Source organism: Minwuia sp., from assembly GCF_048263705.1.
In the GTDB taxonomy this organism is placed as follows: Bacteria; Pseudomonadota; Alphaproteobacteria; order Minwuiales; family Minwuiaceae; genus Minwuia.
In genome coordinates this window covers 1-54,211 of record NZ_JBLXDV010000005.1, presented here as the reverse complement: position 1 = coordinate 54,211, position 54,211 = coordinate 1, and the positions used below count along the sequence as shown (strand labels likewise).

The window sequence follows — 54,211 nt, the reverse complement described above, 5'->3', positions numbered from 1 at the left end:
CGTTGCCGCGATCACACCGTGGAACTATCCGGTCTCCATGATCACGCGCAAGGTCGGCCCGGCGCTGGCCGCCGGATGCACAGTGGTGCTGAAACCCGCCGAAGCGACGCCGCTGTGTGCCATCGAGGTATTCAAGGTGCTGGTCGAGGCGGGCGTGCCGGACGGTGTGATCAATCTGGTCACCGCGCTGGACCCGAAACCGATCGGTGACGAGTTCTGCACCAACCCCAGGGTGCGCAAGCTGACGTTCACCGGCTCGACCGCGGTCGGCAGGATGCTGGCGGGCAAGGCGGCCGCGCACATGAAGCGCGTGTCCTGCGAACTGGGCGGTCACGCGCCGTTCATGGTGTTCAAGGACGCTGACCCCGTGCATGCGGCCAAGGGCGCCCAGGCGGTCAAGTTCCTGAACACCGGGCAGGCCTGTATCAGTCCCAACCGCATGTATGTGCACCGGTCTGCCGAAGACGCCTTCCTGACGACGTTGACCGAACGGGTGAAGAAGCTGAAGGCCGGGTCCGGGTTCACCCAGGGCGTCGCCATCGGGCCGCTGGTGAACGAGGCGGCGGTCGCCAAGGTCGCCCGGCAGGTCGACGATGCGAAAGGGAAAGGCGCGGAGGTGCTGACAGGCGGCATGCGCCTCACGGACGGGGACCTGGGCAGCGGTCATTTCTACGCGCCCACCGTGCTGAACGGGGTCGATCCGTCGATGGACATCTACCGCGAGGAAACCTTCGGCCCGGTCGCGCCGGTCATCGCCTTCGATGACGAGGAGGAGGCGCTGGCGCTGGCCAACGACACCGAATACGGACTGGCCGCCTATGTCTATACGCGTGACATCGCCCGGGCGATGCGCATGTTCGAGGGACTGGAATTCGGCATCATCGGGATCAATGACATCAACCCGACCTCGGCTGCGGCCCCCTTCGGCGGCTGGAAGAATTCCGGGCTCGGTCGCGAAGGCGCGCGCGAGGGCCTTGGCGAGTATCTGGAAACCAAGATGGGCGGTTTCGCGATCTGATCCCGCAGGCCATCTGGTCAGCCTCGCTTCACCGCGTTTCGTCATCCCCTCCTTGCGCGGGGATCCGGCTGGGAAGCGATTTCAGATAGCTGAGTGCTGTGATTGCGCACTGACCGGACCCCTGCGCAAGACGGGGGTGACCCGTGTCGTGTGACTGCCCCGGAAGCGATCAATCCCTTCGGATCCGGGTCAGTAGCCTTTTTCGAGGTCGACTTCGGTCTTGAGGGGCTGGCCCGCTTCCATCGCCCGGACATTCTCGCCGAACAGCCGGCTGATGCCGCCCATGTAATCGGGGAAGCCGCCTGCGACGTGCGGCGTGATGATCAGATTCGGCGCGGTCCAGAGCGGATGGCCCTCGGGCAGCGGCTCCTGCTCGGCCACGTCCAGCGCGGCACCGGCCAGATGCCCTTCCTCCAGCAGCTTGATCAGTGCGGTCTCGTCGACCTGCCCGCCACGGCCCAGGTTGACCACGTAGGAGCCGGGCTTCATGCGGCGCATCATTTCCTCGTCCAGCAGACCGTGCGTGTCATCGGTCAGCGGCAGGATCGAAACGACGACATCCGCATCCGCGATGGCCTCCGCTGTCTGGTCCATGCCGTAGACCTTCTCGACATGTGGCGTTTCGCGGGGCGTGCGGCGGGTTCCTGTGACCCGCATGCCCATGGCCGCACAGCGTTCGGCCGTCGCCTCGCCGATGCGTCCGAGGCCCAGGATACAGACGGTTGATCCCTTCGCCGCGCCCGGCATGTACTGCCGCCAGTATCCGCCACGATGGCCGGTGATCGCCCAGTTCGTCCGCTTGATGCACATCAGGATCAGCGTCAGCGCGTACTCGCTCATCGGCTCCGCCGCGAGGCCCGCAGCATTGCAGACCTTCACGCTGGCGGGCAGGTCATCCAGTGGCATCAGGTGGTCGATACCGGCGCCGAAGCTCTGCAACAGCTTCATGCGGGTGGCCTTGGCCCAGTGTCCGCGCGGCGGTTTCATGGCCAGCAGGTACTCGGCGTCCGGCAGCCCCGCTTCAAAGCTGGCCGCATCATCCAGCGTGATGATGCGTGCTTCGGGAAAGACATTTTGCAACGGTTCGACCACGCGGTCGTTGAACTTGGTGAAGACGTGAATGGTTTCTGGCATGACAGTCCCGGAAGCTGGTGGCAGATGACGCGGGGCACCTTATGCGGATAGTCTCCGCCGGGCGAGGGGCAACGGACTGGGGGCAGCCATGACAGATACACGCGAACCGACACTGCGGGCAGCGCCGATGCCGTCGGACTGCAACGCCAATGGCGACATCTTCGGCGGCTGGGTTCTGGCGCAGATGGATATCGCGGGCGGCGTTGCGGCGTCGCGCTACATGAAGAGCCGCTGCGTCACCCGCGCCATCGAGGCCATGACGTTCGAGGCACCGATCCGCATCGGCGACCTGGTTTCCCTCTACACGCGGGTGATCCGGGTCGGCAAGACATCGGTGACGGTGCACATCGAAACCATCGTGCAGCGCAAGTTCGGCATGGAGACGAAACGTGTCACCGAAGGCGACTTCGTGTTCGTGGCGATCGACGATGACGGCAAACCGACCACGTTCGAATCGGGCACAGGCCTCTGATCTGTGAACCGCTGCGTCAGCAATTGACGCAGCGTCGGAAAGGAATTCCGCTTCTTTTTGAGTCGCCATCGCCACTTTCGAGTGTCATACTTCTCTCGATTTCGTGAGCAATCCGGGGCCTGACGCACAGGCCGACAGAACGGCATTCGCCGGACCCCGCACATTCAAGGAGGTCCGTCATGCTCGTTTCCGCCATGCTGCATGCCAAGGGAGGATCGGTCGTCACGATCCGTCCCGATACCGATGTCCGTCATCTTTGCGACAAGCTGCGCGCCATGCGAGTGGGGGCTTTGGTCGTCAGCGAGGACGGGGAGCGCATTCTGGGGATCGTTTCGGAAAGGGATGTCGTGCGGGCGATTGGTGCGGACGGTGCCGATGCGCTGGACCGCGGCGTCACCGAGATCATGACCGGGGATGTCTTCACCTGCAGTCCGACCGACAATATCGGCGATCTGATGCGGATGATGACCGAGAATCGCGTCCGCCATCTGCCGGTGACCCACGGGGGTCGCATGATCGGCCTGGTTTCCATTGGCGACGTCGTGAAATATCGCGTCGACGAACTGGAGCATGAAACCCAGGCGATGCAGGAATACATCAAGACGGGCTGATCAAAGGCTTCAGGTGCCTCGCAGCGCGTGGGGCTGGTTGAGATACTCCTGCGACTGCATTTCCATCAGGCGGCTGGCTGTCCGGTGGAATTCGAATGCACCGTCGCCGGACGGATAGAGGTCCTCGGGCGCGGCATCGGCCGAACAGATCAGCTTGGTCCGGTTTTCATAGAGCGCGTCGATCAACGTCACGAAACGCTTGGCCTCGTTGCGCTTGTCCTTCGTCATCTTCGGAACGTTCGCCAGCACGACCGTATGGAACTGCGATGCCAGCGCCAGATAGTCGGCCGATCCGAGCGGTTTGCCGCACAATGCCGGGAAATCGATGAAGGCGACCCCCTTGGCCGCGCGCGGGACGGTCGTCGTGCGGCCCTGCGCCTCGACTGTCGCTGGTGCCGCCTCTTCGCCGTCCGTCAGCGCGGCGAAATCCTTCTCCAGCGCCGCGTCGGCTTCCGGGCCGAGCGGGGTCACATAGACCGGCATCTGGTTGAGGCGGTCCATGCGATAGTCGGTCTCGCTGTCCAGATGCAGCAGATCCAGCTTCTGTTTCAGCAGGTCGATGAAGGGCAGGAAAAGCTGCCGGTTGAGCCCGTCCTTGTACAGGTCATCGGGCGGGCGGTTGGAGGTCGATACCATGACGATCCCGCGCTCGAACAGGGCGGTGAACAGCCGCCCGAGGATCATGGCGTCGGCGATGTCGGTGACCTGAAACTCGTCGAAGCAGAGCAGGGTGGCCTGTCCGGCGATCCGGTCGGCGATGGGCGGAATGGGATCGTCGCCGTCGCGTTCGCCGGGCCTGGCCTTGCGGAAGGCGTGGGCGTCGGCATGCACCTCCAGCATGAACTGATGGAAGTGAATCCGCCGTTTCCTTTCCATCGGCGCGGTGTCGAAGAACAGGTCCATCAGCATCGACTTGCCGCGTCCGACACCGCCGTACATGTACAGGCCCGACGGGACTTCCTGCGTCTTCTTGCGCGCGCCGAACTGGAAGATCCGCATGAAACCCCGTTCATCGGCGGGATTGTAGCTCTTCAGCCGGTGATGCAGCCCCTGCAGCTTCTCGACCGCCACTTCCTGCGCCTGATCATGTCTGATCTCGCCCGCCTGGATCAGGTTGCGGTAGCTGTGGATCGGGCCGTCTTCGGACAGATGTTCCCGGGGCAGATGTTCGCTCATGTGGAGACCACCATCCCGTCGTGGGCGATCTTCCAGCCGGCGGCCTCGACTTCGGCCCTTTCGGGGGCGTCGCTGCGCAGGACCGGGTTCGTGTTGTTGATGTGGATGTAGATGCGCTGGCCGATGTCCAGACCGGCGAATGCGGCCATCGAACCATCGTCACCCGACATGGACATGTGGCCCATCCGCTGGCCGGTCTTGATGCCGACCTTCTGGCGGATCATCTCGTCATCGGTCCAGAGCGTGCCGTCGAAGAAGACGAGGGCCGCGCCGTCGAGGCGCCGGGCGAGTTCACCGGTCATGCGGGCGCAGCCGGGGATGTAATAGACCCGCTGGCCGGAGCCGTCGGAGATCTCCAGACCGACCGTGTCCTCGTCCACCGTGCCGAAGTTGCCGCCTTCTGCGTCCTTGTCTTCCAGCCAGAGCGCCACCTTGCCCGGGACGGGAAAGACCGTGAGCGTCAGACCCAGCGGCGTGCCGTCCTTCTCCTTCAGTTCAACCGCTTCGTCGAGCCTGAAGGTCCGCCGTTCGACGAAATCGGGATTGAGCACGTTGAAGACCGTGTTGGCCGCCAGCACGTCGTGAATGCGGCTGGTCGCGTAGAGTCCGAACGGCTGGCTCTCGCGCAGGTTCAGCAAGCCCGCGATGTGATCGACATCGCCGTTGGTGAGCACCGCCGCCCGGATCGGACTGTCGCGCAGCCCCGTCTTCGGATGCAGCGCCGGGTTGCGTTCGATCTGCTGTCGCAGGTCGGGTGACGCGTTGAACAGCACATAACGGTAGCCGTCTGCCGATACCGCGATCGACGACTGGGTCTGCGCCTTCAGGTTCGCGTCGCCCTGCCAGAAGGCCCGGCAGTTGTCGCAGTTGCAGTTCCATTGCGGAAACCCGCCGCCCGCAGCCGCACCCAGCACCAGAATGTTCAATTTGGACCCCCTCGGTTGGTGACGACAAACATCACTTGAAGCGGCCCGACGGGCAAGGGCCTATGCGCAGGGGTGCGTTGACCTCGACCGCGCTCTGCCCGACATTGTCGCGACGCACTGACATCTTCAATCGAAATGGAGCCGCACGTTTTGGACAGTTTCCCGACCAAGCCCGAGCTGGACTATGTCTTCGGTGAACAGCGCCCGGATGGTGGTGAGACGTTCGAAGTGGCACCCGGCGTCCACTGGGTCCGCATGCAGATACCGATCCCGGGGCTCGATTTCATCAACCTGTGGCTGATCGAGGACGGCGACGGCTGGACGATCGTCGATACCGGAATCCGCAGCAAGCGCATCACCGCCTGGTGGGAGGAAATCTTCGCCAGCGATCTGATGGGCGGCCGTCCGGTCAAGCGCGTGATCTGCACGCACTTCCACACCGACCATCTGGGGCAGGCGGGCTGGCTGACCGAACGCTGGGGTTGCATGTTGTGGATGACGCTGGGCGAATGGGCCTTCGGGCGCACCATGATGCTGGACGTGACCGACAAGGTGCCCGAGGACGTGGTCGATCACTACCGCCGCATCGGCTATTCCGAAGCCATGCTGGAAGCCTTGCGCGAGCGCGGCTTCAACCGGGTCGCCAAGATGATGACGCCGATCCCGCGCGCCTTTCGGCGGCTGACGCACGACCAGCGCTTCAAGATCGGCGGCAACACCTGGCGGGTGATCGTCGGTCGCGGTCACTCGCCCGAGCACGCGGCCCTGTTCTGCGAGAACCTGAACGTGCTGATCTCCGGCGATCAGGTCCTGCCGGCCATCACGCCCCATATCGGCGTCTATCCGGCCGAACCGGACGCCAATCCGCTGGCGCTCTATCTGGAGACCCTGGACAATTTCCGGAACCTGCCCGATGACGTCCTGATCCTGCCCGCGCACGGCGATCCGTTCCGCAACCTGCACGCGCGGATCAACTATCTGCAGGATCACCACCGCCATCGTCTGAAGGCGCTCTGGGAAGCCTCGCCGGACTGGATGACGGTGAGGGAGACCTTTCCCTACCTGTTCCGTCGCGAACTGCGCGAGGAGGACATGAGCCTCGCCTTCTCCGAAGCCATCAGCCACATCCACGCCCTGATCAGCCGGGGCCGGATGGAGCGCAGGATGGGTGACGATGGCGTGTATCGCTATCGGTCTGTCGGACGGTAAACGCCGATGTGCCGGAGGGTTGCGGTCAGGTTCTATGTGGTCCTGCCCGAAAGACGGTGACGACGGGAGGGGGCGACCCTCTGGCAAACCCATGCGCAATCCCCATATCTGCCTGAGCATCAATTCTCGGGAGCAAGGGTGTGCTGGAGATGGGCCTTCTGGGCTGGACCGTCGTGGTCGGAATTCTGTTCGTGCTGCCGCTCTGGCGGATCTTCGAGCGCGTGGGCATGAGTCCTTATATGTCGTTGTATGCGCTGATCCCTTTCGCGGGTCTGCCGCTGGCCCTCGGCTTTCTCGCGTTCAGGGAATGGCCTAACGGAGAGGCGAGAATTCGCGGCCCGTTCGACGAGTTCGACCGTGTGAAGGAGCGTGTCTGATGGAATTGCTCTGGCCAGGTTCACCCGTCGTCTTCCTGCTCGCGTTCTTCGGCTGGCGGATCGCCGCCAAGGCGGGCTATTCCGGTTTCTGGGGGCTGACGGCGATCATTCCGCCGATCGGCCTGCTCGCGCTCTGGTATCTGGCCGCCACGAAGGACTGGCCGGTGACCCGCACGACGAAGGCGGCTGATTCAAGTGCCGGTGCGCGTCGGGAGACCAAGGGCGGCGTGACCATCAGACGCCCCGGCAGCGTCGCACGCGAACAGTAGGGCAGGTTCTTTCAGGTGGTAGCGTACGAAGAAAAGATGCGGCGGCTCAGCCGGCTGGAAGACGTTGCGGAATGGATGGACACGAAGTTCCGCATTCCGGGTACCCAGATCCGCTTCGGTCTGGACAGCATCGCCGGTCTGGTGCCGGGCCTCGGTGACGGCGTGACCGCCTTGCCCGGCCTTTACATCGTCAAGGAAGCCCATGCGATGGGCGTCCGGAAACGTGTCCTCACCCAGATGCTGTGGAACATCTTCATCGACTGGCTGATCGGCCTGATTCCGCTCGCCGGCGACATTTTCGATGTCGGGTATAAAAGTAACACAAAGAACGTGAAGTTGATCCGGGAAGAACTCGAAGCGGCGTTCTGAACGGGGTCCGGGCTGGACCTTTGTCCCCAAACATGCACGATTGACGACAGGCTGTCGCAAAAAGAACAGCTATCGACAGGGTACATTCTAGGGGTTTCATGTCAGGCCTGATCCGAATGATCGGACAGCGGCTGGTGTTGGGTCTGGTGACGTTGTTCGTCGTCAGCATCATCATCTTTTCCGCAATCGAAGCGCTCCCCGGTGACTTCGCGCAGGCGATCCTGGGACAGGGGGCAACGCCGGAGGCGGTGGCCGCGATCCGGGAAAGCCTGGGTATGGACCGCTCGGCGGTCGAACGCTACTTCGCGTGGCTGGGCGGCGCGCTCACCGGCGATTTCGGCGTCAGTTTCAACCAGTTGAGTTTCCAGTCGACGTTCGGCGCCTCCAACCGCGAGGTGACGACCGTCGCCGATCAACTGGCACCGCGCTTCGCCAACACGATCTTCCTGGCGCTGACGGCGGCCGCGATCGCCATCCCCTTTGCGCTGACGCTGGGTATCCTGGCCGCGCTCTATCGCGGATCGATCTTCGACCGCGCGGCGAATGTCGGCACGCTGACCTCGATCTCCAGCCCCGAATTCTTCGTGGCCTACATCCTGATCCTGTTCCTGGCGGCGGCGAACCCGATCTTTCCCTCCATTTCCAAGATCAACATGGATCTGGATTTCTGGGATCGGCTCTACCGGACCATGCTGCCCGCCCTGACGCTGACGCTGGTGGTGACGGCGCATATGATGCGGATGACGCGCGTCGCGATCATCAACCTGATGGCGTCCCCCTACATCGAGATGGCGCGCCTGAAAGGTGTGCCGCCCTGGAAGATCATCGTCCGCCACGCCCTGCCGAACGCGCTCGCGCCGATCATCAACGTGATCGCGCTGAACCTTGCCTATCTGATCACGGGCGTCGTCGTTGTCGAGGTGGTGTTCGTCTATCCGGGCGTGGGCCAGATGTTCGTGGACGCGGTGAAGCTGCGCGACATGCCGACGGTTCAGGCCTGCTGCCTGATCTTTGCCGCCGCCTATATCCTGCTCAACCTGATTGCAGACGTGATGTCGGTTCTGACGAACCCGCGCCTGCGGCATCCGAAGTAGGACGCGCATGGGACTGCTCACATATGTCGTCGGCCCCCTGATCGCGCTGACGGCGCTTGCGTGGGTCATACGCTTCGGGTTCGCAAGAAACCTGGCCGGGAGCGTGGGTGCCGTGTTCCGGGCAATGCCGCTGACCGCAGCCTTCGGCCTGACCGTGGTGACGCTCTACGTTCTCGGATCGGTGTTCGCGCCGGTGATCGCGCCGTATGGCGAGAGCCAGGTGTTCGACGCGTTCAACCTGTTTCCGGGCGATGACCCGAACTTCATTCTGGGAACCGATCAGTTGGGCCGCGATCTGCTCACGCGCCTGCTCTACGGCGGGCGGAACACGATCGGCATCGCGCTGATCACCACGTTCCTGGCGTTTCTGATCGGTGCGACGCTGGGGTTTCTGGCAGCTGCGATCGGCGGCTGGCTCGATCAGGCGCTGTCGCGTGGCGTGGACGTCCTGATGGCCATCCCGCAGTTGATCTTTGCCCTGCTGCTGATCACCATCCTCGGTCAGTCGACGATCAACATGATCCTGGTGATCGCCGTGCTCGATTCGACGCGCGTATTCCGGCTGGCGCGCGCGGTTGGCGCGAACATCGTCGTCATGGATTACATTGAGGCCGCGAAACTGCGCGGCGAGGGGCTGGGCTACCTGATCTTCAAGGAAATCCTGCCCAACGCCGCCGCGCCGCTGCTGGCTGAATTCGGCCTGCGCTTCTGTTTCGTGTTCCTGCTGATCGCCGCGCTCAGCTTCCTCGGCATCGGCATCCAGCCGCCGCTGGCCGACTGGGGCACGATGGTGCGCGAGCTCTCGATCTACATCGGCTACGCCCAGTATGGCGACTGGCAGGTGGCCTCGCTGCCGCTGCTGCCGGCTGCGGCGATCGCCCTGCTGACCGTTTCCGTGAACTTCATCGTCGACTGGATGCTCGACCGCTACTCAGGACTGAAGAACTGACCCATGTCTGACAAGGAACTGCTGGTCAAAATCCGCGATCTGCACATCGAAGGGCTCTCCGGCGAGACCTGGAACCCGATCGTCAACGGCATTGATCTGGATCTGCACAAGGGCGAGGTGCTGGGCCTGATCGGGGAATCGGGTGCGGGCAAATCGACCATCGGTCTCGCCGCGATGGGGTTCACGCGGGACGGCTGCCGGATATCGGGCGGTTCGATCGAATTTGACGGTATCGACCTGGTCGCCGCCTCGGCCGAGGAAAAGCGGGCCCTGCTGGGCAAGCGCATCGCCTATGTCGCGCAGTCCGCGGCGGCCAGTTTCAACCCGGCGCACCGGCTGATCGACCAGCATACCGAGGGACCGGTGCTGCATGGTGTTGCCAGCCAGTCCGAAAGCCAGGAAGACGCGATGGAGCTCTATCGCCGCTTGCGTCTGCCGGATCCGGAGAACATCGGCTTCCGCTATCCGCATCAGGTTTCCGGCGGGCAGCTGCAGCGGGCGATGACGGCGATGGCCATGTCCTGCCGCCCCGACCTGATCATCTTCGACGAGCCGACGACCGCGCTGGACGTGACGACCCAGATCGAGGTGCTGGCGGCGATCCGCGATATCGTCGATCAATTCAATACGGCTGCGATCTATATCACGCACGACCTTGCCGTGGTCGCGCAGATGGCGGACCGGATCAAGGTCCTGCTGAAAGGCGACGAGGTCGAGGAAGCCGAAACCCGGACGATGCTTGCTAGCCCGCAGGAGGATTATACGAAGTCGCTCTGGGCGGTGCGCAGTTTCGAGACGGCGGAACAGCCGCCGGTGCCCGCATCGGAAACGCCGGTCATCTCCGTCAGCCACATCGTGGCCGGATACGGTCCGATTGACGTCCTGCACGACGTCTCCTTCGATATTCACGCTGGACGTACGGTGGCGGTTGTCGGGGAAAGCGGCTCGGGAAAGTCGACGGTAGCGCGCTGCATCACGGGCCTTCTGCCGCCGCGCGAGGGTCAGATCCTGTTCAATGGCGATCCGCTGCCCGCCAGCTACAAGGCGCGGACGAAGGACCAGTTGCGTCAGGTGCAGATGATCTATCAGATGGCCGACACCGCGCTGAATCCGAAGCTGAAGATCAAGGACATCATCGGCCGGCCCATCCGGTTCTACAGTGGCCTGAAGGGACGCGCATTGCGCACCCGTGTCGAGGAACTGCTCGACCAGATCGAACTGGAACCGAAGCAGTATTACAACCGGCTGCCCTCCGAACTGTCCGGCGGGCAGAAGCAGCGCATCGGCATCGCGCGGGCGCTCGCGGCCGAAAGCCAGTTCATCATCTGCGACGAGGTCACCTCCGCCCTGGACCAACTGGTCGCGGAAGGCATTCTCAAACTGCTGGATCGACTGCAGCGCGAGCTCAATCTGGCCTACATGTTCATCACACACGACCTGGCGACGGTGCGCGCCATCGCCGACGAGGTCGTCGTGATGAAGGAGGGGAAGGTCGTCGAGGCCGGCCCCAAGACGGAGATGTTCACCCCTCCGCATCATGACTACACGGATCTGCTGCTCAGTTCGGTGCCCGAGATGGACCCGGACTGGCTGGACAGGCTTCTGGAGGAGCGGGGCGTCGACAATATCGGCGAGGCCGCACACTCGAAGATCGACTGAGTTTTTTTTGAAGTAGGAAAAAGGGAGACTTCCATGCCTCTGAACATTGACAGACGAACGCTGCTGAAAGCCAGCGCGGCCACGGCACTGATCACCGGTGCCGGCCCGGCGCTCGGCGCCTCGCACGGCCCGAAGATGGGCGGCACGCTGCGCCTGGGCCTTTCGGGCGGCAACACGACGGACAGCTGGGACGGGCGCACGCATTCGGACGTGTTCATGCAGGTCTGCGCCATGGGATCGGTCTTCGACTGCCTGACCGAAGTCGGCGCCGACGGCCAGTTGAAGGGGGAACTGGCCGAGCGCTGGGGCGCCTCCGCCGACGCCAAGGTCTGGGTCTTCGACCTGAAGAAGGACGTTACCTTCCACAACGGCAAGAGTTTCGGCGCCGACGATGTGATCGAATCCTTCCAGATGCACATCGCCGAGGGTGCCAAGTCGCCCGCGAAGCCGATCATCGGTGCCATCAAGGAGATGAAGAAACTCGGGGAACATCAGGTCGAGTTCACGCTGTCGGCGGGCAATGCGGACTTCCCGTATCTGCTGTCGGACTATCACATCCTGATCTATCCCGCCGGCATGATCGACGAGGCCATCCAGAAAGGCATCGGCACGGGCGCCTACATGGCGACCAGTTTCGATCCGGGCGTGCGCGCACTGCTGACGCGCAATCCGAACGCGCACAAGAAGGTCTACTTCGAGCAGATCGAGGCGATCTCGATCACGGATCCGTCGGCACGCATCAACGCGCTGATGACCGGCGAGGTCGATGCGATCAGCCGTATCGATGCGAAGTCGGTGCGCCTGCTGGACCGCAACCCGGCCGTCGAGGTCTTCGAGGTGACGGGTAACCAGCATTACACGTTCCCGATGCACACCAACACCGCACCCTATGACAGCAATGACGTGCGGCTGGCGATCAAGCATCTGTTCGACCGCGAGGACCTGGTGCAGAAGATCCTGCTGGGGCACGGCAAGGTGGGCAACGACCACCCGATCGGTCCCGCGAACCAGTATTACGCAGGCGATCTGGAGCAGCGCGTCTACGATCCCGAGAAGGCGAAATTCCACCTCAAGAAGGCGGGCGTGGATTCGCTGCAGATCGACCTGTCGGCCTCGGATGCCGCGTTCGCCGGTGCGGTCGATGCCTCGCAGCTTTTCCAGGAATCGGCCAAGGCCGGGGGCGTGGACGTCAATGTCATCCGCGAACCCGCAGACGGTTACTGGTCCAATGTCTGGTTGAAGAAGCCGTTCTGCGCCTGTTTCTGGTCGGGCCGCGCGACCGAGGACTGGATGTTCTCGTCCGCCTATGAGGCCGGCGTGCCGTGGAACGACAGCTACTGGGAGCATGAACGCTTCAACAAGCTGCTGTATGAGGCACGCGCAGAACTGGACAGCGCCAAACGCGCCGAACTCTATCGTGAGATGCAGATCATCACGAAGGACGAAGGCGGCGTGGTGGTTCCGATGTACGCCAACTGGATCGACGCCAAGTCGAAGAAGCTGGCGCACGGTGAGACCCTGGGCAACCTGTGGTCCATGGACAGCGCGCGGATCACTGAACGCTGGTGGTTCGCCTGATAGACCCGTTCATCGGATCGAAAACAGAGGCCGTCGCGGGAAACTGCGGCGGCCTTTGCGTTGCAGCACCAGATCGAAACAGCCGGACGCACCAGGCGTCACGCCCTGCTTGTCAGGGGGCACGGGTACATCAGTGAACGCCGCGTGTGCCAGGTATTCAGCAACGCCCCTGGAGCGGTATCACCGCCGCCGGTTCGGTTTGGTGTAGGGCTCGACCTCGAAATTCACCGCGACCATCCAATCTGCATAGTCGGGGGCAATTTTCTTTGCCGCCTGGAGGAGTTCCTGCCGGAACGGTCCTTCTAGCGGTCCGCCGCGACCGGGCCAGACCCTGAACTTCATGCGCAGGAAGCTGCGTCCCGACACTGACGTCCGGCGTTCCATGAATTCCGGCGGCGCACGGAAGATGCCCGGAAACTGATCCATGGCCGTGGACAATTGAAGCCGCGCCTCGTCCTCCAGTTTCTTCGCGGCTTCGGCGTCATGGGGCAGGACGATATCGACGAAACAGCGCACGTAACCGCGGGGATAGGCGACCACGTTCAGGATGCTGCGGTTCGGCACGAAGACTTCGGCCCCGAGCGGATTCCGGAGCACGGTGAAGCGCATGCCGAAGCGTTCCACGACACCGACCTGTCCACTGATCTCGATCACGTCGCCGATGTCGAACAGATCGGTGAAGACGATGGTGACGCCGCTCACCACGTCCTGCACGATGCCCTGCGATCCGAAGGCCACCGCCAGTCCGATGATCGAGGCGCTGGCGAGATAGGTCGACAGCGGCACGCCCGCCTCGTTCAGGACGAAACCGATGGCCGCAAAATAGAGGATGAAGACCAGCGTGCTGGTGATCAGGCTGATCAGGGTCAGCGTCTTGTTGGAGCGCCGGGCGACGCTGCTCGACATCGCCCGGTGGCTCATCCAGCGGACCGAACGCACGAGCGCATGGACCGCGACGGCCAGCACCAGCGCCAGAACGATGCGTTGCACGGTCGTCGTGTCCTGAAGCAGCTCGGTCAATAGGTCGCTCCGTTCGAACTGACCGCCAGCCGTGGCGGTGGCCCGTCTTGTGAGGTAGGCTTGCGGTATCATGGGTAGTTTCGGGGGGAGTGCAATGATCTTGAAAATGACCATCAAAAGCGGGCTGGGGGGCCTGCTGCTCGCCGTGCTGACGGTTCTTCCGGCGCTGTCGGCCGATCTCTACAGGACGGGTATTTCCGCGCAGTCCCTGCGGCAGGAGCCTGTACCCCGCACGTTCAAGGTGGAGTTCCAGAGCTTCCCGGATGCCACCGACCAGATGCGCGCGATCTTTCATGAGGAACTCCAGAAGCGCGGGTTCAGGCTGGATGAGATCGGATCGACCGTCATGATCGTGCGGTGGGACGGTCAGTTCCGGGAAATCGAAACTCCGCCGCGGGTGCAGGCGCAGGGCCGGGGCGGCAACCAGTCCCGGACCGAACTCGGCTTTTCGATTACCCTCGGTGCCCCTCCCGCAAAGGAGGGCGAAGAGACCTACTCGATGGGGGCCTCCATCAGCGATCCGGACGGCGAGATCTGGAAGGGCAAGGTCATTGTCGTCACCGAATCGCAGCGCAAGACGGCCATCCTGAGAAACCTCATCGGCAAACTGCTCGATACCATCGGCAGTACGATAAGCACGGATTCCGTCCGGCAGTAGGTCGCGCAGACACCCCGCTGTCCGGGCCGCTCAAGGCGTCAGCGCTGATCGTCGTCCGGGCTCAGCCAGCGGTAAACCGTCATGTTCATCAGCATGTCGGCATTGCCGGACCGGCCCAGTGAAATCGGCAGCGCCAGAAGCTGAAGACCGGAAACGAACCGGTCATGCACCAGATGGGGCTTCCCGGCCCGCCAGTAGGGCGTGCGGGTTTCGCAGACCTGCCGGAAGGCGTCGATCGTCTCCTGAATGTTTCCTGCACTGGGCCGCTCGTCCAGATATTCGCCAGCTTTCGGCACGACACCGGCGGACACCATGTCGTTGCCAAGAAGCCGGTAGCGAAAACGCATTGTCGGACGTTCGATATCGAGCAGCCAGACATTGGAGAGCAGACGCGGAATTTCAACAAGCGGATCGAAGTCGGCGCGGTCAGGGACATCAGAACCTTCCCGCTTGTGGTCCCAGTAGGCATAGAACTGGCCGATCCGCTCGTCGAAGTGGGCGGGCGGGGCACCAAAGCCCCTCTCTTCCGGGGTTCTTCTGAGGGACACGGACATCCTTGACCTCGCAATATTACTCAGTACTTCGATAACTGATCCGTGCCTGCCCGTCGGCGCCGGTTCAGTGATGCGGCACTCTCCGGGGAAAGGCTGCCGACGATGATTCTTACTTTCCGAACGTCGTCCGGTAAAGCATCCGGCGGTGGCCGTCATAGTCGTTCACGGCATAATGCATGGTTGTGTAGTTGTTCCATACGGCGACGCAGCCTGCCCGCCAGCGAAACCGGCAGCAGAATTCGGGCCGCGTGGTGTGCCGGTGAACGGCGTCCAGCAGCGGCGCGCTTTCGTCCTCGCGCATGCCCGACAGGCGCACCGCGTAGGTCGGGTTGAAGTTCAGGGCAAATTGGCCGGAAACCGGATCAATGCGGATGGCGGGATGTTCGGTCTCCCGGTCGGCTTCCGGATCGTTGCGCACCATCCGGATCGATCCGCCCGCGCGCTCTTCCTCAGGCGGCGCGTGGCTGACGCCATAGGGCTTGCCGATATGGATGACGTTGCGTCCTTCGATGGCCTGGCGCAGCGTATCGGGCAGGGCTTCCAGTGCGGCCACCTGATTGGCCCACAGCGTGTCGCCGCCCCAGGGCGGAACTTCAACGGCATTCAGAACCGACCCCAGAGGCGGATCCTTCAGAAAACTGAAGTCAGAATGCCAGTCACCGCCGAAGACCCCCACGTTCACTTCGTCGGCTTCCTTCAGCACCGCAATGACATCCGGATCATCTGCCATGGGCACAACGTACGGGGAGCGGGTCAGCGGGCCGAACACCCGCGTCAGCCGCTTCTGGGCTGCGATATCCAGGTGCTGATCGGGGAAGAAGATCACCTGCCAGTCTCCCAGCGCCCGGCGCAGCGATTCGGCGAGATTATCGTCCACGGGTTCCGAAAGATCCGGCCCGACGATTTCCGCTCCCGTCCAGCGCGTGAGCGGGCGGATGTCGAGCGCCGCCACTACCGTCCCCTGTAGGTCTCGACGTTCGGGTCCGGCAGCCAGACACCTGCGGGTGGTTCGCCGGTCTGGTAGAAAACATCGATCGGGATCCCCCCGCGCGGATACCAGTAGCCGCCGATCCTGAGCCATTCCGGCTCGATCGCATCGACAATGCGCTTGGCGATCAGCAGGGTGCAGTCCTCGTGGAACGCGCCGTGGTTGCGGAACGAGCTCAGGAACAGCTTCAGGCTCTTGCTCTCGACGATATGGCGCGCCGGTACATAGTCGATGATCAAACGCGCGAAATCGGGCTGTCCGGTGACCGGACAGATCGATGTGAATTCCGGCGCGGTGAAACGCGTGACATAAGGCGTATCGGGATGGGGGTTCGGAACGGCGTCCAGAATGGCCTCGTCCGGACTGTCGGGAAGTTCCGACTGCTGCCCGAGATGTTTTATCGCATCATTCATGTCCAACGTCCTGTGGCAGTTTCCGCCGATGGCGCTTCACCTTGTTATCTTCGACTGCGATGGCACGCTGGTCGACAGTCAATACGGCATTGTCCGCTCGATGCAGCAGGCATTCCTCAGCTTTGGCTTGATTGCACCGCAACCGGACGCGGTCAAGCGCGTGGTCGGTCTCAGCCTGGATCATGCGGTCTCGGTTCTGGCACCCGATCTCGGGTCATCGGATGTCCATCAGGTTGCAGGCACCTACAAGGCGCTGTTCCGGGAACTGCGGCTGGCCGGAGAATCGCCCGAGCCCGCTTTCGCCGGTGTCATCGAAAGCCTCCGGATTCTGGAAGATCGCGGATATCTGCTGGGTGTGGCGACAGGCAAATCCCGGCGCGGGCTGCATGCGGTGATCGAGCGGCTGGAACTGGAAGGCCGTTTCGTCACCCTGCAGACGGCCGATGACGTCAGGGCAGGCAAACCCGCGCCGGACATGTGCCTGCAGGCCTGCGCCGAAGCCGGCGTGGACCCCGGCCATGCGGTGGTGATCGGCGATACCAGCTTCGATATCGAGATGGCCCTGAGCGCGGGGGCAAAGGCCATCGGCGTCGACTGGGGTTATCACCCGGCGGATGAACTCAGCGCCGTCGGGGCGGCCGCTATCGCCCGTCACGGCGATGATCTGCCGAATCTGGTGGATCAGGTTTTCGGGAGGTCCGCATGAAACGCTTCTACAAGTCCGCCGGGGTTGTCGAGGACGGCGGCGGTTTTCTCGTACAACTGGATGGTCGTCCGATACACACTTTCCTCAGGCGGCCTTTCGCGCTGCCGACCCGTGCGCTGGCCGAAGCCGTGGCCCGGGAATGGGACGACCAGCCGGAAGAGATCGACCGCATGGCCATGCCCCTGAACCGGATGGCCGGAACAGCCATCGACGGTCTGGCCGGCAAGCGGGCCGAGACGGTCGATGCTGTCGCGAAATATGCCGAAACGGACATGGTCTGCTATTGGGCCGATGCGCCGCAGAGCCTGATCGAACAGCAGCAGGCGACATGGCGGCCGCTGCTGGACTGGACAGAGGAACGCTTCGGCGCGCGGCTTCAGGTGACGTCGGGTGTCCTGCCGGTCGCGCAGGATGCGGCGGCGCTCGATCGGCTGAAGATGGCTGTCGACGCGATGGATGATTTCAAGCTGGTCGCACTGTCGGTCGCGACCGGGACCGCCGGTTCGCTGGTGATCGGTCTGGCCCTTGTCGAAGGGCATATCGATGCGCTGCGGGCATTTGAGGCGGCGCAACTCGACGAGACCTGGCAGCTTTCCGAATGGGGGGAGGACGAACAAGCCACGCAACGCCGCAATCGGGTTCTGGCGGAGTTCGGACATGTCGAAGCCCTGATCGAGGGGCTGCGCAACTGACCTCCGGCGCATAAGCTCTGGCGGCCCGGATAAGGCGATGCTATCCAAAAGTCACGGGAATTAAACCTCTGCAGGGGGAGCGGAATGCAGGACATTGTCCAGATGCTGGAAGAGAAGCGCGCCAAGGCGCGCCTGGGTGGTGGCGAGAAACGCATCGAGGCGCAGCATGGCCGGGGCAAGCTGACGGCGCGGGAGCGGATCGATCTGCTGCTGGACGAGGGCTCGTTCGAGGAATGGGACATGTTCGTCGAGCACCGCTCGATCGATTTCGGCATGGAGAAGGACAAGGTTCCGGGCGATGGCGTCATCACCGGCTATGGCACGGTGAACGGGCGTCTCGTCTTTGTCTTCAGTCAGGACTTCACGGTCTTCGGCGGTTCCCTTTCGGAAATGCACGCCAAGAAGATCTGCAAGGTCATGGACAAGGCGATGCAGGTCGGCGCGCCCGTGATCGGCCTGAACGACTCCGGCGGTGCGCGCATTCAGGAAGGTATCGACAGCCTTGCCGGTTATGCGGACGTGTTCCAGCGCAACGTGATGGCGTCCGGCGTGATACCGCAGATTTCGATGATCATGGGCCCCTGCGCGGGCGGGGCGGTCTACAGCCCGGCCATGACCGACTTCATCTTCATGGTGAAGGATACCTCCTACATGTTCGTCACCGGTCCGGACGTCGTGAAGACGGTCACCGCCGAATCGGTCACCGCCGAAGAACTGGGCGGCGCGATCACGCACACGACCAGGTCGTCCGTCGCCGATCTCGCATTCGAGAACGACGTCCACGCCATCAGCCAGACCCGCCGTTTCATCGACTTCCTGCCCTCGTCCAATCGCGAGGCACCGCCGCACCGCCCGACCTTCGACGATCCGGAACGTCAGGAGATGTCCCTGGACACGCTGGTGCCCGACAATCCAAACAAGCCCTACGACATGATGGAACTGATCACGAAGATCGTCGATGAAGGCGATTTCTTCGAGACCCAGCCGGCCTACGCAAAGAACATCATCACCGGCTTCGGGCGCATGGAAGGCCATCCGGTCGGTGTGGTCGCGAACCAGCCGATGGTGCTCGCCGGGTGCCTGGATATCGATTCAGCGAAGAAGGCCGCGCGGTTCGTGCGGTTCTGCGACTGTTTCAACATTCCGATCGTCACGCTGGTCGACGTGCCCGGTTTCCTGCCCGGCACCAGCCAGGAATTCAACGGCATCATCAAGCACGGTGCGAAGCTGCTGTTCGCCTATGCCGAAGCCACGGTGCCGAAGGTCACCATCATCACGCGCAAGGCCTATGGCGGCGCTTATGATGTCATGAGTTCCAAGCACTTGCGCGGCGATGTTAATCTCGCATGGCCGAATGCGGAGATCGCGGTGATGGGGGCCAAGGGGGCGGTGGAGATCATCTTCCGCGCCGACATCGGCGATGACGAGAAGATCGCCGCGCGGACCGAGGAATACCGCCAGACCTTCGCGAATCCGTTCATTGCCGGGGCGCGCGGCTTCATCGACGACATCATCATGCCGCACAACACCCGCTTCCGGATCATCAAGTCGCTCAGGATGCTGAAGAACAAGGAACTGACGAACCCCTGGAAGAAGCACGACAACATCCCGTTGTGATGTCGCTGGCCGTCACCCGGCCTTCCTGAACAGGCTTTCCGGTACGGGAGCGCCAAAGGTTTCGGTGGTGTAGCGCCAGACCTTCACGTCGTCGGCCCAGTGGTCGCGGGGCAGGCCGGTCTTGACCTTCAGGCCGTTCAGGAACTTTTCCGGTGTCTGCAGTCCTTCCCAGACCTTGGGCAGGAACGTGCCGCGCCTGCCATTGCTTTCGAGGATCAGGCCGTCGTGGCCCGGGCGGAGTTTCGACAGCAGATCGGCTTCGTCCCCGAACGCGAGCGGGGCGGGGTTCGAGAGGATCGAGATCTCCAGTTCCGCGGCCCTGAATTCAGCCGCTGTAAGCGGGTCGAAGCGGGGGTCCTCGAATCCGGCGGACACGGCGTTCCAGGCGATATCGGCGGCCAGGGGGCGATGCGCCTTCAGCGAACCGATGCAGCCCCGCAACCGGCCCTGCAGATTGATGGTCACGAAACTGGCGGCAATGGTGCGCAGTTCGTGCGGGAAAGTCTCCAGATTGATCTCCGGCCGCTTGTGCCGTGAAAGCCGGATGGCGAGCGCGCGCGCCGCAGTCAGGATCATCAGATCGCGGTGCGCGTCGGCGAAGCGGGCGGTGTCCGCCGGTTCCAGCGCCCATGCGCCGTAGCCAACCACGCGATCCTTGGAACCCGCCGTGTCGCCGGAGTTCCTGACGTCCAGTTCAGTGATCCTCAGGCCCAGATGGCCGGCCAGCTTCAGCAGGCCGTTCACCGGACGGCTGCCACAGGCCTGCTGCGGCCCGAACGCCCCCGCCTGCAACGCGCCGATCTTCGTCACGGTGTCGCCGTCGATCTGCCGGGCCTCGTCATAGGTGTGATAGTGCGAGAGATCGGTGGAGATCACGACAAGCGTCTCCGGTCCGCCCCAGAGCTGCTGAAGCAGCCGCGCAACGGCGTCCGGTGACGCATCGCCCACCACGATGGGCACCAGCAGGATGTCGCCCAGCGACCGCTGCAGGAAGGGCAGGTGGACCTCCAGACTGTGTTCCTGCGCATGGGCGTCGTCGCGGATCGCGCAGTCGTCACGTACCTCGACCAGTCGCTCGATGACCGCGCGGTCGAGCCTGACGGGGCCGAGGGGCGTGTCGAAGGCATCGACCGATGGCAGCGCAAACCCCTTGAACGCAACCCGATGCGCCGGACCGAGCAGGACGACGCGCCGAACCTGCCCCTTCACCGGCTGCACGCGCTGATAGGCACTGGCGGCCACCGCACCGGAATAGACATAACCGGCGTGCGGCGCGATCAGGGCTTTGGGCCCGGACGTTGGCCCGGCCATCCGCTTCTGCGCGTCGGTCAGTAGCCGGTCGACCGCCGCTTGCAGCTTGCCGGCTTCGCCCGGATAGAAGGTGCCTGCCACAGCGGGGGATCTGGATATGCCATGGGACATCAGGCTGATCCGTTGTTCGGATCGTCCAAACCGTCATCGGAGAGTTGCGCTTCCAACAGACTGGCCAGATAAGCCTCCATTTCGCCAAACTCGAGATCGCCATTGTCCCACGCACGATCCGCCGCGATCAGCGCTGCCTCATAATCCGGCCTGGTTTCGCGAATTCTTTCGGGCAGTATCTTCCTGCCTGGCAACAAGGTACCGAAGCGCACGCACAACGAATAATAACAGATGGCTCGCGCCGTCCTCCCGTTTCCCTCTATGAATGGATGTATCCAGTTCATTCGCCAAAGAACGTATGCGGCGACCTGAACGGGCGACCAAGCGTACCAGTTTTCCTGCACCGTCGAAACGAAGCGATCCATTTGCTCATCGACGTCATTGAAATGAGGCGGGCGGTGATTGCCTACGTAGATCGGTTCCCTGCGGAACCGTCCGCCAAATTGTGAAATATTGGCGACGGCGACATGATTGAGCGCCCACAAAAGATACTTGTCGAATGCGGCAGGCCCCTTGCGAAGACCGATCTCAATGCAATTCGTCATCAACCCGTACTGACGGATCAAATTTTGCTGCTGGACGCGATCGAATAGTTCCTGATCTTCTTCCTCAAGGATGAACATGCAATTTTGAACCTTCGAACCGAAACGTCCTCAATCGCCTGTAAGGCGTATTTTTCCGATAGCGGCACGGGCTGACTCTTTGGTGATCTTTGACCCTTTTGGAGCGTTGCCGTAAACGAAACTGGCTTGTTGCTCTCGCAGATCATCTTCCGACAGCGTCACCGTTTTTGCTCTTGCCAGAAGCTCATCAAGCCTGGGACGCGCAGGCGGTGAACTCATCGTCGCTTTTCGTACTGCCATGTTTCCTGCTCCCATGGTGGATATCACAAAAAGTTATCATCTGATCCGACTCACACAATTGAGAAGATTGCATGGCTCTTCGCGATACACGATATGCTAGGCGGTACTTGTTCGGGTCAGGATGGCACCATGCGCGACCATGTCGGAACAGTTCCCGGGCGGTATTTCTCGGCGCAGGCGGACGGTCGCATCCGCTGCGAAATCTGTCCGCGCTATTGCCAGCTGAATGACGGGCAGCGGGGCCTGTGTTTCATCCGCAAGCGCGAGGGTGCGCAGATCGTGCTGACATCCTATGGCCGCTCGTCAGGCTTCTGCATCGATCCGATCGAGAAGAAACCGCTCAATCATTTTTATCCAGGCACGCCCGTTCTGTCTTTTGGAACAGCGGGTTGCAACCTGACCTGCAAGTTCTGCCAGAACCACGACATGTCCAAGAGCCGGGAGATGGACACGCTGGCCGATGCCGCGCCGCCCCGGATGCTGGCCGAGACGGCGCAGAGTATGGGCTGCACGTCGATGGCCTATACCTACAATGATCCGGTGATCTTCCTGGAATATGCGGTGGACACCGCCATCGCCTGCCACGAAGTCGGTGTGAAGAATGTGGCGGTCACCGCAGGTTATATCTGCGCCGATCCGCGCGCCGAATTCTACCGGCACATGGACGCCGCCAATGTCGACCTGAAGGCCTTCACCGAGGATTTCTATCGCAAGGTCACGGGTTCCGCGCTGGAGCCGGTGAAGGAGACGCTCGACTATCTGGTCAATGAGACCGATGTCTGGGTGGAGATCACCACCCTGCTGATCCCCGACGAGAATGACTCCGAAGCGGAAATCGAGGCCATGACCCAATGGGTGATCGAGACGCTGGGCCCCGACGTGCCGATGCACTTCACGGCGTTTCATCCCGATTTCCGAATGCTGGACAAGGAACGCACGCCACCCGGGTCCCTGTTCCGGGCGCGATCCATTGCTTTGAAGAACGGTATCCGCCACGCCTATGTCGGCAACATCAATCACAAGGCGGCGCAATCGACCTACTGCTCAGGCTGCGGTGCCATGGTGATCGGACGGGACTGGCACATGCTGTCCGACTGGCATCTGGACCATCGCGGATGCTGCACCTTCTGCGAGACGCCGCTGCCCGGACGGTTCAGTGGCCCGCCGGGCGCATGGGGACGACGGCGGGAACGGGTCAGGATGAGCCGCGAGCGCGAAGCGCGCTAGATGGCGTATTTCGCGATGGCGTCTTCGTCCCAGTCGATGCCGGTGCCGGGCGTGTCCGGCGGCGTGGCCTTGCCCTTGTGAACCTCAAGGGGCGCGGCCAGGAAGGGTGCCGCCCAATCGACGTATTCCAGCCAGTGCGCCGTCGGGCTGGCCGACATCATGTGGATACTGACCTCGGGGAACAGGTGCGTGGACAGCCGGATACCGGCACCAGCGCATTGTTCCGCCGCGTTCATCCAGTTCGTGATACCGCCGATCTTGGCGACGTCGGGCATCAGGAAATCGGCCGCTTCGGCAGCGATCAGCCGCGAGATTTCCGCGGGGCTGCGCGCATTTTCGCCCAGCTGGATGGGGGTTTCGAACCCGCTGCACAGGCCCACATAGCCCTGAATATCGTCGTGGGCGATGGGTTCTTCGATCCAGGTCAGCCCGCACTCGTCGATCGCCGACAGCCTGACCTTGGCCTCGGCGCGTGTGAGGCTCTGGTTGTAGTCGCACATGACCGGCAGACTGTCGGGCACGGCATTCATGACCGATTCGATCACTTCCACGTCGTCATCCACGTCCGGATAGCCGAGCCGCAGCTTGATCGCACCGAAGCCCTGTGCGAGCTCGCGGGCTTCCCGTGCCGCAGCTTCCGGGCCGATCAGACCGAGCCCGTTCGAATTGTAGGCATCGATCTCTCGGCGTTCGCCGCCCAGCAGATGATACAGCGCTGCATCGGCATCCTTGGCGAACGCATCCCAGACGGCCATGTCGATGCCGGCGATTGCCCAGCCGATGAAGCCTTCGACACCCGCAAGACGCAGCGATCTGTTCATCTTCTCATGCAGGGCGCGGGGGACGACTGCGTCGCCCGCGATGGTCTCCGCCAGTCCGTCGATCAGCGCGACCAGACCGCGTGCCAGCACCGGTGACACGGCAAACACATACGACCGGCCGACGATCTCGCTGTCGGTTTCCAGATCGATCAGCACAAAGGCGGCTTTCTCGACCGCACCGCCACCAGTCACCACCGGACGGTTCATGGGCACAACGACGGGCCGTGCTTTGATGCCTCTGAGTTTCATGGCAATCTCCAGGTTCGTGAACTGGTTGACGTAACAGATGGACCCCGATGACCGTTTTTGAAGCCCGTCAGACAGGCTACGCCGATTTGACGCGCGGCTTCCTGCAGTCCATGCCCGTCTTCAGGACGCTGGGGCTGGACATCGCCTCAGTCTCGCCGGGACGGGCGGAAATTTCCATGACGATCACCACAGGTCTGACGTTCGACGGGACGCATGTTCAGGGCGGCATTGTCGGCGCTTTGCTGGATATTGCCGGTGGTGCTGCTGCGATGACCCTGACCGGCGAAGGGCATGGTATCGCGACGCTGGGTTTCGAGACGCATCACCTGGCACCTGCGGGCGGGGAATATCTGGTCGCGGTCGGACGGGTGATCAAGCCGGGGCGGAACCAGGCGCTCAGTCTGGTCGAGATCTTCGCCTGCCACGATGCCAGCCGCAGCCTGTGCGCGACCGGACATGTCACGTCGCGGTGGATTGCATTGCCTGATCGCGGCTGACGCGCGAGACTTCGCAACCACGGAATCTGGGGAGGTTTCAGTCATGACTGCGGAACTCTATACCGGCCCGACGGCGTCCGACCTGCTTCTGCGGGACATGCGGCGCTGGGGCAATCGCATCGCGTTCACCGGATACGGCGGGGAATATACCTACGCTCAGGCTCTGGACCTGGTGGCCCGCTATCAGGCGGTCTACAAGAAGCACGGTGTGGTGCGCCGCGAACGTGTCGCGCTGCTGAACGCCAACCGGGCCGAGGCCTATCTTGCGGGCGTGGCCGCACAGGCGCTGGGGCTGTCGATGACGCCGCTGCACACGCTTGGCTCGCTGGACGATCATCAGTTTACGCTGGATGACGCCGAGATCGACTATCTGTTCGTCGACGTCGACAACTACATGGACCGGGGCCGGGAACTGGCGGAGAGCGTGGACCGGCTGAAGACCGTCTTCACGCTGGGAAAGGCGGATTATGGCGTCGATATCCGCGCGGCAGCCGAGCAGACCGGCGCGGTGAACGTGCTGGTGGAAGCGCGGACCGACGATCCGGTCTGGATCAGCTATACCGGAGGCACCACCGGCAAGCCGAAAGGCGGCCTGCGCACCCATCCGAGCTACATCGGGATGGTTGCCGCAACGCTTGCCGATTTCGAGTTCCCGGTCGATACCAATTACCTGGCCGTCGCGCCGATCAGCCACGTCGGCGGAACCAAGCTGCCGCCGACCCTGCATCGCGGCGGGCGCGTCACCTTCATGAAGGGCTTCGATCCCGAGCAGGTGCTGGACACGATCCAGCGCGAACGCATCTCCATGACGCTGCTGGTACCGACCATGATCTACCTGCTGCTGGACCATCCGAAGCTGGAGCAGTTCGATCTGGGCAGTCTGGAATACCTGCTTTACGGCGCGTCGCCCATGTCGCCGACCCGCCTGATGGAGGGACTGGAGCGTATCGGACCCGTGTTCGGGCAGCTCTACGGTCAGACCGAGGGCTACCCGATCTCGGTCCTGCGCAAGGAAGATCACGACCGTAACCGTCCCGACCTGTTCGCCTCCTGCGGCCATCCGTGTGCGAACGTGGCAGTGAAACTGCTGGACGATGACCTGAACGAAGTCGCAGAGGGCGATCCGGGCGAGATCTGCGTGCGGGCGCCGCAGGTGATGGATGAATACTGGAACCGGCCCGAACAGACGGCAGAAACGCTGAAAGGGGGCTGGCTGCATACCGGGGACGTGGCTCGCGCGGACGAGCAGGGCTACCTCTATATCGTGGATCGCAAGAAGGACATGATCGTCTCCGGCGGTTTCAACGTATTCCCCCGTGAAGTCGAGGACGTGCTGACGTCGCACCCGGACGTCGCCATGGCCGCCGTCATCGGTGTGCCCGATGACAAGTGGGGTGAGTCCGTGAAGGCGCTGATCGTGCCGAAGGCCGGGAAGAAGGTGGACGCGGAGAAGCTGATGCAGATGGTGAAGGATCAGAAGGGCTCGATCCAGGCTCCGAAGTCCGTCGATTTCGTCGATGAGATTCCGGTGACGCCGATCGGCAAACCCGACAAGAAGGCCATCCGCGCCGCCTACTGGAAAGACAGCGGCAGGATGGTCGGGTAATGACACAAGCGCCAGTTGTCTCCCTTAGGCCTGTTTGTCGAGACCTTCCCCCCTTGAGGGGGAAGTGGCCGCGAAGCGGTAGATGGGGGGCAAAGCTGGAGGCTATTTCTGATTCCAGTGCTGCTTCGGCTTCGCCGAACCACCCCCATCCCGACCTTCCCCCCTCAAGGGGGAAGGGGAAGCCGTTGCAGTCGCAGGCTTCAGAGAATTTCCTCATATGACTGCCGCCACGGGCACAGACGAATTCACGCTGAAGCTCTGCGGCGACATATCGACTGTGGCTGCGGCCGACTGGGATGCCTGTGCGGGGCCGGCGAATCCCTTCATCTGTCACGCCTTTCTCAGCGCCCTTGAGGAAGCCGGATGCGCCAGCGCCGAGGAAGGCTGGGCACCGCAGCATCTGTTGCTGGAGAGCCCGGACGGCCGCCTGATCGGCTGCGCGCCCATGTACCTGAAGTCCCACAGCCAGGGTGAGTATGTCTTCGACCATGGCTGGGCGAACGCGCTGGAACGGGCGGGCGGGCGCTATTATCCGAAGCTTCAGATGTCGGTACCGTTCACGCCTGCCACCGGCCCGCGCCTGCTGGTGCGGCAGGGCGAGGATGTCGAACTGGTCCGCCGCATGCTGCTGCAGGGGGCCGAGCAGGCCGCCACGCAGATGCGGGTCTCCAGCCTGCACATCACCTTCCCGACCGAGGAAGAAGCCACGCTGGGGCGGGACGCGGGCTGGCTGTTTCGCACCGGCGAGCAGTTTCACTGGGTGAATAACGGCTACGAGACGTTCGACGATTTTCTGGCCGATCTGTCATCGCGCAAGCGCAAGGCGATCCGCAAAGAACGCGCCGGCGCACTGGAAAGCGGGCTGGAGGTCGAGGAGATCACAGGGGCCGATCTGACCGAGGATCACTGGGACGCGTTCTACCAGTTCTACATCGACACCGGCAGCCGCAAGTGGGGGCAGCCTTACCTGAACCGGACGTTCTTTTCCCTGCTGGGAGAACGGGTTGGTGATCGCACGGTATTGATGATGGCGAAGCGCGACGGGCGCTATATCGCGGGCGCATTGAACATGGCCGGTACGGAGACGCTGTTCGGGCGCTACTGGGGCTGCATCGAGGACCACCGGTTCCTGCATTTCGAGCTTTGTTACTACCGCGCCATCGACTGGGCGATCCGCCACGGTCTGAAACGGGTGGAGGCCGGTGCGCAGGGGCCGCACAAGCTGGCGCGGGGCTACCTGCCTGTCACGACCCATTCGATCCACTGGATCGCCGATCCGGGTTTCCGCAAGGCCGTCGCCGACTATCTGGAGCATGAGCGGCGTGAGGTGCAGCGCGAGATCGACTATCTCAGCGACTTTTCACCCTTCAGGAAGGGCGGCAAGCACGTGCCGGACGAAGGCGCGATCTGATCCGGTCAGTCCGCCTGCGTGTATAGCCGCAGCGGGTTGTCGACCAGGATCTTTCGGCGCTGTGCAGCATCCGGTGCCCAGCGGGCCAGCAGGTCGAGCAGGTCGCCGTCGTTGGGCATCGCGACCGGCAGCTTCACATGCGGCCAGTCCGAGCCCCAGACGCAGCGGTCGGGTGCTGCGGCGATCAGCGCCTGCGCGACCGGTGTCACATCGTCGAACGGCGGTGCCGGCTGGCGGCTGATGCGTTCGGCGCCGGAGAGCTTGACCCAGCAGCCGCCTTCGCCGACCAGCCTCAGCAGGCGCTGAAAGCCGGGATGCCCGATCCCCAGCCCACAGTCCCAGTGGCCCATGTGATCGATCACGCGGTCGCAGGGTAGCGACTCAATTGCCTCCCAGGGCATATCCGGCGAGGCCACGTCGACGAGCAACTGCATATGCCAGCCGAGGCGCGCGATCTTCGTCGCAAGCTGCTTCATGTGTTCGAATCCGACACCGCCGCCGAACAGCACATTGACCCGCGCGCCGCGTACGCCGGCGGCATGCAGCCGGTCGAGGTCGTCGTCGGCGACCTGACTGTCGAGCACGGCGACGCCACGGTAGCCGGGAGTCTGGCGAAGAGCGTCGAGCATCGCCCGGTTGTCGGTCCCGTGCACGCTGACCTGAACAAACACGCCGCGTTCGATACCAAGACTTCCATGCAGGCTCAGCAGGCTTTCGCGGGTGGCCTCCGGCGGAGTGTAGCTGCGGTCTTCGACATAGCCATATTGTCTGTCGATGACATGGAAATGCGTGTCCCAGGCACCGGCGGGCATATCGAATGCCGGCGCATGGGGAGCTGGATCGGGACCGGGAATATCGATGGTGTAGCGGTCTCCTGTCCCGGCCATCATGCCGCCATCGGCGCTTCGAGTTGCTTTTCGAAGAATCCGAGGGCGCTGATCGCAAAGCGGATCATGTTGTCGCCCCGATCTTCCTCGCCCGTCCGCAATGTCATGACGGCCGGACTGGGGCCGGTAACGGCATGGCAACTGTGACCCGCCGGATCGCCGTAGCCGTTGCCCGGTCCGGCCGCGCCGGTTTCCGCCAGTCCCCAGGTCGTTTCGTGGCTGGTGCGGATGCTCTCCGACAACAGGTTGGCGAACGGTTCGGTGCTCGACCGGATGCCCTGTTCCTTCCAGAGCTTCTTCATGTCGATGCCCGCGATCTCGCGGATCGAGGTGCGCGTGTAGATCACGCCGCCGCCCATGTAATAGGCCGACGCGCCGGGCACGCGCAGCAGGGCCGCCGATATCAGGCCGCCAGCCGAGCTTTCGACAATGGCGACGGTCTCGCCGCGTTCCTTCAGTCTTGCACCGACGCGCGCGCCGGCAGCCCACAGATCGTTCATCAGGTTCTGGCTCAAGCTTCAAATCCTTCGGGTAAGCGTACGGAAATCATGGCGCTGGCGATGACCGCCAGATCGTCGTTCCGGGCATCGGGCACATCCAGTCCACCAAGAACCGATGTGACCGTCACCTTGCCGACGGGCAACGAGCGGGCGACTTCGGTGATATTGACTTCATCCGGCTTCTGCGTGCCGACGGTGACGTCAACGATGAGGTCGTTCGGGTCGAGGTTCAACGCACGGACAAAGGTGAGCGAACTGTGGTGCAGCGCATCCTGCACGGCACGCAACGCGGCCTTCGTGTAGTCGCGCCCATGCAGGTCGTTGCCTGCGCCCATCTCCAGAATGACGCGCGGCCCGCTCACGTGTCACCGCCGATCTTCAGAAAGACCTCGGCGGCGGCGTGCGCCATGATGGTGACGTTGTCGCCCGGATCGTTGGGCATGGACAGCCCGCCTGCGGCGACTTCCACCTCACCGCTGCCGTGGGGCAGCAGGTCCAGTAAAGCCTGCCGGTCGACGCTTTCGGGATCGGGTGCACCGATCCAGACCTTCACGAACATGTCGTCGGCGTCCTGACCAAGGGCAGGGCCGATGGTCAGCGCGTTGTGGCGCAGGGCATCCATCAGCGCGCGGCTCGCCGCCTTGGTGCTGTCGCCGCCGCGAATGTCCATGCCCATGCCGATTTCCAGGCACATGCGTTGCCAGGCCATCCCGTCCTCCTGTTGATGCCGATAAACTAGCGTGCGGACAAAAAAGGGGACAGACCCGGATGAGCCTGCCCCCGTTGCGTGAATATCGCTGGCGTTTCGGTCAGTTGTCCAGTTCACCCCGGATGCCGTCGGCGAGTGCAGGGCTGATCTGTGCCAGGTGGCCGAGCGCCCGCTCGATGATTTCCGACGGGACGCCCGCCATCGATCCGGCGAAGCTGGCATGCAGCCGCGCCTTCTGGTCATCGTCGAACAGATCGTACAGCGCGCGGGGCTGGCCGTAGTCGTCATTGCCTTCGCGGTGATTGTAGCGATCCGCATCGCCCGAGATCTTCAGCGGCGGTTCGGCCCGGGACGGATCCTCGACCGGCCCGCCGAAGCTGTTCGGTTCGTAGTAGGCGTCCGGGTTCGGCATGTTCTGGAAGAACCGCATCGCGCCGTCCTTGTGATAGTGGTGCACCGGACACTTCGGCGCGTTCACCGGCAGGGCCTCATAATGCGTGCCCAGACGATAGCGGTGTGCATCGGCGTAGGAGAATATCCGCGACTGCAGCACCTTGTCGGGTGAGAAGCCGATACCGGGCACGATGTTCGACGGCGAATAGGCCGCGTTCTCGATCTCCTGGAAATAGTTCTCGGCATTGCGGTTCAGTTCGACCTCGCCGACCTCGATCAGCGGATAGTCGCCGTGCGGCCAGACCTTGGTCAGATCGAAGGGGTTGTAGGGTGTCTTGACGGCATCTTCCTCCGGCATGACCTGGATCTTCAGGGTCCATTTGGGGAAGTTGCCGTCCTCGATTGCCCCGTACAGCGCTTCCTGGAAGGTTTCGCGGGTGCGGCCGATCTCCTCGCGCGATTCTTCGTTGGTGAAGAAATCATGGCCCTGCTGGGTCTTGAAGTGCAGCTTGACCCAGAAGCGTTCGTCGTCGGCGTTGATGAAGCTGTAGGTGTGGCTGCCATAGCCGTTCATGAACTGCGGACCGCGCGGGATGCCCCGGTCGGACATCAGGATCATCACCTGGTGCAGCGCCTCCGGGCTTTGCGACCAGTAGTCCCACTGCGCCGTGTTCGAACGGAGGTTGGTCTTCGGATGGCGCTTCTGCGTGTGGATGAAATCCGGAAACTTGTAGGGATCGCGGATGAAGAAGACCGGCGTGTTGTTGCCGACCATGTCCCAGTTGCCTTCCTCGGTGTAGAACTTCATCGAGAAACCGCGCACGTCGCGCTCGGCGTCGGCGGCACCGGACTCACCGGCCACGGTGGAGAACCGGCTGAGCATCTCGGTCTGCTTGCCGACTTCCGAAAAGATCGCCGCCTTGGTGTATTTCGTGATGTCGTTGGTGACCGTGAAGGTGCCGTGCGCGCCCCACCCCTTGGCGTGGACCACGCGTTCGGGGATACGCTCGCGGTTCTGGTGTGCCAGCTTTTCGAGCAGCTGGTAATCCTGCATCAGGATCGGACCGCGTTCCCCGGCGGTCAGGCTGTTCTGATTGTCGGCGATCGGATTGCCTGCCGAAGTCGTCAGGGTGGGTTTGTCGGCCATCATCGGGCTCCACTTCTAGTTTTGAGTAATTCAAAACTGGGAAGCGACGAGGCGCATTTCAACGCAAAAATTGTCGCGTGCGCTCCAGCGCTCAGTCCGGGGGCGCGATCTTCACCAGCAACGCTTTCGAGCCGACCTGCTGATCGGCGACGACCGGGACCTCGGCAACCTTGCCGGCGACGGGGGCAACGATCTCGTGCTCCATCTTCATGGCTTCCAGCACGACCATCAACTGACCCGACTTCACGTCGTCGCCGGTGCGCACCTCGACACGCAGCACCTTGCCGTTCATGGGAGACAGAACCGCGCCGTCCGACCCGGACGCCTCGGCCGCCCGGTCGATGTAGCTGGTCTCCTCGGCGGTGAAATCGCAGGCATCGGTCCGGATCAGAAGGGTGAGGTCATGCATGCAGAACAGCGCGCGGCTGGTCGCGCCGTCGCGCCGCCATGCCGCATCGTTGGTGCCGATGCACATGCTCTCGAAGCGGAACGGCTGATCGTCCAGAATGACCTCATAATCCTCGCCACCGCTCCAGATGACGGTGACTTCATGTTCATCGTCACCGACCTTGACCGTCATTGGACTGCGCGGTGTCTGACCTGAACTGCGCCAGCCCCGGAACGCGGCGGGCACGTCCCCCTTGCCGTGATCGAACAGCAAGACCGCAGCCAGTGCGATCTCCTCCGGCCCCGGCGTGGCATTCTTCAGCCGATCCTTCGGAAACTGTTCCTCGATGAACGCTGTCGTTGCGCCGCCATCGGCGAAAACCCGATCCTGCAGCGCTTCGATCAGGAAGCGCCGGTTGGTCTCGACGCCCAGCAGCACGGTCTCGCGCAGGGCTTTCACCAGCCGCGCGCGGGCGATGTCGCGGGTTGCGCCGTGGGCCATGATCTTGGCGATCATCGGATCATAGAAAGGTGTGATCTCCTGGCCCTGCTTCAGACCGGCATCGGTGCGCACGCCATCGCCGGACGGTGTGCGCCACAGGTGGGCCGTGCCGGTGCGCGGCAGGAAGTTCTTCGCGGGGCTTTCGGCGTAAAGCCGGACCTCGATGGCGTGGCCGTTCAGCGGCACCTGATCCTGGGACAGGGGCAGGGGTTCGCCCTCGGCGACGCGGATCTGCCACTCGACCAGATCCTGCCCGGTGATCAGTTCGGTGACAGGATGTTCGACCTGCAGCCGCGTGTTCATCTCCAGAAAGTAAAAGTCGCCGTTCGCATCCAGAAGGAACTCGACCGTACCCGCGCCCAGATAGCCGATGGACTTGGCTGCCTGCACGGCGGCATGGCCCATGGCGGCGCGGATTTCCGGTGTCACGGCGGGCGAGGGGGCTTCCTCGATCACCTTCTGATGGCGGCGCTGCACCGAACAGTCGCGCTCGTGCAGGTGGATGACGTTGCCATGGCTGTCCGCGAAGACCTGAATCTCCACATGGCGCGGCTGCACCACGGCCTTCTCAAGGATCAGGCGGTCATCGCCGAACGCGTTCTTCGCTTCCGAGCGTGCCGTCTTCAGCGCGCGTTCCAGCTTCGCCGGATCCTCGACCAGCCGCATGCCGCGCCCGCCGCCGCCTGCGCTGGCCTTTACCATGACGGGGAAGCCGATGCGATCCGCCTCGGCCAGCAGCACCCCGTCAGACTGATCCTCACCCTGATAGCCGGGCACGGTCGGGACGCCGGCATCGATCATCCGCAGCTTCGACCGGGCCTTGTCGCCCATCAGGTCGATGGCCTTGATCGGCGGACCGACGAAGGTGATCCCGGCATCCGCGCAGGCCTGCGCGAAACCGGCGTTCTCGGACAGGAAGCCATAGCCGGGATGGATCGCGTCCGCGCCGGTCTTCGCCGCCGCGTCCAGGATGCGTTCGACCGACAGGTAACTCTCGCCGACCGCTGCCGGGCCGATCAGGACGGCCCTGTCCGCCATGTCGACATGCGGCGCGCCGGTATCGGCTTCCGAATGTACGGCGACGGTCGAAATGCCGAGCCGCCTGGCGGTGCGGATGACGCGGCAGGCGATCTCGCCGCGGTTGGCGATCAACAGGGTCTCTATGGTCATGAATTTCGCCTCAGTCGTCGGTCTTCTGGTTCTTGCCGGGCAGGGTGCCCATGTATTTCGCGATGATCGACAGCATTACCTCGTCGGCGCCACCGCCGATGGAGGCCAGCCGCCCGTCGCGGTAACGCCGGCTGATCGGGGTTTCGTTCATGAAGCCCATGCCGCCGAAGTACTGCAGGCAGGAATCCGTGACTTCCCGTTTCAGACGCCCGATCTTCAGCTTGGCCATCGACGCCAGCTTGGTGACGTCGTTGCCTTCGTTGTATTCCTCAATGCAGCGGTACATCAGCGAGCGCAGCATCTCGACCTCGGTCTGCAACTCGGCCAGCCTGAAGTGGATGACCTGATTGTTGATCAGCGGCTTGCCGAAGATCTGGCGCTGGCTGGTGTATTCGATCGTCTCGTCGATGGATTTCTGCAGCCCCGGCAGGCCGGACGCGACCGCCCACATGCGTTCCTCCTGAAACTGCTCCATCTGGTAGGTGAAGCCCCGGCCTTCCTCACCGATGCGGTTGCGCTGGGGCACCCGCACCTCGTCGAAGAAGATCAGCCCGGTGTCGGACGAGCGCATCCCCATCTTGTCGAGCTTCTTTGCCTTCTCGATGCCGGAACTGTCCATCGGGACGACGATCAGCGACTTGTTGCGATGCACCTGGCCATCCGGGTCCGTGTTGACCAGCATCACCATATAGTCGGCCTGCCAGGAATTGGTGATCCACATCTTCTGGCCGCTGATCACATAGTCGTCGCCGTCCTTGCGCGCATGGCTCTTCAGCGAAGCCACGTCCGATCCCGCGCCGGGCTCCGAGACACCGATACAGGCAACCATCTCGCCGGCGATGGCCGGGGCGAGAAACTCCGCGCGCAATTCGTCCGATCCGTGCTTCGCCAGAGCCGGCGTCGACATGTCCGTCTGCACGCCGATGGCCATCGGCACGCCGCCGCAGTTGATGTGACCCAGCGCTTCGGCAAAGGCGAGATTGTACGAATAGTCCAGCCCCAGTCCGCCATATTCCGTCGGCTTGTGGATGCCGAGGAAGCCGAGATCGCCGAACTTCCGGAAGACCTCGTGCGCGGGGAAGGCGCCGGCCTCTTCCCAGTCATCGACGTGCGGATTGATCTCCTCGTCGATCAGCTTCTTCGCCGACCGGATGATCTCGTGATGCTCGTGCGTATAGACACCCATGCCGCGCCCTCCCCAGACCGCATTGTCCTGGCGATCAGGTTACGACGGCGCAGGGGGCGTGGAAAGGGATGCCTCGACCAAATGGCCGATCCCGTCAGTTCAAACCCATCTTTGCGGCCGTGCCACCGTAGGAAATGGTTCCGAGGCGCTCGCCCGCGCCGAGCAGGAACTCCGGATCGCCGGTCAGACCCAGGCTGTCGACGAGCCGGTTCATCAGGTTGAAGCCGGTGGCGACCATGGCGATCTGGGTGATCGCCTCATTCGACCAGCCTGCGTCGCGGCAGGCCCGGACGTGTTCTTCACCCACCTCCGCCGGCCTGTTCGTGATCTGCCGGGCGTATCCGTACGCCGCCTTCCACCGGTCGTCGGTGGCATCGTTCGTCGTCTGGAACTCAGGCAGCAGGTCCGGGTCCAGGCCGCAGACTTTTGCGGCGTGGGCGTGGATCGTGTGGCAGTAGCTGCACTGGTTCAGCGCCGAGACATAGGCCGCGACCCGCTCGCATTCTCCCCGCGACAGCTCCGACGAGAGGGTGAAGGCGGCTTCCATGAAGCCGAGAACATGTCTGCCGATTCCCGGGTAGGCCTTGAACAGATCGATCAGGGTCGGTGCGTCACCCAGTTGCGCAACATGAGCCATTGTTCGTCTCCCGGAAGAATTTTTGCGACTTCAGGGCTGTGGCTGCCCGTGATTGGCGTAGACCATGATCATGACCACCTGCCCCTGATCGTCAACAAGCGGCAGCCGCAGGGCTTCATAGCTGCGCCTGTTGCCGTCCGCATTGCGGAAAGCGAGTTGTGCCAGCTGTGGTGCGCGCCGGACCGTCATGACGGAGAAATCATCGTGCAGCATGGTCGCGAATGCGGGTGGGTCGAGACTGTCGACGTAGTGCCCTTTCAGCGCGCGCCCGTGAATGCGGTCCGTGTCGCTGCCGGTCAGCCGATAGCGGAAACGTACGGTCGCGGGCGACGCGGTCCGGACGACATCGTAGAGTACGAGCCCCGGCAGATCGCGGCCCATGTCGATCGGATCGATGTCGCGGCGCTGCGGTGCCGTCCGGCCGTCGCGTTTCCGGTTCCAGTAGTCCCAGGTCCGGCAAAGCCCGGCACCGAGCGATGCCGGTGGCGGCAGGTCGAGGATCAGCCGGCGAAAGTTGTCCGCGTCCCCGATGATCAGGTCTTTTTTCATGGTTCGGGGCTTCCCTGGATGTGCCTCAGTCAACCTGACCTGCGGCATGTGAAATTGTGTCCGGTACGCTGCGCCCGGTGCAGCCGATGAGCGGACATGGCTGCGCCACGTTCGCTTTCATTGTTGCAGGTCCACGGATCTTTACGAATGTCGCACGATCGTGGATTTTGCGTTGGCGATCTTCTTTCCCTGCTCTGGACGTGCATCTCATGTTTCGCATTCTTCTGCTTCTTGCCGGGCTGCTCCTGTCAGCCTGCGGCAATCAACTGGCCAATTCGGGCGAGGGCCCGCTGATTCTGTCCGAACGGGCCGTGAAACAGCTCCAGACATGGCAGGGGAAGGAGCGGCTGACGGATCTCACCCTGGCCGTCGACCGCCATTCGCGGTCGATGTTTGCAACCCACTGCAACGTCGGTGCCGGAAACTGTCTCGACGACAGCGGTCTCCGGGCGGTCGAAGGGTGCGAAAGAGGCGGTCTTTTTGAGTGCTCCGTGATCGTCTACCAGGAAGAGATCGTCTGGGACGGTCCGATCTATGTCCGGAACCACGACGCCCGCCAGAGCATTCCCTATCACGGCAGATGGCCCGCAAAGTTATCTTCGCAGAAGGCTGGCGATATCGCAGCCACACTGATTGTCGCGAACGGCAATCGCTATGTCGAAGGCCTGATGCCCGGCGAGACGTGCAGTTCGTCCGTGCAGCCCCGCAACCAGTCGGGCGGTGCCTTTGCCATTACCTGTCCCGGCGGCCCGATCTACACGGGCACCTACCAGGCATCGGGTGGCGACAATATCGTCCGCGGGACGGGAACGGATACCGCCGGCGAGGAAGTCAGGTTCAGCATCGACCTGAACGCGGGACAGGGGCTGGAACCCTATTCACGCTATCGATAGCGGCATGCTGCGACGTCCGGAGGATCAGGCTTTCAGTTTCTCGTTCTCCGGATCGTAGGGGCTTTCGCCGATCACCGTGACGCGGTGCTTGCGGTCCAGGATGGTCATCTCCAGTTCGTTGCCGATGGATGACTGTTCTGGCGCGACGACGGCGAGCGCGAGCGATTTGCCGGTGCGCGGGCCGTAGTTGCCGGACGTCGCCCGTCCGACCAGCTTGCCGTCCTTGTAGATGGGGTTGTTGCCCAGCGCGTCGGCATCCGTGACGTCATGCACCTCCAGCGTGACGAAGGCGTTGTCGAAGCCCTTCTGCTGCCAGGCGACCAGCGCATCCCGGCCCTTGAAGTCGCCCTTGTTGGGATGCACGAACCGGTCAAGGCCGCTTTCGTAAGCCGCGTACTCGATGGACATTTCCGTGCCGACCATGCGGTAGGATTTCTCGATGCGCAGCATGTCCATGGCACGGATGCCGAAGGGCTTGATGCCCAGATCCTGGCCTGCAGCCATCAGCCGGTCGAAGATGTGGTTCTGGTACTCGATCGGATGATGCAGTTCCCAGCCCAGTTCGCCGACGAAGTTCACGCGGGCGGCGATGGTGGGTGCCAGTCCGACGTCGATCCACTGGCTGGTGAGCCAGGGAAAGGCGTCATTGGACAGATCGGCATCCGACACCCGGTTCAGCAGTTCGCGCGATTTCGGGCCGGCGACGACCAGCACACCCATGGAGTTGGTGATGTTCTGGAAATGCACGGACCCGTCGGTCGGCATGTGCTTCTTCAGCCAGTCATGGTCGAGGCGCTGATACATGCCCGCCGACACCAGATAGAAGCTGTCCTTCGCTTCCCGGATCACCGTGAATTCCGAATGCACGCCGCCGCGGCTGTTCAGGGAATGGCAAAGCCCGATCCGGCCGATCTTGGCCGGAATGCGGTTGGCCAGCATGTAGCGCAGGAAGTCCAGCGCACCCGGTCCGGAGATGCGGCATTTGGCGAATGCGGTCATGTCGAGGATGCCGACATTCTCCGCCACGTTCAGGGCCTCGTTCTTCGCGTGCTCGAACCACTTCGAGCGGCGGAACGACCAGTCGTCCTTCGGCTCGACGCCTTCGGGCGCGAACCAGTTGGCGCGCTCCCAGCCGAACTTCTGCCCGAACACGGCGCCCAGATCCTTCAGGCGGTCATAGCAGGGGGCGGTACGCAGCGGCCGTGCGGCCTCGCGCTCCTCGTCCGGATAGTGTGTGGTGAAGACGTTGGCGTAGGCTTCCTCGTTCTTGGTCTTGAGGTAAGACCGGGTGGCGTAGTCGCCGAACCGGCGCGGCTCGACGCCCAGCATGTCGATGGTCGGTTCGCCCTCGACGATCCATTCGGCCAGCTGCCAGCCCGCGCCGCCCGCCGCCGTGATGCCGAAGCTGTGGCCTTCGTTCAGCCAGAGGTTCTTGCGGTCCCAGGCCGGACCGATGATCGGGCTGCCGTCGGGCGTGTAGCAGATGGCACCGTTGTAGACTTCCTTCACGCCGACCTCACCGAAGGCGGGCACGCGGAAGATGGCGCTCTCGATGTGTGGTTCCAGCCGCCCCAGATCCTCCTGGAAAAGTTCGTACTCGGCGTCCTCGGACGGCCCGTCGACATAGCAGGCGGGTGCCCCGACTTCATACGGGCCCAGCAGCAGGCCGCCGCGCTCCTGGCGCATGTACCAGGACGCATCCGAATCGCGCAGCACGCCCATCTCGGGCAGGCCGTCGGCTTTGCGCTGCTCGATCTCGGGGTGATTGTCGGTGACGATATACTGGTGCTCGACGGGAATGACGGGAATCCCGAGGCCGAGCATCTTCGCCGTCTGCTGCACGAAGTTGCCGGTCGCGGTGATCAGATGCTCGCAGGTGATCTCGCCCTTGTCGGTCGTCACCTTCCATTCGTCGTTCGGAAGCTGTTCGATGGCCGTGACGCGCGTCCGGCGATGGATGGTTGCGCCGAGGTTCCGCGCGCCGGTGGCCAGCGCCTGTGTGAGGTCGGCAGGCTGAACATAGCCGTCGCCGGGGTGCTGGATCGCGCCGACAAGCCCCTCGGTGTTGCACAGCGGCCAGATGTCCTTGACCTGCTCCGGCGTCAGGATTTTCACCTCCACACCGATGGTCTCGGCGACACCGGCGTATTGCAGATACTCGTCCATCCGGTCCCGGGTCTGGGCGAGCCGGATGTTGCTGACCTGGCGCAGGCCCACGTCCTGTCCGGTCTCCGCTTCCAGTTCCCCGTAGAGCTTCACGGAATACTTGTGAATCTGACCGACCGAGTAGGACATGTTGAACAGCGGCAGCAGTCCCGCAGCATGCCAGGTCGATCCGGACGTCAGTTCGTTCCGTTCCAGCAGAACGACATCCGACCAACCTTTTTTTGCCAGATGATAAAGCGTCGAAACACCGACGACGCCGCCGCCGATGACCACCGCGCGCGCATGTGATTGCATCTGTCCTGCTCCCGCTTGAAGGCTTCATGCCCGTACACCGCTGTCATTGCCTGTTTGCGCCCTGCGAGGCTGCGCTGGTGGCGACAGGCGAATGACGCGGACTGGATAGTCCGGATGTGCGTCAGCCCGCAGCCATCCAGATCGACAGGTGATTGACCTCACCGTCGCGGCGATAGTCCGCCCGGTTGGGTATGTTGTGGATCAGGCGCAGGCCCAGCCCGCCGATCGGCCAGCGGTTCAGGTCGGGCGTGTCGGGAACGTCGGCCTCCAGCGGATTGAAGAAAGCACCGGGTTCGCGATAGTCCAGCCGCACTTCATCGCCGTCGCGCGACACGCTGAAGCTGACCGCGCTGCGGGAGGTCACATTGGCATGGTGCAGGGTATTGGCGAAGAGCTCCTCGGCGATCAATGCCAGCCTCAGCGGATCGTTCCGCGACAGGCCGACCGAGGCCGACTTCACTTCGACCCAATGTGCGGCGGGCGTCACCTGATCGGGCAGGCATTGAAAAGATGCGCTATGGCTTTGTGTCATGCCTGAAGTGTACCATCCTGTGCGACGCGCTTGGCGCGCAAGCAACCGGAGTTTAGTGCGATGGCGAACATGCTGAAAGTGATCTCATTAACACCCTGTGCATTCTTTCTTGCACTGGCTGTCGCCGTGGTGGCGCCGGTTTCACCATCGTTCGCCCAGGAAGTGATTGCCGTGATCCAGCAGGCGAAGGGCACCGTGCAGATCGAGAGATCGGGAGTCCGGCAGGACGCCGCCACCGGTTCCGGACTGCAGGTGTCGGACATCGTGCACACCGGTCCGAATGCCGCCGTCGGTCTGGAATTTACCGATGGCGCGCTTGTGGCCCTCGGGCCCGGCACCGAATACGCACTCGAAAGCTATCAGTACGACAAGGCACAGGACCGCGGCAGCTTTGACAGCAGCATCCGGCGCGGCTCGCTCTCCGTCCGTTCCGGCCGCATCGCCAAGAAGGGCACGGATCGCATGCGTATCCGGACGCCGGCCACGATCCTGGGGGTGCGCGGCACGCGCTTCATGGTCCGCGTCGATCCCGACAATTGAGGCCATCCTCCCGCCCTGCCGCCGCCGCATGGCTTCCGTGCACCGCAGAAAGCTGCAGGACGGACGATTTTGTGCTATGCCTAATGCAAGCAAATTAATTGCCGGGGAGGATTGACGTCATGACCATGCAACGACCGACGGTAACCTATCAGGATCACTGGAAAACCGAGGGCTATGACACCATCGATGTCAGGCCGATGAACCCAGTGGTCGGGGCCGAGGTTTACGGCGTTGATCTGTCGAAGCCGCTGAGCGATCTGCAGCTTTCGGAAATCCGGCGCGCGTTTCTGACCCATCATGTGCTGGCCTTCCACGACCAGGCGATCAACCGGGAACAGCACAAGGCGTTCGCGTCGCACTTCGGCGAGTTGCATGTGCATCCGCTGAAGCATGATGCCAACAAGACGAAGGACAAGGCCAATCCGTTTGTCGAGGATCCCGAGCAGGATCCCGCCATCCTCGAGATCAAGACGACCGCCAAGTCAAAATATACCGCTGGCGGCGAATGGCATGCCGATGTCACCTGTGACGCGCGTCCGCCGATGGGGTCGATGCTGCTGATGCATCAGGTGCCGGACGTGGGTTATGGCGGGGACACCTGCTTCACCAACATGTACCGTGCGTTCGAAACCCTGTCTGAGCCGATGCAGGCCTTCCTGCGCACCCTGACGGCGGTGCATGACGGCGCGATCCCCTATGTGGGTGCCTACAACACCAAGCCGCCCGAGGGGGGATATCCCCGCAACGAACACCCTGTGGTCGTGCGCCATCCGGAGACGGGCCGGGAAGTGCTGTATGTCAATCCGGGCTTCACCTCGCACATCAAGGGGTTGAGCCGCTATGAGAGCAAACACCTGCTCGAGATGCTCTACCGGCATGTCGAGAAGCGCCTGGATGCGCAGGTGCGCATGTCATACCGGCCGAATACCCTGATGTTCTGGGACAATCGCTGCCTGCAGCATCAGGCCGCCTGGGACTATTTCCCCTACAGCCGCTATGGCGAACGTGTCTCGATCATCGGTCATCGTCCCGCGCGCGACTTCGACTGAGGCCAGACCGAATGCGCTGGGAGACGCTGCTTTACGAAAGCGGCGACCGGGTAGGGACCATCACGATCAACCGTCCCGACGCGCTGAACGCGCTCAACCTGACGGTATTCGCCGAACTGTCGGAACTGCTCTCGGAAATCGCGACAGACCCGGAAGTACGCGTGATCGTGCTGAAGGGGGCGGGCGAAAAGTCGTTCGTCGCCGGTGCCGACATCAAGGAAATGGTCGACATGGACCGGCAGGATGCCGAAGCGCGCAGCTGGTCCGGGATGCGGCTCTACGACCAGATGCGTCGGATGCCCCAGCCGCTGGTCGCCTCCATCCAGGGCTATGCGCTCGGCGGCGGAATGCTGATCGCGATGGCCTGTGATATCCGGATCGCGTCCACCGCGGCCAGTTTCGGATATCCGGAAATCAAGCTGGGCATTTTTCCGGGCACCGGCGGCACGGTTCTGATCGACCGGCTGATCGGGCCTGCGGCGGCGCGCGCCATCTGTCTGCTGGGTGACCGCTTCCCGGCGGAACGCGCCTATCAGCTCGGTCTGGTGAATCGCCTCGTCGAACCGGAACGGCTCAAGGCCGAGACCGACAATGTCGCATCGACACTCGCCGGCTACAGCCCCGTCGCCATGCGTGAACTGAAGAACGTGCTGAACGCCTCGCTGGAACTGGACTTCGCCAGCGCGCGCGAGATCGAGATCGACGCCTATGGCCGCTGTTTCGACAGCGAGGATCGTGTGGAGGGCACGTCGGCCTTCGTCGAAAAGCGGACGCCCGATTTCAAGGGACGCTGACGGCCTTTGCCGCGACCACGGATCGGACCTTGCGCGGCGCGGCCTTCCAGACCGCGAAGCCTGACAGGACGCACAGGCCCAGGCAGATCTTGAAGGCAAGGTCGTAGGACCCGGTGGCATCGTGTATCTCGCCCGCGACCCAGGGGCCGACGGCACCGCCGCCGATCAGGGCCACGGTCACCACACCGAAGATGGAGCCGAAATGGGGGCCCTCGAAGATCTCGGCGACGATGGGACCGAGCACGGAGGTCATCGCATAGCCGAGGAAGCCCTGACTGACGACCATCAGATAGAGCAGGAAGGCCGACGGATGGTCGCGCATCACGATCAGCGCGACAAAACAGATCGCGAAACCGAAGGATGAAAGCGCCCATACCGCCTCGCGACCGATCCGGTCCGACAGCGCGCCCAGCAGGATCTGGCCGGGGATCGCAACCATCACCACCAGACCGAGCGCCTGGGCGGCGACCGGTCCGCTGAAGCCGATATCCAGCAGGTACTTGGTCTGATGTACCTGCGCCACGTACCAGATGAACAGCGCGGAAAAATAGCCGATGGCGATCCACCAGAAGCGGGCGGTCCGCATGGCGCGCGACAATGTCCATTCGACGGCGACCCAGGCCGGGTCGACGATGCGGTAGCGGCTGCCCGGGCTTGCGCCGCCCGGCTCGGTTTTCTGCCCGTCCGGATGCAGCCCGAGGTCTTCGGGACGCCGGCGCAGCAGCAGGTTCAGCGGTGCCAGCAGGAAGAATGTCAGCAGTCCCAGATAGAAGCAGGCCTGCCGCCAGCCTTCTGTGCCGATGATGTTCTGGAACAGGGGCAGCAGGATCATGCCGCCGATCCCCGCGCCGCTGAAGGCGAGGCTGATCGCCAGTGCCCGATGCTTCTGGAACCAGTTCGGCAGATACATCGACTGGGCCGTATAGGACATGAAGTTCGCGCCCGTGACGACCAGCAGTCCCAGCGTCGCGTAGAGGTGCCACGGCTCCGAGACCCAGCGGGCGAGGACCAGCCCGCTGGCGACGCAGATCACGCCGGTCTCCACGACGATGGCCGGGCCATACCGGTCCATCATGCGTCCGATCATCGGCCCCAGGACGGCCGACAGCAGGAAACCAGCGGAGAAAGCCCCGGCGACCAGCCCGCGTTCCCACTGGAACTCATCGATCAGGGGCGGAACGATCAGCGAAAAGGACGTCCGCGCGCTGACTGAAATACCGACCGTCACGAAGACGATGCCGACGATCAGCCAGCCGTAGAAGAAGGGAAGTTTCCTCAGCATCGCGCCAGCCTAGTGCGGAACCCGCCCTGATGGAATCACCAAACCCGGTCCCCGGACGGTCGCGATCGAGACACGCTGCTTTGCGGAAGTCCGGTGTGCCAAGATCACTTCATGCGGCGTCGTCATCGAACGGGCTTCGGGTGACCGTCGGACATGCGCGTCATCCGCAGTCGGTACACTTTATACGCGCATTTTTCCTGAAATCACGTTCATATTAGCGAGTCGTTAACCTCCAACGGCTACTTCATGGAACCATGACCAGCACAGCCGGAGCGCAGACCTGGGAGTGCCGACCCGATATCGATCCGGGTGCGCGGTGCACCGATGCGCGCGCACATATCATTCTCCTGCCGCAGGTCGGTGTCCTTCGGGCGAACGTTAGATGTCGGCCTGATACTGTGGGATTGCCCAGCCATGTCGCTGCTTGAAGAACCCGGCAACGACCGGATCCGCATCCTCTATGTCGATGATGACTACGAGGACTTCCTGCTGACGGAAGCCATGCTGCAGTCTCACGCAAGATCAGACTACAGCATCGACTGGGCGAGTGATTTCGACGACGGGATTGAAATCCTGACGGAGAACCCGCCGGACGCATGTCTGGTCGACTACAGTCTGGGGAAGGAAACCGGACTCGACTTCGTCCGCCGCGCCAAGAATCAGGGCTTTGACGGCCCGATGATCCTGTTGACGGGGCACGATGACAGCGACCTCGATCAGCAGGCGCTCGCAGCGGGTGCGGTCGACTATCTTGAAAAGAACGCGATCAACGCCAGCCTGCTCGCACGGGCCATCCGCTATGCCGTCCATCGCAAGCGCATCGAGCGGGAGCTCTCGATGCTGGCGAGCAACGATCATCTGACCGGCCTGCGCAACCGCGCCAGTTTCGACGGTGAACTGCAGCGCGCGACCGCGTCCTGCACGCGGACGGGCCAGCCCTTCGCGCTGTTGCTGCTGGATATCGATCATTTCAAGCAGATCAATGATTCGATGGGCCATCAGGCCGGCGACATGCTGTTGATCGATGCGGCGGCCCGGCTGGTGGATTGCTGTCGCGAGATCGATGTCGTCTCCCGCTGGGGCGGGGACGAATTCGCCATCATCGCCGAAAGTGTGGGCTCGGCCCTCGGTGCGGCAACCCTGGCCAACCGGATCGTGCAGGCGATGGGGCGGCCGTTCGAATGCGCCGGCATGTCGATCCAGACCAGCGCCAGCGTCGGTATTGTCTATTGCACGGCGGATCTGGCCGCACGCCCCGAACTGCTCAGTTTTGCCGATCAGGCCCTCTATCGCGCCAAGGCGGCGGGGCGGAACGGCTCTGCCTTCTTCGACGAGGAGATGAACAGACAGTTGCGCCGCCGGCTCTTCGTCAAGGACGAGCTGGAGATTGCCGTTCAGGAGGACCGGCTGAATTTCATGGGACAGCCCCTGGTGCGTTCGAACGATGGCCGGGTCGCCGGTATCGAACTGCTCGCGCGGCTCAACGCCCGGTCGGGGGAGCAGATAGCACCGGACGAATTCATCCGCGCCGCGGAGGAAAGCGAGATGATCTGGGCGCTGACGCGATCGGCCTTCAGACACGCCGCGGAATGGTATCAGCGCCGGATCAGGCCGCTTGGTCACGACGCCCGCATCTCGGTCAATCTGTCGCCGAAACAGATATGCCGCAGCGATGCGGCAGAAATCCTGCTGGACCTGATCGAGAAATCCGGTGCGGAGCCGCGATGGCTCGATCTGGAGATCACCGAGAACGGCATCATGGCCGATATCGAACGTACCCGGGAAACGCTGGCGCGGCTCAGGCGTGCCGGTCTGACCATCTCGCTGGACGACTTCGGTGCCGGTCAGACGTCGCTTTCCTATCTGGCGCGTCTGCCGATCGATCGCCTGAAGATCGACCGCAGCTTTGTCAGTTCCGTCACCTCCTCGATGGAAACCCAGGCGATCAGCGAAAGCCTGGTCAAACTCGCCAACCGTCTTGGCATCGAAACGCTGGCCGAGGGCGTGGAGACACGCGCGGAAGCCGACTTCTTCCGCAACGCCGGCTGCGAAACCATGCAGGGCTACTACTTCGGCAAGCCAGCCTATCTCGAAACCGGGACCCTCGCTGAGGCGGGGTGAGATGGTGCGACCGGATCACCGTCGCGACCGGGCAGGGCGGCCTTCACCATCCGCCGATTTCCTTCGAACGGGGCCATCCGAAAGAAATCCGCCATAGAGGTTTCAATTCCGCCCGTTTCCCCTTTAGTCTCCGCGCCGGCGGAAGGCATCCGGATGGAAAGCCGTCCGCATCTATTCGATGACAGGCAACGGACGCGGGGGCGGGGAAGACCGGATGGTGATTCTGGAGCGGCTGGATCATCTAGAGCGTTTTTCGTTTTCATGGAATTACCATGAAATCGAAATAACGCAGCTCGCACAGGTGGTTGCCATGCTTGAAAACAGTCTGAATGGTTCCATTCAGACTGTTTCCGCCCTGGTCCTTACTGTGGCTTCGATCGATGCAACGGCTGAGTTCTATCAGCGGGTGCTGGGCATGCGGCGGATCAGCTTCGCCGGCGGCCGCACCGCGCTCCGGTTCGGACGACAGAAGATCAATCTGCATCAGGCCGGTGCGGAAGTGGAACCCAAGGCCGCGCATCCGACGCCGGGTTCGGGCGATCTGTGCTTCATTTCCGACACGCCGATGGAAGAGATAACCGCGCATCTGTCGGCCGGGAAGGTTCCGATCGAGCTTGGTCCGGTACGCCGGACGGGTGCCGAAGGCGCGATCCTCTCGGTCTATGTTCGCGATCCCGACGGTAATCTGATCGAAATCTCGAACGTCCACGACGTGACCGAATGAGCCGATCCTTCTGGGCGATCCTGTCGGTCCTGCTCGTCGCGGCCTGCGTCTTTCCGTTCATCGCCGAGGGCTACACGATCTATGTCATGACCCGTGTTCTGGCGCTCGCGATCGCCATTGCCGGCGTGAACATCCTGACGGGTGTCGCGGGGCTTTTCTCGATCGGGCAAAGCGCGTTCTTCGCGTTGGGGGCCTATGCGATCGGGATCGCGGGCCAGCAGGCGGGCCTGTCGCCCTACACGGCCTTGCCGTTCGCAGCGCTCGTCGGCGGCCTGGCTGGCTTCGCCTTTGGGTGGCCGGTGGCGCGTCTGGGGGCCGTGCATCTGGCCTTGCTGACCTGGGGGCTGGCGGTCAGCATGCCGCGGTTGCTGAAGACCGACCTGTTCGAGCCCTGGACCGGAGGCGTTCAGGGGATCTACCTGCAGCGGCCCGCCGCGCCCGGCTGGTCGGGCATGGGCGACGATCAGTGGTGGTGGTTCATCACGCTGGCTGTTCTGGCGCTGGTGTTCTGGCTGTTGCACAACCTGATCGAAAGCCGCATCGGCAGGGCCTTGCGGGCGACGCGGGACGAACCGCTGGCGGCAAGCTCGATGGGGGTGCAGGTCACCTACTACCGTGCAATGGCATTCGCGATATCCGGATCCGTGACGGCGGTCTCCGGCGCGCTGGTCGGACTGCTTGACGATTTTGCGGCGCCGGACACCTATTCGGTTTTCTTCTCGATCACGCTGCTGGTCGGCGCGGTCGCCGGGGGCATCGGCAGCCTGCGCGGTGCCGTCGTCGGTGCTTTTCTGCTCGCCCTGCTAGGACGGCTGTCCGGCGAACTGTCGGCCATCGTGGCCTTCCCGATCTACGGATTCGTGCTGATCGGCCTGATCTTCCTTGCGCCGCAGGGGGTGACGCCTCAGCTCGACCGCCTGTGGGCGTATCTGCGCCGGAGGTGGCGGCAAAACTGAACGGAAGGCGATGCATGGGCGGTGCGCCGGTTTTCCGACGCGCGGACCCTCCGCGATCGCCATGATTCCGCCGAATATCAGAACGTCATTTCGCACAGGGATGCCGGGGCGGAAGTGGCTTTCGTCTCTCATCAGACCCCGGAACAGCCGATCGCCGCCCTCTGCAAACGGATCGTGGCATTTTTCTGACGCCAGGGGTTCACAAGCGCATGGGCAGGGTCTATATCAGCGCTCCGCACCACTGACGCGGGGTGGAGCAGTCCGGTAGCTCGTCAGGCTCATAACCTGAAGGTCACAGGTTCAAATCCTGTCCCCGCAACCAACGTTATCAAGGGGTTACGCGAATTCGCGTGACCCCTTGTTTCGTTTCCGGAAGCAGACCGGAAGCAATTCAGTTTCACCGGGCTTGCCACAAAACACGTCCGTTTGCGCATTTGCAATAATATGCAACTCCAAAGTAGATTGCCGTATGGCCAGATGAAACGAGCCGAACCCTTCTCGGAAAGGACTTTGAGGTTTGGACGGCAATCCACTTCCACCACGTACCGCCAGTATACTCGACCGAGAGAAATTTGAGCATGCCGCCCGAGCAGCTGGCTTAGAACGCGTGGTTTTTCTCGCGGGACCCTTTATCCAAACGAACAAACGCCCCCGAAAAAATGCTAAGAACAAAGCTATGCGACTTAGGTATAAGCTATTTCATGCTTTGAGTGATGCCGGTTGGGCGGTAACGCTTGGAGAGTATGAAAATCTACTAAAAGCACCCGACGCACTTTTGGGAGATGAGAATAATGCGGTTCTCGCCGAAGTGCTGCATGCCAGATCGGACAGCACGGACGCTGTTGTTATGCTCCCTAGTAGCCCTGGCTCTTTTCTAGAATTTGGTGCTTTTTCGACAATAGAAGAAATTTGTCGAAAGATGATAATTATTATCGATGAGCAGTATAAAGATAAAAAAGACTATATGAATACTGGGCCGGTAAAAGGGGCGCGAGATAATGGCGCAGAAGTGCATTTTATAGATTATGATGAATTTGATGAGTGCCTTGACGAAGTCGATAAATTTATAACCCGGCAAGCACGTAGAAAAGCCAAGAGGCAGGTTTTTGGACAATGAAAAATATTGATCCGCTCTTTGCCTATCTTTCTGTGCTGGCTGTCATCCAACCCGCCCGTATTCAGGATATCGAAAATCAGGCGGGATCATATGTCGGAACAGAGTATGCCCGAACTCTAATTGCGAAGGGGTTGCTTCGTGATGCCCATGACGATGCCAGGGCAGCGCATTATGTCACTGCAGTTAGACGTGGGGTCTACTTTCTGACCCCTAAAGGTAGGCATACCGTTCGTCGAGCAGGGTTAGGACGCTCAATTGACAATCGCCGATTGTTCTTGATGAAGGCGCAACGCCGGAGATACAAATAATGTGCGAGTTGGCGTCGATGTCAGCTTGTTCGCTGTTTCGGCGAGCCGTTGCAGAGGTCGAAGTTAAAGAGGCTCGCGGCCTAGGTTCAAGTGGCATTCTGCCGGGCCTAGCCGCCATAACGCCACTTGAACCTAGGCCGCGCGCTTTAGGCAGTCTGGCTATTTTGGGACTGGATTTGCTGTAGATGCCAACTCGCACTTACTATTTTCCCAACAATCTTACTCACCTTGAAGAGATCCTCGAGGCGGAAGGTATTCAAATACCGACACAAAAAATATTACACTTTCGTAATGTTAATGCTGCACCGTTACTGGAACCGGAGACAATTTCGATATTTTTGGGCGTAAGTCCAAAGTTAATTTATTCAATTATTAGAAAAATAGACGTGCATTATCGTACATTTCATCTATTAAAGAAAAACGGAAATTTTCGGAAAATTGATGCACCAAGAACGTACCTTAAGGTTATCCAATGGTGGATACTGGATAACATACTTGTAAGGCAGAGTGTGAGGCCCGAGGTATTTGGTTTCGTACCGAAACGAAGTGCCGTAATGAACGCGGAGTACCATCGTGGAGCGAAGCGAATATTGAATGTTGATATAAAGGATTTTTTTCCATCAATTAGTCAGATAAAGGTAAATAATGTTTTTCGCAATATCGGATATAGTGAGGAGGTGTCTGAAGTTCTTGCGAAATTATGTTGTTTAGATTCAAAATTGCCCCAGGGCGCTCCGACAAGTCCCGCAATAGCGAATCTAGTTATGTGGGAAATCGACCAGAAGCTTCAATTACTTAGTGAAGAGCAAGGCATATGTTATTCCAGATATGCAGACGATCTTTCATTCAGTTCGCAACAGTGGATTTCGCAAGCATTTTTTGAGGACGTAGCTTCGATCATCAAGGATGAGGGCTTTGAGTTGAATGCGAATAAGTCGCGTTTCGCCGGGCTTGGACAGCAGATGGAAGTGACAGGTGTTGTCATCAATAAGGTGCATCAACCACCACGCAAATGGAGGAAGCGTGTACGTGCTTCTCTGCATCGACTTGAGCACCAGGATAGGCTTACCCGGCGTGATTTGAGGTACCTAAATGGTATAGCGGCAATGGGCATGCAGTACCCGGAGAGTGTGCAGTTGCAAAAATTATCCCAACAAGCAATTTCACTGTCATGTCAGAAAAGGGAAACTGTTGTGGGCTTTGGTGCAAGGCCAAGATTGCCCATGAATTTGACAATAAGGCAGGCGGAAACATTAGCAGCGCTTCGGATTTGGAGGGGAGATAATGGTGAGCGATTGCATCGTTTCGCTGGAGATAATGGTAATGACTACTTACTCGCGAGAGCGATGAGAAAGATAGACGCTAAAAATGTTGATGAGGCATACAAGTGGGCGGAGGAACATTTATAGTATTGTCAGAAAGGTTTACACAATCTCGCGTTTTTTGCGGGTCGGCTTTGCCCGTGACTTGAGCCGTTGCGTCGCCAGCTTGAGCAGGCTGCGGTCGCGGTCGGGTTCCATGACACGGATCGCCTGCGACAGGTCCCTTATCAGACGATAGGTAGTAGCAGGTGCGACCGTGTCCAGAAGTTCGGCGATATAGCTCCTCAGTCGTTCCCGCGTGATCCGTTCGGCCGGTCCGGTGTCGGGGGGCAACCAACCCTTGCGGTCCAACCAGGTCAGCCAACGGCCATAAGCCTTGGCGATCGCAAGCCGGGTGAGGGGACGCCACCGTACTGCCAGACCCCCATCGTCCAACAGGTCTCCGCGCTGGTTCGCCGCCTCCCATACCAGGCGATCCTGAATTGGCCACTCTGTCACAGGCATGCAGCGACGGGCCGGGTCCTTGCGTGGATCAGTCATGGTTCGTCCCCTCTGCAATGCGTCGGCGAATACCAAGGACGAGCTGATCAAACTGCCGGACCGCAACATTGTCCTGGATCTGGGCATAGTTTCTGACCGTGGTGTCGAGGCTGCGATGGCCGAGAACACGGCGCACATTCTCGAAGGCACCCGGGTGGTGTTCGAGATGCAGACTGGCACCGAAGTGGCGCATCAGGTGCGGATAGATGTCGAGGCCGGTCCAGCGCCGAATGGTGCCCTTGAAGTTCCGGGCCAGTGTTTCGGGAGCCTTGTGGCCGAGTCGCCCTTGCCCTGGAAAGAGCCAGCCATCCGGATTGGAACCCAGCAGCGGCAGTATGCGGTCGACATAGAACCGGATCAGCCTGGCTGTCTCCGCAGGAACCGGGTAGTCGAGGTCGTCGCCGTTCTTCACCTCGTCGCCCGGGACGGTGATGCAGAGTGCGGGACCGTTGAAGTGCAGGTTCGTCCCGAGTTTCAGCTGGACCAGGTTGTTCCTTCGGATCGGGCGCATCAGCAGGAGTTCGAGGGCGACGGCCGACTGCATGTCCAGCAGATCCCTGCGTGTCGGATCTTTCAGGCTACGGAACCGCTTGAAGACACGGACCGGCAGTATCAGCAGCTTCTCGATATTGTCCCGATTGGCGAACGGGCGCAGGGCTTCCTTCGGACGCTGGCTCATTCCGCGGCGCCGGGGTGTAACGCGGGATCGAAGGTTGCGAAGCCTTTGGACGGCGTCCTCGCCGAGATCCGCATGCGTTTCTGCTATCCGGACCAGAACATTGGCGATGCCGGCAATCATCGACCCCTTCTCTCCGCTCATCCGGTCGAGGTGGTGGCGCAGGATGCGTATTGGCGCATCCCCGTGGACCAACCGGGACAGGCTCCGGATCTCGCTCAGCGGACAACCAGATTCGACAAGGCCCGCGACCGCCTGTCGGAGGCTGTAGCGGTAGCTTCTGACCGAGGCAGGCCGAAGCGGACGGGAGGGGGCGGTTTCGTCGAGGATGTCTCCCTCCGTGGACAGATGGAGCAGCCACGCCTCGGCTTCGTCGCGGAACTTCGGATGCAGGTCTGCCCAACCGGGTGTCAGACGTTTCCGGGCGGACGGCATGGCGACGGCCCTCAGTCCCAGTTGAGGGTGAACTTCCGCAGCGCGGTTCCAGTGGAGGCAGACCTCACGCAGGTGACGCTCCGGCTTCGTCTTCAAGGTCGCTTTCCGGACCATATCTTCATATTCAGACATGATGGCGTCATTGACGGCACCCGGAGGGACGCTGCGGCCGGAACAGAAACCGGCGAGTCGCGACAGTTTCCATCCGCTGCCGCCGGAGGACCGCAGAATCTCCCGAACTTGCTCCCAATCCGCCGTCAGCGCCGCGCGGGGATGGCCCACAACCGGATCAGGGCTGAACCGCTTCAGGGCAAAGGAGACATCCGCACGGATGTTCTGCCAGCGCTTGGCCCTGATCCCGGCTGAGAGCGGATGGAATCCGGACAGGCGTTCCCGAAGTGCCTCGAAGGAGGCCGGCAGCATCTCCGGCGTCATGCCCAGTGCCTTGGCCATGACGCGGATCGAGGACGTCAGATTGCGGCGTCGGGTTGGAGACAAGGCATCGTCGCGCGACATGGCCTCGATCAGATCGGCCATGGTCGTCGATTCCATCGCAATTGCGGGATTGGCATTCATTGTCGTGACTCCTTGTTCAGGACATCGCGGGTGTCGGGAGGACACCAGTGGACAGCAGGGTCAGATCGGGAGAGCGTATCATACTACACCCCGGTCTTGTGGAATGTACCGTTGTCCCGACCCGCTCCGAAGCAATTGACTTCAATGGACAATTGACGACAGGCGGGGGCATGGGACAGGCCGCACTAGCTATCAGCGAATACCCGCCGGGACCTCCGCCAGGCTTCGTAGTCGGCGCGGTCGATGCGGATGTTCCGGCCGCTCCGGATGACAGGGATATCGCCTGAAATGACACGGCGGCGGATTGTCTTCTCAGAGACGTTTTCAAGTTCCGCTACGTTCGCCACTGTCAGCAGTGGCACCAGTGGTTGAACATTCCTAGGCATCGGGGTTCTCCTTGCTCTCGGCAGTTGCGGCCACGACCTCTTTCGCGGCCTGGCGGGCGAGCAGACGGACAAGCGCGAACAGCCGGTCATGGGTTGCTGCAGGAGCAACACCTCTTCCCGGTTGATCTGTATTGCCTGTGGCTTTCTGAGCCATCGCCTCGCCGCCTGTTGGGTGGTCGCGTCCATTCGCGTCCATCTGGCGACTTCAGAGCAGGGTTTCGCTTTGAGCGAACGCCCCCATAATTCTTCGGTGAATTTACTGGTTCTGGGGTGAGGGCTTCAACCAACGATGCCGGTGGCAGAGTGATCCGTCATTCGTTTCCAGCGGCGAGAGAGCGCTTTTCGGGTTGCGCTGCCTGTTGGGACGAATGGCGAGACGACAGTTTCCAGGAACTGAACGAAGCGGGAAGTGTCGGCATCCGGGAGCTGCATCGGATGCGTTGCCGGCGGTCTGACAGAGGGCGATACATCAGCATTCGCATCAGGCTCTTCGGTTTCGAGGCGGGGCATTTCGATGTGCCGCCAGTAAGTCTCCGCAAGGGCTGCGATCAAGGTGTCGAGAGCATGGTCCTGGCCCCGGCCCCGCCGAGTGCTCTGCATCTCGTAGTTGGCCAGATCACGCAAGGCGGCCCTTACATCCGCCTGCTCTCTGGAAGTCAACTCCGGCCACTTCAGGCCTGACAACGAAGCGTGGGGCCCTGTGTGGCGGCGGCTGCTCCAATACCGCCGTATGTAGGCGTTGAGCCTCGATCTCAATAGATCATCACAAACGGCAGGATCGAGCGGATCATCGGCGCCAGCCACCCTGGTGATTGCGCCAGCCGCCAAAACTCCTGTCGCTGGCTCTTGTTCGGTCAGTTGTCTGACTTCTGCTTCGATCGGGGTTTCGAGGTAGCCAATGGCTCTCAGGAGGTCATGGATTTCCTCAGCAAGGTTGCTCACCCTTTCTGGGTCTCCGAAAACACTAGCCTCGACAATCGATCTGATGCGTTGGATGTCGGTGTTTTCTGATGTTTGTTCACGCTTCAAAGGAATCGCTCACCGATTTGCCGAATGATGATGCAACGAACTATATCAGTTTCTTTTGATCGGCTGCAGACATAGCAACTGAACTTCCCCCAATGAATTGGTCTATCTTGATGTCTTAGAACAAGGAGGATCGGAGATGGCGAGGAAGCGCTAAAAGCCGGAAGAGATCGTGGGCAAACTCCGCCGGGCGGACATTCTGCACAGCCAAGGGCATCGCCGACGAAATGAGCATGGCTCGGGGATACCGGTCTCTCCGGATGGTTTTCTGATCTCGATCTGGATCAGCCTCGTTCGATATGCCAGAGTACTCTCGCAGGGACACCGATGCGCCGCAGTTAATCGATTTCATCACGCTGGTAGTTGCTGAAACGCTCCTTCGGCCTTTTGACCTCTACCAGTCGATAAAAGGCAGGTCGCTCTTCCCCGCTCTTTCTCGCAAAGAAAAAAAAGTCCGGCGTTCCGAAGCGTTCAGCTCGATCCGAATCCAAATGCCTGCCGAGGATTTGCCGCAACCTCTTGGACCTGACAGCATTGAGCCGTGCCCCAAGCACATCTGACTGAGGCATTTTTAGATGATGGTCTTGAGGTGACCCCCAGCTTGCTACGAGCCGGGATTAGGTCACCGACTCATAAGTCCTCAAGCAAATGCGCACTGATGCGAGCTTGATGAGCGCGAGATAGTTCTCGGGGTGTTTTTCGTATCGAGTTGCAATGGCGCGGAAGTGTTTGAGTTTGTTAAAGAACCTCTCAACTGCATTGCGATAGCGATAGAGGAATTTCGAGAAGCTCGGCACATTGATCCGGTTTGGCATGGCCCGG

Annotated in this window: 57 protein-coding genes, 1 tRNA gene and 1 pseudogene (1 of these 59 cut by a window edge); 29 read left to right on the top strand and 30 right to left on the bottom strand. The window is 62.0% G+C overall.

Features of this window, described 5'->3' with window-relative positions; genetic code table 11:
* Positions 1-1,018: the 3' portion of an NAD-dependent succinate-semialdehyde dehydrogenase gene (locus tag ACN0X7_RS08840; RefSeq protein ID WP_417516259.1), read on the top strand. The gene continues 410 nt to the left of window position 1, outside the view; 1,018 of the gene's 1,428 nt are visible here — the last part of the coding sequence; its start codon lies beyond the left edge, outside the window; it ends in the stop codon at positions 1,016-1,018.
* 189 nt (positions 1,019-1,207) lie between these two features.
* Here ACN0X7_RS08840 and ACN0X7_RS08835 read toward each other — a convergent pair whose 3' ends face one another.
* Positions 1,208-2,152, bottom strand: coding sequence for a D-2-hydroxyacid dehydrogenase (locus tag ACN0X7_RS08835; RefSeq protein WP_417516257.1), 945 nt, complete (start codon positions 2,150-2,152; stop codon positions 1,208-1,210).
* Positions 2,153-2,240: 88 nt separating this feature from the next.
* Here ACN0X7_RS08835 and ACN0X7_RS08830 point away from each other — a divergent pair, with 88 nt between their 5' ends.
* Together ACN0X7_RS08830 and ACN0X7_RS08825 are read left to right on the top strand one after the other, a co-directional pair.
* Positions 2,241-2,624, top strand: coding sequence for an acyl-CoA thioesterase (locus ACN0X7_RS08830; RefSeq protein ID WP_417516255.1), 384 nt, complete (start codon positions 2,241-2,243; stop codon positions 2,622-2,624).
* 179 nt (positions 2,625-2,803) lie between these two features.
* Positions 2,804-3,235: a CBS domain-containing protein gene (locus ACN0X7_RS08825; protein WP_417516253.1), complete on the top strand. Its 432-nt coding sequence runs from the start codon at positions 2,804-2,806 to the stop codon at positions 3,233-3,235.
* A gap of 9 nt (positions 3,236-3,244) precedes the next feature.
* On the opposite strand, the gene zapE is transcribed toward ACN0X7_RS08825, so the two are convergent.
* Both zapE and pqqB read right to left on the bottom strand, forming a co-directional pair.
* Complete coding sequence (gene zapE / locus ACN0X7_RS08820; RefSeq protein ID WP_417516251.1) at positions 3,245-4,411, bottom strand: cell division protein ZapE; 1,167 nt, start codon at positions 4,409-4,411, stop codon at positions 3,245-3,247.
* Positions 4,408-5,337, bottom strand: a complete 930-nt coding sequence (gene pqqB / locus ACN0X7_RS08815; RefSeq protein ID WP_417516249.1) for a pyrroloquinoline quinone biosynthesis protein PqqB — start codon at positions 5,335-5,337, stop codon at positions 4,408-4,410. The genes zapE and pqqB overlap by 4 nt, the downstream gene beginning before the upstream one ends.
* A 150-nt stretch (positions 5,338-5,487) precedes the next feature.
* Here pqqB and ACN0X7_RS08810 point away from each other — a divergent pair, with 150 nt between their 5' ends.
* The 8 genes from ACN0X7_RS08810 to ACN0X7_RS08775 all read left to right on the top strand — a co-directional run bounded on the left by ACN0X7_RS08810 (position 5,488) and on the right by ACN0X7_RS08775 (position 12,841).
* Complete coding sequence (locus ACN0X7_RS08810; RefSeq protein ID WP_417516247.1) at positions 5,488-6,546, top strand: MBL fold metallo-hydrolase; 1,059 nt, start codon at positions 5,488-5,490, stop codon at positions 6,544-6,546.
* Positions 6,547-6,686: 140 nt separating this feature from the next.
* Positions 6,687-6,923: a hypothetical protein gene (locus tag ACN0X7_RS08805; RefSeq protein WP_417516245.1), complete on the top strand. Its 237-nt coding sequence runs from the start codon at positions 6,687-6,689 to the stop codon at positions 6,921-6,923.
* Positions 6,923-7,192: a hypothetical protein gene (locus ACN0X7_RS08800; protein ID WP_417516243.1), complete on the top strand. Its 270-nt coding sequence runs from the start codon at positions 6,923-6,925 to the stop codon at positions 7,190-7,192. Before ACN0X7_RS08805 ends, ACN0X7_RS08800 begins: the two co-directional genes overlap by 1 nt.
* A 36-nt stretch (positions 7,193-7,228) precedes the next feature.
* Positions 7,229-7,561 carry a DUF4112 domain-containing protein gene (locus ACN0X7_RS08795; RefSeq protein WP_417516241.1) on the top strand — a complete coding sequence of 111 codons (333 nt, stop codon included), beginning with the start codon at positions 7,229-7,231 and terminating at the stop codon, positions 7,559-7,561.
* Positions 7,562-7,659: 98 nt separating this feature from the next.
* Positions 7,660-8,655: an ABC transporter permease gene (locus ACN0X7_RS08790; protein WP_417516239.1), complete on the top strand. Its 996-nt coding sequence runs from the start codon at positions 7,660-7,662 to the stop codon at positions 8,653-8,655.
* A 7-nt stretch (positions 8,656-8,662) separates the two neighbouring features.
* Positions 8,663-9,604: an ABC transporter permease gene (locus tag ACN0X7_RS08785; RefSeq protein WP_417516237.1), complete on the top strand. Its 942-nt coding sequence runs from the start codon at positions 8,663-8,665 to the stop codon at positions 9,602-9,604.
* 3 nt (positions 9,605-9,607) lie between these two features.
* Positions 9,608-11,263, top strand: coding sequence for an ABC transporter ATP-binding protein (locus ACN0X7_RS08780; protein WP_417516235.1), 1,656 nt, complete (start codon positions 9,608-9,610; stop codon positions 11,261-11,263).
* Between the two features lie 33 nt (positions 11,264-11,296).
* Positions 11,297-12,841 (top strand): ABC transporter substrate-binding protein, encoded by a 1,545-nt coding sequence (locus ACN0X7_RS08775; protein WP_417516233.1) that lies wholly within the window; start codon positions 11,297-11,299, stop codon positions 12,839-12,841.
* 180 nt (positions 12,842-13,021) lie between these two features.
* On the opposite strand, the gene ACN0X7_RS08770 is transcribed toward ACN0X7_RS08775, so the two are convergent.
* Positions 13,022-13,861 (bottom strand): mechanosensitive ion channel family protein, encoded by an 840-nt coding sequence (locus ACN0X7_RS08770; protein ID WP_417516231.1) that lies wholly within the window; start codon positions 13,859-13,861, stop codon positions 13,022-13,024.
* 106 nt (positions 13,862-13,967) lie between these two features.
* Here ACN0X7_RS08770 and ACN0X7_RS08765 point away from each other — a divergent pair, with 106 nt between their 5' ends.
* A complete protein-coding gene (locus ACN0X7_RS08765; RefSeq protein ID WP_417516229.1) occupies positions 13,968-14,519 on the top strand; it encodes a hypothetical protein in 552 nt (183 codons plus the stop codon).
* 38 nt (positions 14,520-14,557) lie between these two features.
* Here ACN0X7_RS08765 and ACN0X7_RS08760 read toward each other — a convergent pair whose 3' ends face one another.
* The 3 genes from ACN0X7_RS08760 to queF all read right to left on the bottom strand — a co-directional run bounded on the left by ACN0X7_RS08760 (position 14,558) and on the right by queF (position 16,474).
* Complete coding sequence (locus ACN0X7_RS08760; RefSeq protein WP_417516227.1) at positions 14,558-15,073, bottom strand: PAS domain-containing protein; 516 nt, start codon at positions 15,071-15,073, stop codon at positions 14,558-14,560.
* Between the two features lie 109 nt (positions 15,074-15,182).
* Positions 15,183-16,025 carry a TauD/TfdA dioxygenase family protein gene (locus tag ACN0X7_RS08755; RefSeq protein WP_417516225.1) on the bottom strand — a complete coding sequence of 281 codons (843 nt, stop codon included), beginning with the start codon at positions 16,023-16,025 and terminating at the stop codon, positions 15,183-15,185.
* Positions 16,025-16,474 carry a preQ(1) synthase gene (gene queF / locus ACN0X7_RS08750; RefSeq protein WP_417516223.1) on the bottom strand — a complete coding sequence of 150 codons (450 nt, stop codon included), beginning with the start codon at positions 16,472-16,474 and terminating at the stop codon, positions 16,025-16,027. Before queF ends, ACN0X7_RS08755 begins: the two co-directional genes overlap by 1 nt.
* Here queF and ACN0X7_RS08745 point away from each other — a divergent pair.
* The 3 genes from ACN0X7_RS08745 to ACN0X7_RS08735 all read left to right on the top strand — a co-directional run bounded on the left by ACN0X7_RS08745 (position 16,473) and on the right by ACN0X7_RS08735 (position 19,489).
* Positions 16,473-17,180 (top strand): HAD-IA family hydrolase, encoded by a 708-nt coding sequence (locus tag ACN0X7_RS08745; protein WP_417516221.1) that lies wholly within the window; start codon positions 16,473-16,475, stop codon positions 17,178-17,180. The genes queF and ACN0X7_RS08745 overlap by 2 nt on opposite strands.
* Entirely contained in the window at positions 17,177-17,872 is a 696-nt protein-coding gene (locus tag ACN0X7_RS08740; RefSeq protein ID WP_417516219.1) for an ATP12 family chaperone protein, read from the top strand. The genes ACN0X7_RS08745 and ACN0X7_RS08740 overlap by 4 nt, the downstream gene beginning before the upstream one ends.
* Before the next feature lie 84 nt (positions 17,873-17,956).
* Positions 17,957-19,489, top strand: a complete 1,533-nt coding sequence (locus ACN0X7_RS08735) for an acyl-CoA carboxylase subunit beta (protein WP_417516217.1) — start codon at positions 17,957-17,959, stop codon at positions 19,487-19,489.
* 12 nt (positions 19,490-19,501) lie between these two features.
* On the opposite strand, the gene amrB is transcribed toward ACN0X7_RS08735, so the two are convergent.
* Genes amrB through ACN0X7_RS08720 form a run of 3 tightly spaced genes read right to left on the bottom strand, consistent with a single transcriptional unit; the run spans position 19,502 to position 21,774 of the window.
* The gene (gene amrB / locus ACN0X7_RS08730; protein ID WP_417516215.1) at positions 19,502-20,911 is read right to left on the bottom strand and encodes an AmmeMemoRadiSam system protein B; all 1,410 of its coding nucleotides are present in this window, start codon (positions 20,909-20,911) and stop codon (positions 19,502-19,504) included.
* Positions 20,911-21,534 carry a Fic family protein gene (locus ACN0X7_RS08725; RefSeq protein ID WP_417516213.1) on the bottom strand — a complete coding sequence of 208 codons (624 nt, stop codon included), beginning with the start codon at positions 21,532-21,534 and terminating at the stop codon, positions 20,911-20,913. The genes amrB and ACN0X7_RS08725 overlap by 1 nt, the downstream gene beginning before the upstream one ends.
* Before the next feature lie 30 nt (positions 21,535-21,564).
* Entirely contained in the window at positions 21,565-21,774 is a 210-nt protein-coding gene (locus ACN0X7_RS08720) for a hypothetical protein (RefSeq protein ID WP_417516211.1), read from the bottom strand.
* A 129-nt stretch (positions 21,775-21,903) separates the two neighbouring features.
* Between ACN0X7_RS08720 and amrS the strand changes: the two genes are divergently transcribed.
* On the top strand, positions 21,904-23,001 hold the full coding sequence (gene amrS, locus ACN0X7_RS08715) for an AmmeMemoRadiSam system radical SAM enzyme (protein ID WP_417516209.1): 1,098 nt from the start codon (positions 21,904-21,906) through the stop codon (positions 22,999-23,001).
* On the opposite strand, the gene ACN0X7_RS08710 is transcribed toward amrS, so the two are convergent.
* Complete coding sequence (locus ACN0X7_RS08710; protein WP_417516207.1) at positions 22,998-24,071, bottom strand: enolase C-terminal domain-like protein; 1,074 nt, start codon at positions 24,069-24,071, stop codon at positions 22,998-23,000. The genes amrS and ACN0X7_RS08710 overlap by 4 nt on opposite strands.
* 47 nt (positions 24,072-24,118) lie before the next feature.
* On the opposite strand from ACN0X7_RS08710, the gene ACN0X7_RS08705 reads away from it, so the two are divergent.
* From ACN0X7_RS08705 to ACN0X7_RS08695, 3 genes are all read left to right on the top strand, one after another.
* Positions 24,119-24,568 carry a PaaI family thioesterase gene (locus ACN0X7_RS08705; protein ID WP_417516205.1) on the top strand — a complete coding sequence of 150 codons (450 nt, stop codon included), beginning with the start codon at positions 24,119-24,121 and terminating at the stop codon, positions 24,566-24,568.
* 43 nt (positions 24,569-24,611) lie between these two features.
* Positions 24,612-26,174 (top strand): AMP-binding protein, encoded by a 1,563-nt coding sequence (locus ACN0X7_RS08700; RefSeq protein ID WP_417516203.1) that lies wholly within the window; start codon positions 24,612-24,614, stop codon positions 26,172-26,174.
* A 217-nt stretch (positions 26,175-26,391) separates the two neighbouring features.
* Entirely contained in the window at positions 26,392-27,585 is a 1,194-nt protein-coding gene (locus ACN0X7_RS08695) for a GNAT family N-acetyltransferase (RefSeq protein ID WP_417516201.1), read from the top strand.
* 5 nt (positions 27,586-27,590) lie between these two features.
* On the opposite strand, the gene ACN0X7_RS08690 is transcribed toward ACN0X7_RS08695, so the two are convergent.
* From ACN0X7_RS08690 to ACN0X7_RS08650, 9 genes are all read right to left on the bottom strand, one after another.
* Positions 27,591-28,475, bottom strand: a complete 885-nt coding sequence (locus ACN0X7_RS08690; RefSeq protein WP_417516199.1) for an amidohydrolase family protein — start codon at positions 28,473-28,475, stop codon at positions 27,591-27,593.
* The gene (locus ACN0X7_RS08685; RefSeq protein WP_417516197.1) at positions 28,472-28,987 is read right to left on the bottom strand and encodes a CinA family protein; all 516 of its coding nucleotides are present in this window, start codon (positions 28,985-28,987) and stop codon (positions 28,472-28,474) included. The genes ACN0X7_RS08690 and ACN0X7_RS08685 overlap by 4 nt, the downstream gene beginning before the upstream one ends.
* Positions 28,984-29,334, bottom strand: coding sequence for a Lin0512 family protein (locus tag ACN0X7_RS08680; protein ID WP_417516195.1), 351 nt, complete (start codon positions 29,332-29,334; stop codon positions 28,984-28,986). The genes ACN0X7_RS08685 and ACN0X7_RS08680 overlap by 4 nt, the downstream gene beginning before the upstream one ends.
* The gene (locus tag ACN0X7_RS08675; protein WP_417516193.1) at positions 29,331-29,681 is read right to left on the bottom strand and encodes a Lin0512 family protein; all 351 of its coding nucleotides are present in this window, start codon (positions 29,679-29,681) and stop codon (positions 29,331-29,333) included. Before ACN0X7_RS08675 ends, ACN0X7_RS08680 begins: the two co-directional genes overlap by 4 nt.
* Before the next feature lie 100 nt (positions 29,682-29,781).
* On the bottom strand, positions 29,782-31,221 hold the full coding sequence (locus ACN0X7_RS08670; protein ID WP_417516191.1) for a catalase: 1,440 nt from the start codon (positions 31,219-31,221) through the stop codon (positions 29,782-29,784).
* A 91-nt stretch (positions 31,222-31,312) separates the two neighbouring features.
* Entirely contained in the window at positions 31,313-33,280 is a 1,968-nt protein-coding gene (locus tag ACN0X7_RS08665) for an acetyl-CoA carboxylase biotin carboxylase subunit (protein ID WP_417516189.1), read from the bottom strand.
* 10 nt (positions 33,281-33,290) lie between these two features.
* On the bottom strand, positions 33,291-34,466 hold the full coding sequence (locus tag ACN0X7_RS08660) for an acyl-CoA dehydrogenase family protein (RefSeq protein WP_417516187.1): 1,176 nt from the start codon (positions 34,464-34,466) through the stop codon (positions 33,291-33,293).
* A 94-nt stretch (positions 34,467-34,560) separates the two neighbouring features.
* Positions 34,561-35,103: a carboxymuconolactone decarboxylase family protein gene (locus tag ACN0X7_RS08655; RefSeq protein WP_417516185.1), complete on the bottom strand. Its 543-nt coding sequence runs from the start codon at positions 35,101-35,103 to the stop codon at positions 34,561-34,563.
* Between the two features lie 30 nt (positions 35,104-35,133).
* Entirely contained in the window at positions 35,134-35,652 is a 519-nt protein-coding gene (locus ACN0X7_RS08650; protein WP_417516183.1) for a PAS domain-containing protein, read from the bottom strand.
* A 209-nt stretch (positions 35,653-35,861) separates the two neighbouring features.
* Between ACN0X7_RS08650 and ACN0X7_RS08645 the strand changes: the two genes are divergently transcribed.
* Complete coding sequence (locus ACN0X7_RS08645; RefSeq protein ID WP_417516181.1) at positions 35,862-36,545, top strand: hypothetical protein; 684 nt, start codon at positions 35,862-35,864, stop codon at positions 36,543-36,545.
* Between the two features lie 24 nt (positions 36,546-36,569).
* Here ACN0X7_RS08645 and ACN0X7_RS08640 read toward each other — a convergent pair whose 3' ends face one another.
* Together ACN0X7_RS08640 and ACN0X7_RS08635 are read right to left on the bottom strand one after the other, a co-directional pair.
* Positions 36,570-39,005 carry a GcvT family protein gene (locus ACN0X7_RS08640; protein WP_417516179.1) on the bottom strand — a complete coding sequence of 812 codons (2,436 nt, stop codon included), beginning with the start codon at positions 39,003-39,005 and terminating at the stop codon, positions 36,570-36,572.
* Positions 39,006-39,126: 121 nt separating this feature from the next.
* On the bottom strand, positions 39,127-39,537 hold the full coding sequence (locus ACN0X7_RS08635) for an ATP-binding protein (protein WP_417516177.1): 411 nt from the start codon (positions 39,535-39,537) through the stop codon (positions 39,127-39,129).
* A 60-nt stretch (positions 39,538-39,597) separates the two neighbouring features.
* Here ACN0X7_RS08635 and ACN0X7_RS08630 point away from each other — a divergent pair, with 60 nt between their 5' ends.
* The 3 genes from ACN0X7_RS08630 (at position 39,598) to ACN0X7_RS08620 (ending at position 41,920) form a co-directional block, all read left to right on the top strand.
* Positions 39,598-40,077, top strand: a complete 480-nt coding sequence (locus ACN0X7_RS08630; RefSeq protein ID WP_417516175.1) for a FecR family protein — start codon at positions 39,598-39,600, stop codon at positions 40,075-40,077.
* Positions 40,078-40,196: 119 nt separating this feature from the next.
* The gene (locus tag ACN0X7_RS08625; RefSeq protein WP_417516173.1) at positions 40,197-41,126 is read left to right on the top strand and encodes a TauD/TfdA dioxygenase family protein; all 930 of its coding nucleotides are present in this window, start codon (positions 40,197-40,199) and stop codon (positions 41,124-41,126) included.
* Positions 41,127-41,137: 11 nt separating this feature from the next.
* Entirely contained in the window at positions 41,138-41,920 is a 783-nt protein-coding gene (locus tag ACN0X7_RS08620; protein ID WP_417516171.1) for an enoyl-CoA hydratase/isomerase family protein, read from the top strand.
* On the opposite strand, the gene ACN0X7_RS08615 is transcribed toward ACN0X7_RS08620, so the two are convergent.
* Positions 41,907-43,202: an MFS transporter gene (locus ACN0X7_RS08615; RefSeq protein WP_417516169.1), complete on the bottom strand. Its 1,296-nt coding sequence runs from the start codon at positions 43,200-43,202 to the stop codon at positions 41,907-41,909. The two genes, ACN0X7_RS08620 and ACN0X7_RS08615, sit on opposite strands and share 14 nt — an antisense overlap.
* Before the next feature lie 414 nt (positions 43,203-43,616).
* On the opposite strand from ACN0X7_RS08615, the gene ACN0X7_RS08610 reads away from it, so the two are divergent.
* The 6 genes from ACN0X7_RS08610 (at position 43,617) to ACN0X7_RS08585 (ending at position 49,837) form a co-directional block, all read left to right on the top strand.
* The gene (locus ACN0X7_RS08610) at positions 43,617-45,323 is read left to right on the top strand and encodes a putative bifunctional diguanylate cyclase/phosphodiesterase (RefSeq protein ID WP_417516167.1); all 1,707 of its coding nucleotides are present in this window, start codon (positions 43,617-43,619) and stop codon (positions 45,321-45,323) included.
* 310 nt (positions 45,324-45,633) lie between these two features.
* The gene (locus ACN0X7_RS08605; protein ID WP_417516699.1) at positions 45,634-46,047 is read left to right on the top strand and encodes a VOC family protein; all 414 of its coding nucleotides are present in this window, start codon (positions 45,634-45,636) and stop codon (positions 46,045-46,047) included.
* Complete coding sequence (locus tag ACN0X7_RS08600) at positions 46,044-47,003, top strand: branched-chain amino acid ABC transporter permease (protein ID WP_417516165.1); 960 nt, start codon at positions 46,044-46,046, stop codon at positions 47,001-47,003. Before ACN0X7_RS08605 ends, ACN0X7_RS08600 begins: the two co-directional genes overlap by 4 nt.
* Before the next feature lie 245 nt (positions 47,004-47,248).
* Positions 47,249-47,325 (top strand) — tRNA-Met (locus ACN0X7_RS08595).
* Between the two features lie 195 nt (positions 47,326-47,520).
* Positions 47,521-48,120 (top strand): hypothetical protein, encoded by a 600-nt coding sequence (locus ACN0X7_RS08590; RefSeq protein WP_417516163.1) that lies wholly within the window; start codon positions 47,521-47,523, stop codon positions 48,118-48,120.
* Between the two features lie 493 nt (positions 48,121-48,613).
* Entirely contained in the window at positions 48,614-49,837 is a 1,224-nt protein-coding gene (locus ACN0X7_RS08585; RefSeq protein ID WP_417516161.1) for a retron St85 family RNA-directed DNA polymerase, read from the top strand.
* Positions 49,838-49,852: 15 nt separating this feature from the next.
* Here the strand turns inward: ACN0X7_RS08585 and ACN0X7_RS08580 are convergent, their stop codons facing one another.
* The 7 genes and pseudogenes from ACN0X7_RS08580 to ACN0X7_RS08550 form a co-directional block, all read right to left on the bottom strand.
* Positions 49,853-50,290 (bottom strand): hypothetical protein, encoded by a 438-nt coding sequence (locus ACN0X7_RS08580; protein WP_417516159.1) that lies wholly within the window; start codon positions 50,288-50,290, stop codon positions 49,853-49,855.
* A complete protein-coding gene (locus ACN0X7_RS08575) occupies positions 50,283-51,977 on the bottom strand; it encodes a hypothetical protein (protein ID WP_417516157.1) in 1,695 nt (564 codons plus the stop codon). The genes ACN0X7_RS08580 and ACN0X7_RS08575 overlap by 8 nt, the downstream gene beginning before the upstream one ends.
* Before the next feature lie 185 nt (positions 51,978-52,162).
* On the bottom strand, positions 52,163-52,363 hold the full coding sequence (locus ACN0X7_RS08570; protein ID WP_417516155.1) for a helix-turn-helix domain-containing protein: 201 nt from the start codon (positions 52,361-52,363) through the stop codon (positions 52,163-52,165).
* Complete coding sequence (locus ACN0X7_RS08565) at positions 52,356-52,517, bottom strand: hypothetical protein (RefSeq protein WP_417516153.1); 162 nt, start codon at positions 52,515-52,517, stop codon at positions 52,356-52,358. The genes ACN0X7_RS08570 and ACN0X7_RS08565 overlap by 8 nt, the downstream gene beginning before the upstream one ends.
* Positions 52,518-52,642: 125 nt before the next feature.
* Complete coding sequence (locus ACN0X7_RS08560; RefSeq protein WP_417516151.1) at positions 52,643-53,392, bottom strand: hypothetical protein; 750 nt, start codon at positions 53,390-53,392, stop codon at positions 52,643-52,645.
* A 335-nt stretch (positions 53,393-53,727) separates the two neighbouring features.
* On the bottom strand, positions 53,728-53,958 hold the full coding sequence (locus ACN0X7_RS08555) for a VRR-NUC domain-containing protein (protein WP_417516149.1): 231 nt from the start codon (positions 53,956-53,958) through the stop codon (positions 53,728-53,730).
* A gap of 48 nt (positions 53,959-54,006) precedes the next feature.
* A pseudogene (locus ACN0X7_RS08550) lies at positions 54,007-54,211 on the bottom strand (IS5/IS1182 family transposase); the annotation flags it as partial.

Bases quoted from the DNA above. Each gene is read 5' to 3' on its own strand.
- ACN0X7_RS08780 (WP_417516235.1), top strand. From the start codon at position 9,608: ATGTCTGACAAGGAACTGCTGGTCAAAATCCGCGATCTGCACATCGAA.
- ACN0X7_RS08735 (WP_417516217.1), top strand. From the start codon at position 17,957: ATGCAGGACATTGTCCAGATGCTGGAAGAGAAGCGCGCCAAGGCGCGC.
- queF (WP_417516223.1), bottom strand. From the start codon at position 16,474: ATGAATGATGCGATAAAACATCTCGGGCAGCAGTCGGAACTTCCCGAC.
- ACN0X7_RS08645 (WP_417516181.1), top strand. From the start codon at position 35,862: ATGTTTCGCATTCTTCTGCTTCTTGCCGGGCTGCTCCTGTCAGCCTGC.
- ACN0X7_RS08620 (WP_417516171.1), top strand. From the start codon at position 41,138: ATGCGCTGGGAGACGCTGCTTTACGAAAGCGGCGACCGGGTAGGGACC.
- amrS (WP_417516209.1), top strand. From the start codon at position 21,904: ATGCGCGACCATGTCGGAACAGTTCCCGGGCGGTATTTCTCGGCGCAG.
- ACN0X7_RS08785 (WP_417516237.1), top strand. From the start codon at position 8,663: ATGGGACTGCTCACATATGTCGTCGGCCCCCTGATCGCGCTGACGGCG.
- ACN0X7_RS08690 (WP_417516199.1), bottom strand. From the start codon at position 28,475: ATGATGGCCGGGACAGGAGACCGCTACACCATCGATATTCCCGGTCCC.
- ACN0X7_RS08610 (WP_417516167.1), top strand. From the start codon at position 43,617: ATGTCGCTGCTTGAAGAACCCGGCAACGACCGGATCCGCATCCTCTAT.
- ACN0X7_RS08660 (WP_417516187.1), bottom strand. From the start codon at position 34,466: ATGGGTGTCTATACGCACGAGCATCACGAGATCATCCGGTCGGCGAAG.
- ACN0X7_RS08585 (WP_417516161.1), top strand. From the start codon at position 48,614: ATGCCAACTCGCACTTACTATTTTCCCAACAATCTTACTCACCTTGAA.
- ACN0X7_RS08825 (WP_417516253.1), top strand. From the start codon at position 2,804: ATGCTCGTTTCCGCCATGCTGCATGCCAAGGGAGGATCGGTCGTCACG.
- ACN0X7_RS08570 (WP_417516155.1), bottom strand. From the start codon at position 52,363: ATGCCTAGGAATGTTCAACCACTGGTGCCACTGCTGACAGTGGCGAAC.
- ACN0X7_RS08795 (WP_417516241.1), top strand. From the start codon at position 7,229: ATGCGGCGGCTCAGCCGGCTGGAAGACGTTGCGGAATGGATGGACACG.
- ACN0X7_RS08640 (WP_417516179.1), bottom strand. From the start codon at position 39,005: ATGCAATCACATGCGCGCGCGGTGGTCATCGGCGGCGGCGTCGTCGGT.
- ACN0X7_RS08650 (WP_417516183.1), bottom strand. From the start codon at position 35,652: ATGAAAAAAGACCTGATCATCGGGGACGCGGACAACTTTCGCCGGCTG.
- ACN0X7_RS08775 (WP_417516233.1), top strand. From the start codon at position 11,297: ATGCCTCTGAACATTGACAGACGAACGCTGCTGAAAGCCAGCGCGGCC.
- ACN0X7_RS08670 (WP_417516191.1), bottom strand. From the start codon at position 31,221: ATGGCCGACAAACCCACCCTGACGACTTCGGCAGGCAATCCGATCGCC.
- ACN0X7_RS08635 (WP_417516177.1), bottom strand. From the start codon at position 39,537: ATGACACAAAGCCATAGCGCATCTTTTCAATGCCTGCCCGATCAGGTG.
- ACN0X7_RS08565 (WP_417516153.1), bottom strand. From the start codon at position 52,517: ATGGCTCAGAAAGCCACAGGCAATACAGATCAACCGGGAAGAGGTGTT.
- ACN0X7_RS08615 (WP_417516169.1), bottom strand. From the start codon at position 43,202: ATGCTGAGGAAACTTCCCTTCTTCTACGGCTGGCTGATCGTCGGCATC.
- ACN0X7_RS08720 (WP_417516211.1), bottom strand. From the start codon at position 21,774: ATGGCAGTACGAAAAGCGACGATGAGTTCACCGCCTGCGCGTCCCAGG.
- ACN0X7_RS08665 (WP_417516189.1), bottom strand. From the start codon at position 33,280: ATGACCATAGAGACCCTGTTGATCGCCAACCGCGGCGAGATCGCCTGC.
- ACN0X7_RS08555 (WP_417516149.1), bottom strand. From the start codon at position 53,958: ATGCCTCAGTCAGATGTGCTTGGGGCACGGCTCAATGCTGTCAGGTCC.
- ACN0X7_RS08700 (WP_417516203.1), top strand. From the start codon at position 24,612: ATGACTGCGGAACTCTATACCGGCCCGACGGCGTCCGACCTGCTTCTG.
- ACN0X7_RS08655 (WP_417516185.1), bottom strand. From the start codon at position 35,103: ATGGCTCATGTTGCGCAACTGGGTGACGCACCGACCCTGATCGATCTG.
- ACN0X7_RS08740 (WP_417516219.1), top strand. From the start codon at position 17,177: ATGAAACGCTTCTACAAGTCCGCCGGGGTTGTCGAGGACGGCGGCGGT.
- zapE (WP_417516251.1), bottom strand. From the start codon at position 4,411: ATGAGCGAACATCTGCCCCGGGAACATCTGTCCGAAGACGGCCCGATC.
- amrB (WP_417516215.1), bottom strand. From the start codon at position 20,911: ATGTCCCATGGCATATCCAGATCCCCCGCTGTGGCAGGCACCTTCTAT.
- ACN0X7_RS08705 (WP_417516205.1), top strand. From the start codon at position 24,119: ATGACCGTTTTTGAAGCCCGTCAGACAGGCTACGCCGATTTGACGCGC.
- ACN0X7_RS08830 (WP_417516255.1), top strand. From the start codon at position 2,241: ATGACAGATACACGCGAACCGACACTGCGGGCAGCGCCGATGCCGTCG.
- ACN0X7_RS08605 (WP_417516699.1), top strand. From the start codon at position 45,634: ATGCTTGAAAACAGTCTGAATGGTTCCATTCAGACTGTTTCCGCCCTG.
- ACN0X7_RS08835 (WP_417516257.1), bottom strand. From the start codon at position 2,152: ATGCCAGAAACCATTCACGTCTTCACCAAGTTCAACGACCGCGTGGTC.
- ACN0X7_RS08625 (WP_417516173.1), top strand. From the start codon at position 40,197: ATGACCATGCAACGACCGACGGTAACCTATCAGGATCACTGGAAAACC.
- ACN0X7_RS08695 (WP_417516201.1), top strand. From the start codon at position 26,392: ATGACTGCCGCCACGGGCACAGACGAATTCACGCTGAAGCTCTGCGGC.
- ACN0X7_RS08575 (WP_417516157.1), bottom strand. From the start codon at position 51,977: ATGAATGCCAATCCCGCAATTGCGATGGAATCGACGACCATGGCCGAT.
- ACN0X7_RS08745 (WP_417516221.1), top strand. From the start codon at position 16,473: ATGTCCAACGTCCTGTGGCAGTTTCCGCCGATGGCGCTTCACCTTGTT.
- ACN0X7_RS08630 (WP_417516175.1), top strand. From the start codon at position 39,598: ATGGCGAACATGCTGAAAGTGATCTCATTAACACCCTGTGCATTCTTT.
- ACN0X7_RS08580 (WP_417516159.1), bottom strand. From the start codon at position 50,290: ATGACTGATCCACGCAAGGACCCGGCCCGTCGCTGCATGCCTGTGACA.
- ACN0X7_RS08675 (WP_417516193.1), bottom strand. From the start codon at position 29,681: ATGGCCTGGCAACGCATGTGCCTGGAAATCGGCATGGGCATGGACATT.
- ACN0X7_RS08725 (WP_417516213.1), bottom strand. From the start codon at position 21,534: ATGTTCATCCTTGAGGAAGAAGATCAGGAACTATTCGATCGCGTCCAG.
- ACN0X7_RS08600 (WP_417516165.1), top strand. From the start codon at position 46,044: ATGAGCCGATCCTTCTGGGCGATCCTGTCGGTCCTGCTCGTCGCGGCC.
- ACN0X7_RS08760 (WP_417516227.1), bottom strand. From the start codon at position 15,073: ATGTCCGTGTCCCTCAGAAGAACCCCGGAAGAGAGGGGCTTTGGTGCC.
- ACN0X7_RS08790 (WP_417516239.1), top strand. From the start codon at position 7,660: ATGTCAGGCCTGATCCGAATGATCGGACAGCGGCTGGTGTTGGGTCTG.
- ACN0X7_RS08765 (WP_417516229.1), top strand. From the start codon at position 13,968: ATGACCATCAAAAGCGGGCTGGGGGGCCTGCTGCTCGCCGTGCTGACG.
- ACN0X7_RS08710 (WP_417516207.1), bottom strand. From the start codon at position 24,071: ATGAAACTCAGAGGCATCAAAGCACGGCCCGTCGTTGTGCCCATGAAC.
- ACN0X7_RS08800 (WP_417516243.1), top strand. From the start codon at position 6,923: ATGGAATTGCTCTGGCCAGGTTCACCCGTCGTCTTCCTGCTCGCGTTC.